Here is a 57671-nt window from a genome sequence, read left to right on the forward strand (position 1 = left end):
CGTACACCACCCACGGTTGCCTTCCCACTTCACGGACGATCCATCCGCACTCCACAGCGAGGTAGGGCAGCGGGATGCATAAGACCCATGCGAGCAGAAGCTTCGGCTGAGCCAATAGCCGATCGAGACTGCCACGCATCTTGCGGAGCCCATAGACTGTCCAGAAGGCCAGTAACATAACTACGAAGCCGACTCCCGCCATCACACGAAATGCGTAGTAAAGCAACGGCAACATGGGCGGCTGATCCGTAGCGGGGAACTCCATCAGCCCCTTCACCTGTCCATCCAGAGAGTGTGTGGCGATAACGCTCAATAGACCCGGGACCTCGATCGACCAGTCATTGCGTTGCTCATTTTGGTTCGGCCACGCCAGCAGCGACCATGGGGCGCCAGTGCCGGGTTTGTTAGTCTTCCAATGGCCTTCGATAGCCGCACCCTTTGCGGGCTGCGATGCGAACACGGCGCCGCCACTCGAGTCGCCCAACCAGATTTGAATCGGAGCGACGAACAGCAGCGCGAGCAATGCGATTTTGAACGAGCGGACGAAGAACTCGGTATGCCGCCTGCGCAGCAGGTTGTAGGCGGAAATTCCGGCGATCACGAACATGCCGGTCTCGATTGCGGCCATCCACATATGCGAAACGCCCCATGCCATGTCCGGATTGAAAATAGCTGCGACATAATCCGTCACGACGATTTTGCCGTTCACTACCGTGACACCTGCGGGCGTCTGCATCCATGAGTTGGCAACCATGATCCAAAACGCGGAGAGACTGGAGCCCAACGCAACCATCGCGGTGGCGAACAGGTGCACACCGCGAGGCACGCGTCCCCAGCCGAGCAGCATCACACCGATGAAGCCGGCTTCCAGCATGAAAGCCATCGCGCCCTCAAAGCCGAGAATGTTGCCTACGAATTGGCCGCTATATTTCGAGAATCCTGCCCAGTTGGTACCGAACTGGAACTCCATCGGAATTCCACTTACCACGCCAACGGCGAAGTTCAAGAGGAGCAGCTTGCTCCAGAATCGCGCGTGCCGGTAGTACATGACGTCGTTAGTTTTAAGCCATAGCAGCTCGATCAATAAGAGAAAGGCAGCCAGGCTGATCGTCAGGATTGGCCACAGAATGTGGAAAATCGCTGTCATTGCGAACTGCACGCGTGACAGATCAACTGCGTCACTAAAATCCATGGTGGGTATCCCCGGTTTAAGCGCATGAAGCACGCGTGAACGGATTGATCGCCGCGAATGCGAAGCTCGAGCCGTACTCGGCGCTGCCCGACGGCGGTCAAGCAGGACGAACGTCCAGAGCGTGGCGAGGGGATCGGCGCAGCCGTACAAGAAGCAAAAATGGCGGCGGGCGCCGCATAGCGACGTCCCGCCTTGCGGTGACGTTTGCTTGTCCAAACGTCAGGCTGGGCTGCCACCATCGGCACACATACCTGCCATGCCGCCGGTCGCCGCTGTCCGGATCACTTCGGCGTGCGCTGAGGCCGCGCTTGTTCTACGTGCTTGCTTGCGCTACCTTTTCGAGCGCGTCGAAGTCGGCCTTGGCCAGCGGGACTGCCGCCGCCGCCACGTTTTGCTCCAAGTGTTTCACGCGCGATGTTCCCGGGATCGGCAACATCACTGGCGACCGTTTGAGGATCCAGGCCAGCGCGACTTGCGACGTCGTGAGACCGAGCCGCTCCGCGATATCCGACAGAACTGAGCCGGGCCGCGCAAGATCGCCCGCGGCGAGCGGAAACCATGGAATGAAGCCGATACCTTGTTGCTCGCAGTAATTCAGCACGGCTTCGCTCTTTCGATTGACGAGGTTGTACTCGTTCTGCACGGTTGCTACCGGGAAGTACTTTTGGGCGGCCTCGATATCCTCGACGCTAACTTCGCTTAGACCCACGTGGCGAATCAGACCTTCTTTGCGCATCTCGGCGACCACCTCGAATTGCTCTTCACGAGGTGTTTTAGGATCGATTCGATGCAGTTGCCAGAGATCGATGCGATCGACGTTCAATCGTCGCAGGCTCATCCGCACGCATTGCCGCAAGTAAGCCGGGCGTCCAACCGGTTCCCAGAATGCGTCCGCGGCAGGCCGGGTGAGCGCGCCCTTTGTCGCTATCAACATGTTGGTGTACGGATGCAGGACTTCGCGAATCAGATTTTCGCTGACGAATGGGCCGTAGCTGTCGGCGGTGTCGATAAGATTGACGCCTATCTCCGGCAAGCGCAGCAACGTGTCCCGGACGCCCTGTGGGTCTTCCGGTTCGCCCCAGATGCCGGGGCCGGTAATGCGCATTGCCCCGAAGCCGAGACGGTTGACGGGAATATCGCCACCGACCATGAACTGACCGGCATGTGCAGCGGAAATGTGATTCGACATGGTGAAATCCTTCAATTTGACGGGATAGGGCGGAGACAGGTGCGCTTCCAGGCCTGGCGAGGGCATGCCTATATCAGGCGTTGACGCAATCTAAGCGTCAACGTCGGTCGACAGCGTGAGTGGTTCCCACGTTTTAATATCGCTGTCGAGGCTCGCAAGCTTTTCACGCACGAAACCAAGTGCGTCGCTACCGAGCAGCAAATGGAATGGCGGATTGACCGACTGCACAAGCGTCAGGATGGCTCGTGCGGCTTTGGATGGATCGCCAATCTGTTTCCCGCTGCGCTCCTGACGCGTCTTGCGGACAGGCTCGAAGGTGGCGTCGTAGTCGGCTATGCTGCGTGCGCCGCGGATCATCGACCGGCCTGCCCAATCGGTCCGGAAACCGCCCGGTTCGACCGCCGTGACGGCAATGCCGAAGGGTTTCATTTCCTTCGCAAGCGCTTCGGACAGGCCCTCCAGCGCGAACTTGCTGCTGTTGTAATAGCCAAGTCCAGGGAACGTTACGAGGCCGCCCATCGATGTGATATTGATGATGTGCCCCGAGCGGCGTTCGCGCATGAACGGCAGCACGGCCTTGATTACCGCGACTGCGCCGAACACATTGACGTCGAACTGACGGCGCAAGTCTTCAAGTGGCGATTCTTCGATCGTACCCTCATGACCGTAGCCGGCGTTGTTGATCAACACGTCGATCGGACCAATGTTCTTTTCGACTTCTGCCACAGTCGGTGCAATGGCATCTGTGTCGGTGACGTCAAGCAGGCGGCCGAACGAGCGACCGTGGGCCAGTTGGTCGAATTCCGCACGGGCCTGCTCGTTGCGCAACGTGCCGACAACGCGGTGGCCATCGGCCAGCGCCGCTTCGGAAAACGCGCGCCCAAAGCCGGTGCTCACACCTGTGATGAAGAAGGTCTTGCGAATGACTTGAGGCATGATGCGGTACTCCTTGTGGGGCGGTGCGTTAGAACGGGTACGTCCGTGGTGCGTGCTGCACGGAAACCCAGTGTGTGCGGGTCATCTCGTCAATGATCCACTGTCCGCCGAAGCGGCCGAGTCCGGAATTCTTTTCGCCGCCGAACGGCGTGTTCGGGTAGTCATTGGCCGTGAAGTCGTTGATATGGGTCATACCCGCTTCCACCTGACTCGCGATGCGTGCGCCGCGCTCCAGGTCGCGGGTGAACACCGCGCTGGACAGGCCGAATTCCGTGCCGTTCACTGCCTCCAATGCCTCTTCTTCGTTGTTAAACGTCAGTATTGGCGCAATGGGGCCGAAGCTTTCCTGTAGTGCGAGTTCGTGTTCAGGCTGCACGCCTGTCAGCACCTGTGGCGGTAAAACCAGCCCATTGAATTGGCCGCCGAGTACGGGCTTGGCGCCTTGTTCGAGACCTCGGGCCAGCAACCTTTTGAGCGCGTCGGCTTGACGCTGGCTGATGACTGGACCAATGACCGTATCGGCATCGTTTGGGTTGCCGACCTTGAGTGCGGATGCGCGTGCCACAAAGGCCTCAACAAAGGAATCATGTATCGACCGATGCACCATGATCCGGTTGGTGGCCACGCAAATCTGTCCCTGATGCAGAAATTTTCCGACAATCGCGGCATGAACCGCTAGTTCCAGATCTGCGTCTTCGAGCACCACGAGCGGGGCGTTGCCTCCCAGTTCGAGGGCTGCGCGTTTCAAAGTTGGCCCTGTCATCGCAAGCGAACCTACATGTCGGCCAACCGGCGTTGATCCAGTGAAAGAAACGAATGGCGATAGCGGATGCGTCACGAAATGATCACCAATCTCCGACGAGTTGCCGATCACGACATTCAGCAGACCGGGCGGCAGACCGGCCTCTTCGAACAGGCGCGCGAGCAGCAGCCCGCCGGTCACGGGCGTTTCGCTCGCCGGCTTCACGACGACCGCGTTGCCTAGTGCCAAGGCTGGAGCGATTGAGCGGGTAGTCAGGTGCAGTGGCCAGTTCCACGGGCTGATTACGCTCACCACCCCTATGGGACGGCGATACACCCGATGCTCCTTCCCGGGCACGTCTGCGGGTAGGATTTCACCCTTAGCCTGATAAGGGTAGCCGGCGAACTGCGTCATCATCGCGTTGACGGCCTGCCATTCAAGTGTTGCCTTAATGCGCGTGCTCCCCGACTCGCGGATCAGCCAGCCGACGATCTCCTCCTTGCGACGCTCCATGATCGTGGCTGCGCGCAACAGGACTCCGGCGCGCTCGGCCGCGCTGGTTCGAGCCCATTCGACTTGCGCTGTATGGGCTGCCTGAAATGCGTCATCGACATCCGAGCGGCTGGCCACCGGAATTTCCGTGAGGACGGCACTCGTATATGGATCGAGGTCCCGGATTTCGCCGTTGCCGTTTCCATAGCGGGACTGTCCCGAGATGTACTGCTTATCGAAATCGCTGTAGAGGGCAATCGAGCCGTTTAATGATGTGTCGGATGCGTTCATATCGCTGAGCCCGCATAAAGGTTGGGAAAGATTCCTTCTTGTGCTGAAAGAGCATGCGCGGGTGGCGCGGGCTCCCTTGTTAGCTGAGGTCGCCACGACAGGCCAGGCGAGCTCGAAGGTATCGACCAGATTGATAATGCGCGAGCGGCCTGAACCGATACAGTGCAACGTTGTGAATTTCCGTTAAGCGTGCGCGTCAACGTTAATGGACAGGGCTGGAGCGCGATTGCGCTTTTGTCGTCAAGGAAATAGTTGATGGGTTGCCTACGGAACAGACGAAATATGACGTTCCAGCGAGCGCCGTCTGGGCTGCAGGATGCAGCGAGCCGTTTGCGAATCTGTCCGCCAAGAGGCGGGAGGAGGGGTGCGATATTTTCTTCGATTTGCGGCTGGTCGAAATGTTCGCCGGAGAGAGTGATCTTGAATGTGTTGCTCGGTTCCTGCTTTAGTCGCAGCGCTGCGATAGATGTGATACCGGCTTGCCACGTCGCGCGGTAGTGTCCGTGGACTATCCACTCGTCCATCGTGGTGCGAAACGCGACACGCGTGATCTCTGCTTCCTGCCTTGGCGTGCCGGACGCTGATCGATGTGCGATGCGGTTAGCCTTCGTTAAGGATAGACGCCCGGCAAATGGTGACAGGTGGAATTGAGCTTCTCTTTGGACTGCACCGAGATTCGCTTGGCACGGCGGTCCTGCTGGGAATGGGCGGCGTCACAGCGGAGCTGTTCAAGGATACGACGATGAAGTTGCTGCCCGCAAGCGCCCCTCTATCGCACGAGGAGGTATTGACGATGCCCCAGTCGCTAAAGACGTGGCCGCTGCTCGACGGTTATCGCGGCCAACCGAGAGCGGATGTCGATGCCACAGTTTCTGCGCTCGTCGCGTTCTCGCGAATGGCTGCGCAGCTTGGCGAGCGACTCATCGAAGCGGAGATCAACCTGGTTTTCGTTCTGCGCGCCGGTGAGGGCGTGCTAGCCGCCGACGGTGTCGCCGTCATTGCACCGTTGTGAGGCAACCGAGGTTTGGCCCGGTCCGATTCGAAAGACGCGGATCGCTGCATCTTAGGAGCGGCAGCACAAGACCCCCGAACGAAATCGTTCGGGGCTCTCATTTTTCTAACTTCACACAGTTGGAATAGTGCCACCATCGATCACGTACTCGCTGCCCGTGATCGACGAAGCGCGCTCGGAGACAAGGAACGCGACCAGTTCCGCGACCTCGTCCGGCCGTCCGGGACGGCCCAGCGGAATTCCACCGAGCGAGTCCATCAGTATCTGACGTGCGCCATCGGCGTCCGTGTTCGATGCACTGGCGATTCGCTCGATGAGCGCCGTAGCGGCCGTCGTTTCGATGAAACCTGGCGCCACAGTGTTGATCCGGATGCCGGACCCCGAGAACTGGTTCGACAGGCCCTTGCTATAGTTGGTCAAGGCGGCTTTCGCGGCCGCGTAGGCCAGTGTTGCGTCGTATAGCGGCAGACGGCGCTGAATCGACGAGATGTGCACGATGACACCGTAACCTTGCGCCAGCATCGGTGGGAGGAGCCCGCGGTCAAGCCGCACGGCTGCAAGCAAATTCTGGTCGAGTGCGGCCTGCCAAAGGGCATCGTCGAGCGCTAGTGCTCCGCCAGGGGGGGCGGAAGAGCCTCCGACGTTGTTGACGAGAATATCCACAGTCCCAAGTCGTGCGAGCGCTGCTTCGACAACGCGTGCCGCGCCTTCCGCGGTGCCAATGTCCGCAGCAAGGAAAAGATCTTCGTGTTCCAACGTCGCTGGGGCGGTGCGCGCTGTCGTGAAGACCGTGGCACCCGCTGCGCGCAGCCGCCGCACGATCGCCTCGCCCATTCCTTTGGTGCCCCCAGTGACGAGCGCTCGCTTACCGATGAGTTCGCGGGATAATTCGATCATGGGTGGCATTGTCATTTTTGCTCGATCAACACTGTGTGAATGCTGCCTTCAGCGACGGTGAAAGTATATGCAAAGGGAAGCGGACTGCCTGGGAAGCTGCCGGCGATCTGTGTCTGGACGGTCCAGACGGTGTCTCCCGATTTCTGGCAATCAGCAGGAGTTACGGTAAAGCGGTATGCTTTCGCGGTGTCGGTAAGCCATTTGCGGATCGCGTCATGTCCCGCCATGGTCTTGTGTTCGCCGACATCGTTGACATTTGCGTCGATCGAAAAACAGGCGACCTGTTCCTCAATTGCTTCGGCGTTGACGGCATCGAAGTAGGCCGCGATCAGCGGCGGTAGTTGAACTTGCAAGTGCACTCCTTTCGGCCTTGTGGCATTGATTTGCGAATGCGAAGGATCGCTCCTTAAGTGACATCATGACAAGTACGCACGAGAAAGTGGCGTACTTACCTGCGAGTAAGTACGATGATTGGACACCAGAGGCGGCAGCTGCTGGTGTCGAGGATGCCTTGCGTGTTCTCGAAGGCCGCTGGAAGATGATCATCATCTTTCATCTGTTCAGTGAGTCGGTCCTGCGGTTTTCAGAACTGGAGCGCAGAATTGATGGGGTGTCGCAGAAAATGCTGAGCCAGCATTTGCGTGAGCTGGAGAGCGACGGTGTCGTCCAACGCACGGTCTATCCCGAAGTGCCTCCCAAGGTGGAATACCGCCTCACTGAAGTCGGGCAGGCACTGTGCCCAGCGCTCGATGCAATCCTGCGTTGGACCGAATTGCGGCGCGATCTTCCTCACGCCGTTGCTGCGGCTAACGCGGAACAAGGCTGATTTTTGCGGCTTGAGACCACGCAAGCATCAGTTTTCGTTCGCGACCTGATTTTTCTTGTCCAGGTCATGGCATGCATCTTTCGTAGTATTCCCCAGCCGGCATCGTCCACTTGGCATCGTCGATAAGTTCCGTTGCTTCGCAAGTGACTTACGCACGCGCGAGGCAGCGGAATTGCGCATACGTCGCCAACCGGCGCGGTGCGATCAGACCGATAAACAAGGGAAAACGAATGCTCAACAAACACAAGGTTCTACGGTCTTCGAAGATGTTAATTCTAGTCGTGGCCGGTGCACTGCTTGGCGTCATGACCGCCCCTGCTTATGCGGCAGCGCCGATGGTCAAGACATCGGCGCCAGGCTACTACCGGATCATGCTCGGTGACTTTGAGGTGACCACGATTTCCGACGGCACATTCGCTGCGCCGGTCGCGAAACTGATGACGAACACCACCCCGGCGGTAGTCAATCAGGGACTCAAGCGTGCGTTCCTGTCGAACCCGATCAACATGTCGATCAATGCCTACCTGATTAACACCGGGTCGAAGCTGGTGCTTATCGACGCTGGGCTCGGAGCCTTTGATCGAGGGTATGGGCCGGGAGCAGGGCATCTGCTGGCGAACCTGAAAAGCTGCGGGTTATCAGCCGGAGCAGATTGACGAAATCTACGTCACGCACTTTCATCCGGATCACGTCGGCGGTCTGGTGACCGACGGAAAAATGACCTTCCCGAATGCGATCGTACGAGCGGACCGGCACGAGGCTGCGGAGTGGCTGAATGAAGCAAACACTAAGCAGGCGCCCAACGACTTCCGCTTTGGGGAGGCAACCGCGGCGTTGACGCCCTACATCCAGGCTGGCCACTTCCAGCCGTTCGAAGGCGCAACTCAGCTGATCCCGGGCATTCGTAGCGTTCCTGCGCCGTGGCACACTGAAGGACATACGGTCTATCGCGTGGACAGCAACGGTCAGACGATGTTGATCTGCGGCGACATTATCCATCTGCCCGCTGTTCAATTCGACAATCCGTCGATCACCATCGCCTTCGATAACGACTCCAAGGAGGCAATCGTGTCGCGCCGCAGGATTTTCGACGAGGAGGCTGAGCGTGGCTACTTGGTTGGAACCGCGCACATCTCGTTCCCGGGTATCGGCCATCTGCGCAAAGCGGGCAAAGGTTATGTCTGGGTGCCGGTGGACTATCTGCCGATGTACTGACGTTCCCTCGGCGGCGCGGCCTGGCCGCGCCGCTCACGTCATTTCACAAGAATTCACCCCAATTGCGCGTTCATGGCGCCTATCCTCGACGTAACGCACGCTACCGTTGACGGCAACGGCAACGGCAACGGCAACGGCAACGGCAACGGCAACGGCAACGGCAACGGCAACGGCAACGGCAACGGCAACGGCAACGGCAGCTGAGCGACTGCCCGCAATCGACGAGGGATTTACTGTATGTCTAACATGTCACCCGCGCGCGCACCATTATCGCGGCGTCAATTCCTGAAGATGTTCTCGGCGGCGGGCGGGGGGCTCATGCTCGGTATCGCTTTTCCGACCGCAGTCGATGCGGCGCCGATCGTCCCGGATAGTTACGAGGCAAATGTGTTCGCACCCGACGCGTTCATTCGGATCGCGCCCTCGGGGCAGGTCACGCTCATCATGCCGCGCGTGGAGATGGGGCAGGGCTCTTACACATCGATCCCCATGCTGATTGCGGAGGAGTTGGAGATCGCGCTCGACAACATCGCACTTGAACACGCGCCCGCCAACGACGTTCTGTATCGCGACCCGGTGATCGGCAGTCAGATTACCGGAGCATCTGCATCGACTCGAAGCGAATGGTTACCGATGCGGCAGGCCGGTGCCGCTTGTCGCGTATTGCTTGTCAATGCCGCGGCGATGAACTGGAAAGTAGACCCAGCCAGCTGTCGCGCTGAAAATGGCACAGTCAGGCATGTGCCGACGGGACGCACGTTGAGCTATGGCCCGCTGAGCGTGCTTGCAGCGAAGCTCCCCTTGCCACACAACGTTGCGCTGAAGGATCCGCATACTTTCAAGCTGGTCGGTACGCCCGTCAAGCGGCTCGACGCGCGCGCCAAGGTAGATGGTAGCGCAGGCTTTGGCATCGACGTGAGAGTGCCGGGAATGCGCATCGCGACGGTGGCAGCTAGTCCGGTGGTCGGCGGCCGGCTGAAGAGCGTAGACGCACGGCTAGCCCTGCAGATTGCGGGTGTGAAGCAGGTTGTGCAAATCGACGACGCGGTTGCGGTGGTCGCCGACCATATGTGGGCGGCCAGGCAGGGGCTGGCAGCATTGGTTATCGAATGGGACGAGGGTGTCAACGCACGGTTCTCCAACGCATCCTTGATCGCGAAGATGGAAGAGGCGTCGGCGAACGACGGCGTCGTTGCGCAGCAAGTCGGAGATGTTGCGCATGCGCTGAACGGAAAAGGAAATCGCATCGAAGCGCGCTACGAATTGCCTTTTCTCGCTCATGCAACGATGGAGCCGATGAATTGCACGGTCCACGTGACACCGGACGGCTGCGACGTGTGGTGCGGTACCCAGGTGCCGGCGCGCGCGCAGGCTACTGCGGCCGAGGTCACCGGTCTGTCGTTGGAAAAAGTCCGCGTGCACAATCAATACCTTGGCGGCGGGTTCGGGCGCCGTCTCGAAGTGGACTACGTGACACAGTCGGTTCGTTTTGCGAAGCAGGTACAGGGGCCAGTCAAATTCGTCTGGTCGCGGGAAGAGGATATTCAGCACGGGCTGCCGCGGACGTACTACCTGAACCGCATTGAGGCACTTCTCGATTCGAGTGGGCAACCGCAAGCCTGGGCTCACAAAGTGACCGGCGCCGCGGTGATGGCACGCTATCTGCCGAGTACGTTCAAGAATGGCGTCGATCCCGACGCAGTCAACGGCGCGATCAATCTGCTATATGACATTCCGAACGTGAAGGTGAACTACGTTCGTTACGAAACGCCGATGCCGATTGGCAAGTGGCGTGGCGTCGGCCCCACGCACAATGTGTTCGTCGTGGAGAGCTTCATGGACGAGCTTGCGCACGCTGCCGGCAAGGATCCGTTCGAATACCGCCGTGCGCTGCTGGCGCATCAGCCTCGTGCAAAACGTGTCCTGGAGACTGTCGCAAGCGAAGCCGGTTGGACAACGCCACTTCCCGCAGCGAAACCCGGAGTCCGCGTTGGCAGGGGCATTAGCGTTCAGTTTGCATTCGCGTCCTATCTCGCTGAAGTCGCAGAGGTCGAAGTGAACGAGCAAGGAGAAGTTCGGATCCGCCGGATTGTCTGCGCAGTCGACTGCGGACATACCGTGAATCCGGACACGATTCGTGCGCAGATCGAAGGGGGCATCGTCTTTGCGTCGTCGGCAGTGCTCTGGGGCGAGATCACGTTCCGCAACGGCCGCATTGAGCAGGGCAATTTCAACGACTATCGGGTGATGCGCATTAACGAGGCTCCGGCGATCGAAACGCATATCATCGATAGTGCCGAGGCGCCCGGCGGCATCGGCGAAGCGGGCACGTCGGCGCTATTCCCGGCCGTAGCGAATGCAGTGGCGGCTGCCACCGGCACGCGTATCCGCAAGCTGCCGATCAATCCCGCGATGTTGAAGGTATGACCGGCGTTTGCATTCACCCAGCTTAAGAAGCGGGGCGATCGCCGGACTACGCGGCGTCGCCACGGCGCCTCTGTGTCGTCCCGCTCAGTGGCCGAAGAAGACTTGTTCGAAGGGGGCGGGATGACGCACGGCCGTTCCACTTTCATTGTGCGAACGAACGCCGCCAAAGCCACTGCGGTCGATTTTTTTGTCGCTATTGGCGATCGACTCGCGGCTCGCGCTTTCCGACTGCACGACCGAAGGGCCGATGTGATCGTAGCGATCGACCACACCGACACGACCGTCCGCGCGAGCATCCGCGAGTTCAGCGCGAACTTCCGCGCGTGTCAGGGGTGCAGACTCGCCGGCAAACGAGGTGGCCGAGGCGATCAATGAGGACGCTGCGACCAACGTGAGGATAAGCGATTTCATGTTCAACTCTCTATCAAGGATGGACGCGAACGAAAGTGTGCGTCCTTGCTTTGCAATATACGGAGTACGCGTCACGGCGCCCAATTCGAACTGCGCCGGCAATTGATAAATGGCGCTAATCGATCGTTGCGTTGATCGGCCACCGCTGACACCGTAACGCGCGCAATCGTGCATTTCGCGCTCAGGTACGCATCTTCCGGAAGCCGTCACGCAACTCGCGAACGAATATCTCAGGCTGTTCGAAAGCTGCGAAATGGCCGCCTTTCTCGACCTTGTTGAAATAGACGAGCTGTGGGAACGTGTCGCGCGTCCAGCGTTCCGGAGCACGGAAGATTTCGTGCGGAAACACGCTTACCGCAGCGGGCACATTGACCTGCCCGGCAGCATAGAGATCCCCCTGATTCTCCCAATACATCCGCGCAGAAGAGGCAGCGGTATCGGTCAACCAATAGAGCGTGATGTCATCGAGCATCTCGTCGCGAGTCAGCACACGTTCCGGCTTGCCACCGCTGTCCGTCCACGAGTGAAATTTTTCGTAAATCCATGCCGCGAGCCCAACGGGCGAATCCGATAACGCATAGCCAATGGTTTGCGGTTTGGTGGCCTGCTGGTGGTAGTAGCTACCTTCCTTTTCGCGGAACTGCGCGACGTCGCGGACTGCCTGTTCTTCGTCCGGCAGCAGGCCGCTCGTGGGTATTTGCTTCGGAAATACGAATGCCCAATTAAGGTGGATGCCGGCGAGTTCCTTCGGCTGTTGCTGGCCCAGCGCGGTCGTCACGCACGCTCCCCAGTCTCCTCCTTGAGCGACGTAGCGTCGATAACCCAGTTTGACCATCAGCGTATTCCACGTGCGCGCGACCCGCGCATCGTCCCAGCCGGTGGTGGTCGGTTTATCCGAGAACCCGTATCCCGGCAGAGTCGGCAGTACGAGATGGAACGCGTCCTCGGCACGCCCGCCATGGGCGGTCGGGTTGGTCAGCGGATCGATGACTTTCATGAACTCTACGATTGAGCCGGGCCAGCCGTGGGTCATCAGGAGGGGCAGCGCATTCGCGTGCTTCGATCGGATGTGCAGAAAATGGATGCCGAGACCGTCGATCTCGATTCGATGCTGGCCCAGACTGTTGAGACGGCTTTCGACACGGCGCCAATCGTAGTGATCGCGCCAATAGTCCGTCAGTTCACGCATGCTCGCGAGCGGCACCCCCTGCGACCAGTCGTCGACAGGTTCTTTGTTCGGCCAGATGACGTTGGCAAGACGGCTGCGAAGGTCGTCGAGTTGCGCCTGCGGCACATGAATCTGGAATGGCGTCGGCTCGGTTGTTGCGGCGGGTAATTCGATGCCGCGCACCGCGGCGCGCGCCGGGGTTGAAGCGGTGAGTGCGCTAGCAAGCGCTGCGGCACCCGCGGCGGCGCCTGCCTTGAGAAAGGAGCGGCGCTTGATTGAAAGTTCGGTAGTCGTCATAGCGTTGGTGATGTTCGTTGATCGGATAGCCAGTTCAATGTCCCCGGTGACCGGTTTGAATTAACTATAACGATCATTATAGAAAAACAATCAAAGCTGACGATTCGTGTTTCTTATCGATCCGCAGAGAAAAACTAATGGTATGCTGCTCATTGTTGCTTTAAAGAACGATATTCCGCTACGCCCCACGCGACCTCGGACCCTCTTGACATGATCTACATCGTATAATGATCGCTATGGATAAGATTAAACCAAGCCGTCCGGCTCGTCGTCGCTTCGATCAGGATGCTGTACTGCAGGCGGTCACCAACCTGTTCTGGCAGCACGGTTATGAAGCAACGTCGATGGCCGACGTGCTGAATGCAACTGGCCTGACTGCGCCTAGCGTGTATGCGGCGTTTGGCAACAAGGAAACGTTATTCCGCGCAGCTGCGGATTACTGGACCCAACAGTACTCGGCGAGGATCTATCGATTTCTCTACGAGTCAATCACCTTGCGGGAAGCGCTTGAGCGAATGCTGCTCGAGGCCGTGAGGATCTATACGTCGAGTGGACATCCACGCGGCTGCTTTCTGACTGGTGCAGCGGCGAATTGTGCCGCGGGGTCAAGTATCGTTGAGGAGGATTTGCGGCAACGCCGGATCGACGCGCAGGCGGGCGTTCGACGGCGCATCGAGCGCGGGGTCAAGGGCCACGATTTGCCATTGGGCACGGACGCCGAGCGGCTCGCACGCTTCGTAATGACTGTGCTGCAAGGTCTGCACGTTCAGGCACGCGACGGCGCTACGCGTGCCATGCTTGAGGCAGTGGTGGCGGACGCGATGCAGTTCATACCCGCTCCAGATCGAATCACTCATCGAACCGGGAAGGCCTAGCAGTGCGCAAGCGTGAGCCCGTCGCCGGCGCTCAGCTCTCGTGTCCGCTGCCACAGTTCGTGAAAAATTGCGATCTGACCTCGCCCGGCCCTTTCAATCCTTTTGTCTGGTTCGCGACGTCCGTGTGTTGTGAAAAGTGGAAGGGCGCGCAGATCGTGCAATGAAAGAAAAAGTCGCGAACGAACTCGTATGGTCGCTCGAACGCGCGGACCGAGTTCGCCCAAAACCGGCCGCTCATTGCTGACGGCTGATTCGTGAGCAATCGGGTGCGCGCTCCAGCTCGTATGGGGCGTAGAGGGCGCATTGGACGAGCTCTGTTCGGTTCAAGCCGCTTTGACAGTCTTCTGTCGCAAACCGCGCCGTTCAAGCCAACCCACTCCCCAGTCGTTGAGTTGCAAGAGTATGGGTCCGATCGTGCGTCCCTCATCCGTCAATGCGTATTCGACCTTGGGAGGCACGACAGGATAGACGGTGCGCGTGATGAAGGCATCTTCTTCGAGCTCACGCAGTTGCTTCACAAGTAAGCGGGGTGTGCAGCCGGGCAAGTGCCTTTGTAACTCATTGAACCTCATGGTGCCTTTCGTTAGCAGATAGTAAAGGACCACACCCTTCCAACGTCCATTGATCAGGTTGAGTGTGGCAACTATTGCGCACGGTGGCGCTTCGTCGTATTTGCGACGCTTCGGCATAGAATCCTTCAAACCCAGCAGCGTTTGGCAGTCTGGTCACACTACCCTTTTGGGTAGTATATATAAAAAATTGAAGTATTGCGGTTCCGGGCGCGTGGCAAAACAATGGAGTGAATGCTCAGCGATCCAGGCTGAGTTCACCCCAAAAGGAGTTTTTTTATGACCCGAGTTGTCCGTTTCCATGAATATGGCGATGCGAACGTCCTGCGCATTGAAGACGTGGACGTTCCCGCACCCGCTGTAGACGAAGTTCAAATTACCGTCAAGGCCATTGGGCTCAACCGTGCCGAGGTCATGTTTCGCACCGGCCGATATCTTCAAGAAGCAGCATTTCCGTCCCAGCTCGGCTACGAGGCCGCGGGCACCGTGAAGACGCTGGGTGCAAACGTTACTAATTTTTCCGAAAACGATGCCGTGAGCGTCATTCCGACCCTGGACATGTCGCGTTGGCCAACTTACGGGGAAGTGATCAACATTCCGGCCAAGTATGTTGTGAAACATCCTGCGCGGCTAAGCTTCGAACAGGCCGCTGCATCGTGGATGCAGTACGTTACGGCGTGGGGTGCGCTGGTTGTGCAAGGGAAACTGGGCGCCGACGATTTCGTGATCGTGTCGGCGGCATCGAGCAGCGTTGGCATCGCTGCAATCCAGATCGCACGGAGCGTCGGTGCAACCGTTATTGCAACGACCCGCACCAGCGCGAAGGCGCAGCCGCTTCAGGATGCCGGGGCTCACCACGTGATCGCCACGATCGAGGAGGACCTGGCGGCCCGAGTGAAGGAAATCACGGATGGCAAGGGAGCGCGCGTCGTGTTCGATCCAATCGGCGGCCCAGCAATCGCTCAACTTGCGGAGTGTATGTCGTTCGGTGGCATCCTCCTCGAGTACGGCGCGTTGAGCACCGACGAGGGGGTGTTTCCGCAGTTCGCTTTGCTCGGCAAGTGTCTGACCTTCAAGGGCTATCTTTACATCGAGGTCACGAGCAACGACGAACTGCTGGAACGCGCCAAGGCGTTTATCAACGAGGGTCTCGAATCCGGCGCTCTTTCGCCTTTGATCTCTCGGACATTCGACTTCGATCGAATCCAGGATGCAACGCGCTTCCTTGAATCGAATGAGCAAGTTGGGAAGATTGTTGTCACGGTGAACTGAACGAGCGTCCGAAGCGTGCTGTGAACGCGCTTGAAGTTCGGAATAAGCTTGTGCGGTAGCGACGTACAGCAGCGGCATGGCTCAGGGCGGCATCGTCGATTTTCGCTTACGAGTGACCGCTTTTGGGAAAGCTGGAGGGCCGATGTGGGTCGACAGCCGCTCGACGATCGAGACAACACCGGCGTCGTCACCGACGCACAGCGGCGCTCCGCGCGCCCGCCGAAGACAACACCCTGGTGTTTCGGGCGTTTGTCTTCAGCCGCAGCCGGATTTGTTCACTATTTGCGGCAGCTATTTTTTCATTTCCCTGATACATTTTCGCTTTCTGTGTCAACCGACATCGCGCACGGCGCGTCGCGTGCTTGCGCCGCGCATTCGAGCAGATAGTCGGCCAACAATCGCAACGAAGGCGACATTTCCTTGTGCTCCGGGTAGACGAGGCAGTAGCGTTTCAGTCCTCGGATCGACTTGTCGACGGGAATGATCAACCGCCCGTCTGCGATCTCCTGTTGGACATATAAGCGCGGTACTAGCGCCACACCGACTCCACTCAACGCTCCAGCAATCAGCATCGAGAACAGGTCATAGCGGGGTCCGCGCAGAAAATCGAAATCACGTCTCGCATTCGCAGCCTCGAACCAGCGAGGCCACGCCTCTTCGCGAGAGGTCTTATGGAGCAGTGTGAAGCTGGCGAGATCTACGGCTTTCTCGCATTGCTCGATATTCTTGAGCGTTGGTGCGCACACCGGCACCAGCTCCTCTTCGAACAGGTGAACCTGCACGGTGCCTGCCCAGGAGGGATGTTCGAAGTGAACCGCTGCATCGAGGTGCGAATCGCCGAACAGGAAAGGATGTGGTCTTTCGTTGAGATTGACGGTGATGTCGGGATGGATCTGTTGAAATTCGCCGAGGCGCGGAATTAGCCACTTCGCGCTGAACGTCGGCATCACCGCAAGCTCAACGACTTTGTTGACATCCTGCGGGATCATCGCCGCTATCGTATTGCGCTCTATCCGGCTTAGATCTTCACGTACTTTCGTCGCATAGGTACGTCCTGTCGCCGTTAGCGTAAGGCGCTTTTTCACGCGATTGAACAGCGGCAAGCCGAGATAGTCTTCCAGCTGCGATATCTGGCGGCTAATTGCGCCCTCCGTCAGAGCAAGTTCGGACGCCGCGCGCGAAAAGCTCTCATGCCGCGCGGCCGCTTCAAACGCGATCAGTGCGCCCAAGGTCGGTATCTTCCTGCGCATTCCTGTCTCCACCTCCAACTATTTTCCATCGATCGGCTGACGACAGGCGTTACTTTACACGTATGGAATGCACAACACAGCGCCTGAGAGCAACGACTGCATTCCGCTCATCGATCGGCATAAACCCTGGTGCCAATGCGGAAACTCATTCGTCCGAGACCGTCCCATGACAGTGTTGCAGGTGCCGTCAAACATCCGTGCCGCAAGGCTTGCAGCGTTTGGACCGCCAACGGTACTTGAGAAACAGTCACTAAATTGTGACGATTTTTCGTTTGAGGATGATCCATCGGGTTGTCAGGATGACGTCACCAGAGCAACCACTGAAGCCACGGAAAAGGCGCAAAGCTGAGATGCGCGATTTGCCTGGCTGAGGACTTCAAAAGCGAAAGGACGTGAAATGAGCGAGAAATACGGGCTGTTCATCAACAACGAATTTGTCGAACCGCGTTCGGGCAAATGGTTCGAGAGCCTCGATCCGTTTTCGGGCGAACCGTGGGCGCTGATTCCGCAGGCGAATGCCGAAGATGTCGACGCGGCGGTGCGTGCGGCCGACGCAGCGATGCGCGGTCCGTGGGGAAGCATGTCGGCGAGCGACCGGGGCATGCTGCTGCATCGCTTAGGCGCATTGATCGATGCAAACGCGCAACGTCTAACCGAAGTCGAAAGCCGTGACAACGGCAAGCTGCAAAGCGAGGTGGCGGGGCAGGTGCGGTACGTCGCAAAGTACTTCTACTACTATGGCGGTCTCGCGGACAAGATCCAGAGCGCGGTTATCCCGATGGACAAGCCCAAGGTGTTTAACTACACGCGCTACGAGCCGATCGGTGTGGTCGGCACCATCACGCCGTGGAACTCATCGCTGCTACTGACGGCATGGAAGCTCGCGCCGGCGCTAGCGGCGGGGAACACCGTTGTTGCCAAGCCTTCGGAATTTACGTCGGTATCGCTCCTCGAACTCGCCCGCCTGTTCGTCGATGCGGGGTTTCCCCCAGGCGTGTTCAATGTGATCACCGGGTTCGGCCAGGAAGCGGGCGAACCGCTGGTCACGCATCCGCTGGTGCCGCGCATTGCCTTTACCGGCGGCGACGAGGGCGGCCGCAAGGTCAACGAACTCGGCGCCAAGCACTTCAAGCGGGTGTCGCTGGAGCTGGGCGGCAAATCACCGAATATTGTCTTCGGCGACGCCGATCTCGCGAAAGCAGCTAACGGTGTGATCACCGGCATCTTCTCCGCCGGCGGCCAAACTTGCATGGCCGGTTCCCGTCTGTTGCTTCAGGAGAGCATCCACGATGAGTTTGTCGAGCGACTGTTGACGATCACGCGCAACGCGAAGGTCGGCGATCCGTCCAAACCAGGTATCCAGGTCGGTCCAGTTGCCACGCGTCCACAGTTCGAAAAGGTGATGCGTTACATCAACATCGCCAAGGAAGAAGGTGCGCGCTGCATCGCTGGAGGGCGCGCGCCACAGGGACCAGAATACGGTTGCGGGCAAATTGTCGAGCCGACGATTTTCGTCGACGTGGATAACTCCATGCGCATTGCCCAGGAGGAAGTGTTCGGTCCCGTGCTCGCGGTTATGAAGTTCAAGGACGAAGAAGATGCGCTGCGAATTGGCAACGATATCCGCTTTGGCCTTGCGGCCGGCGTCTGGACGCAAAGCCTGAAGCGCGCCATGCTGATGAGCGAAAAACTTCGCGCCGGTACGGTGTGGATAAACAACTATCGGTCGACGAGCTATACGACGCCGTTTGGCGGCTTCAAGGACAGCGGCATCGGCCGTGAAGGGGGCATCGACGCGGTGAAGGAATATCTGGAAACGAAGAGCGTGTGGATCTCAACCGATCTCGATATGCCGGATCCGTTCATCCGCAAGTACTGAGGCCGTAACGGGTAAAGTATGTCGTCCCGCTGCCCGTTGGCGGCGGGACGAGGAGTTAAACCGATAAGAGGATAGGGGACATCATGTCCGATTCGCACCAACAGTTGTTCGACGTGACCGTGGTCGGCGCCGGTATTGCAGGACTGTCTGCCGCCGTCGCAGCGGCCAGCGCGGGGGCACGCGTCGCGGTACTCGAGCGCGCGCCGGAGGAGGAGTTTGGTGGCAACACCCGCTGGACGGAGGCGTATTTCCGGATGTCATCGGAAGACGAGGTCAGCGCCGACTTTGAGGAACGGCTTGCCGAAAACGCGGGCGACCATCTGGACCCGTACATCATCGAGCAGGTTGCGCAACCCTATCAGTTCTGGCCGCCGTTCGTGAAGGCGCACGGGATGCCTGATCCGGAACTGATCTCCGAGTTGGCAGGACGCGCAGCTGAGACGGTCAAATGGCTCAAGACCTTCGGAGTGCGTTTTGACACGCTGCCGACTTATTTCATCACGGCCGCTGCGCCGCGGCTGATGCCTGTTGGCGGCGGTCTCGCGTTGATCGAGGCATTGCGGGACCACGCGTTGAAGCTCGACGTCCAGATTTTCTACGAGACCACCGCAAAGTCGCTGTCTCGTACTCTTGACGACCGGTTTCTGCTCGCCTGTTCCAGCGCGAAGGGACGCATCGCTTTTAACAGCGCAGCGCTCGTCCTTGGCTCCGGTGGCTTCGAGGGAAACCCGGAAATGCTGGCTCAGTATATCGGCGGTGCGGCCCGCTACCTGCGTCCTGTGGCGCGGGGCGGATATCAGAATCGCGGCGAGGGTATCCGCATGGCGCTCGACGCGGGCGCAGCGCCGGCAGGCGACTTCAGTGCGTATCATGCGGAGCCCCTCGACCCGCGCTCTGCGCAGCCCGAAGCGCTGGTGATGAATTTCCCTTATGGCATTCTCGTAAACCGAGACTGCAACCGTTTCGTAGATGAAGCGCCTGGTCCAGTGGATATTCACTACGACCATATCTCACGGGCGATTGCTGATCAGCCGGGCGGGATCGCGTATGTCATTTACGACGCCTCCATTGACGACGTGCCGAACTGGAAGCGAAGCATCAGGACCGATCAACCGGCGATCACGGCCGATACGGTCGACGCATTGGCCGGCAAGCTCGGGCTCGCGCCGGAGCGACTTTCAGCGACGGTTGCCGCATACAACGACGCGTGTGGGGAGGGCGAGTTCAAGGCGCTGGAGGTCGATGGACTCGCGTCACATGGTCTGTTCCCCAAAAAATCCAACTGGTCGCGCCGGATCGAAAAAGGGCCGTTCGCCGCATACCCGATCATTTCTGGCATCTGTTTCACCTACGGCGGTGTCAAGACCAATCGTCACGCGGAGGTCGTCGATTGCGATGGACGTCCGATCGAGGGTCTGTATGCCGCAGGCGAGGCTGCGGGTCTGTACTACCAGGTCTATACCGGTGCGACGTCGGTGATGCGCGGCGCGGTGTTCGGCAAGACCGCCGGCGAGCGCGCTGCCGCTTTGGCGCAACGCAGCCGCAAACGCTGACGAAGGCAGCCCGTCACAGCACCCAACTTCATACAAAAATCTAGGAGACGATCATGAAAGCACGCACATTCGTGCGGTGGATTGGTGTTGCCGTCGCTTTCGTGTCCACCGTATCGATCGTTTCGATACCGGCGTACGCAGAAACAGGCGTGACCAACGACACGATTAAAATCGGCCTATTCGGCGAGATGACCGGTGCGGCGTCGCTGTACGGCAAGTCGGTGTATGGCGCCGAGGCCGTCTACAAGCAGGCAAACGACGCGGGCGGTGTCAACGGTCGCAAGATCGAGATCGTAAGGGAAGATGAGTCCTGCGATCCGTCGAAAGGCATTGCGGCAGTTCGCAAACTGGTTTCGCAGGATCAGGTGTTCATGATTCATGGTGGCGTCTGCAGTGGGGTTGTACTCGCGGCGAGGCCCGAACTGATCAAAAGCGGCGTGCCGTTCATGGATCTCGGGGCGGCCAGTGTGATGATCTCCATGCCGTTTGCCGCGAACATCTTCCAACCCGTCGCAACTACCGATGCCGTTGGACGTCGCATGGCCGATTTCGCGATGTCGCGGGCGGGCACGACCAAAGTTGCGATCATCAGCCATTCGGACGACTGGGGCAAATCGAACCGCGATCCTGCCGTTGCGGAGTTGATGCAGAAGTTCAATCTGCAACCGGTAGCGGACCTGTCGATGGAGCGCGGCACCAGCGATGCGACGCCGCAAGTGCTGAAGGTCAAAACGTCCGGCGCGCAGGTGGTATTGGCGATGCTTTATCCAGCCGAACTCGCGATCTTCATGCGTGATGCCTACAAGTACGGCCTCCAGGTTCCGGTACTCGGAAGCCAGGGCGTCTCGCTTGACGACACGCGTCAGCGTGCGGGCAATCCGCATGCGGCCGACAACCTTTACGTGTTCTATCCGCTTGTCGCACCGCTCGACGATGCGCGGATGCAGCCATGGCTGAAGCTCGTCAATCGCTACGGCAGCGGGGGGCAGCCCGAGACTTTCACGTTTCTGGGTATGGGTGGCGCGGCGGCCGTCGTGCAGGCGCTTAAAGATTCTGGTCGCGACCTGACGCGCGGGCGATTCATCGCGGCGATGAACAATCTTCACAGTTTCGACACCGGCGTGATGGCTGCGCCGCTGACCTTCACGGCTACCGATCACGCGGGACTGAAGACTGGCAGCATGCTGACCTACGTGAACGGCAAGGCGACGGTCGTCCAGACGCTTCAGAAGTAACCAGGGGCTCATGATGCTGATCCAGCTCTTTCTCAGCGGCATATCGCAGGGCGGTGTGTACGCGCTTGTCGCATTAGGTATGACTCTGCTGTTTCGATGCACGACTGTCGTCAATTTTGCGCAGGGCGACATGCTGATGGCTGGCGCGTTTTCGCTGTACGTGTTCATGCAACTGTTCAACGGAAATTACGCGCTAGCAGCGCTCTGTTCACTCGTCGCGCTCGGCGTGATGTCGGTCGGCATCAATATCCTGTTTATCGAGCCGATGGCGCGCGCGCCGCACACTTCGGTGGTGATGATGACGGTTGCCGTGTCGTTCATGCTGCGCGGCATTGCGCGGATATTCTGGGGCCGCGACGTGATATCGATGCCGGCAGTGTTTTCGTATCCGCCCGTGACTTTGGGGGACATTGTGTGGACCACCCAGGACATCGTGATCACGCTCGCCGCGCTCGTGATCGTCGGTGCGTTCCTGCTGTTCTTTTATCGCTCGAAACCTGGCCGGCTCGCGCAGGCGGTCTCGCAAAACGGTCGTGGGGCGGCAATGGTCGGAGTCGACGTGGTTGGCTTCAATCGGATGATCTGGGGTGTCACCGGCATGATGGCGGCGGCGAGCGGCATCCTGATCGCGCCGATCACGCTGCTGTACCCGGACATGGGCGCGGGGGTCCTGATCAAGGCGTTCGCGGCGATGGCGCTGGGCGGCTTCGGCACGGTCGGCGGTGCGGTGCTCGGCGGTTTCCTGCTCGGCATACTCGAACAGCTATCGGGCGGCTATGTGTCGACCGGGATGATCGATATCTGCGCATATCTCGTGATTATCTTCGTGCTGACCGTCAAGCCGTCTGGCTTGCTGGGCAGAAGGGAGTTTGCCCGTGTCTGATCTCGCCTCCCGTCACGCGGTGCGTGGCACGCGGTATAGCCGCAGATTGCTCGCGGTGCCGCTGATCCTGCTGGTTGCCTTGCTCGCCGCAGTGCCGGTCGTAACGAACGACTATATCCAGTACGTAGTCAATCTGATCCTTGTGTATGTGCTGGTGACCGTCGGCTTCAATCTGGTGCTTGGTTATCTGGGCCAGCTAGCGTTCTGCAACACCGCCTTCTACGGCGTGGGCGCCTATACCGCGGGACTCGTCGCCACGCATCTGACGCATTCGTTCGTGCTTGTCGTGTTGGGCAGCGCATTGGCCGGCACGCTTGCCGGGCTGCTCGTTTCGCTGCCCGCGTTACGTCTGTCCGGCTACTACCTTGCGATCGTGACGTTAGCGTTTGGCGAAATGCTGCGCTGGGCTTATATCCACGCGGATACGGTGACCCAGGGTTCAACCGGCCTTCTCGTCCCGACGCCGGAACTGTTCGGCATGGCAGTCGACTCGCAGACGCGGCTGTACTTCGCGTTCATTGTTACGGTGGCAGTGATGCTGTGGCTGGTACGGAACATCCTTGGATCGCGCTTCGGGCGCGCGCTGGTCGCGATTCGCAACAACCGCCTCGCCGCTATGTCCGTCGGCGTGGCGCCAGCGCAAGCAACGATTCTGGCGTTCGCTCTGAGCGGGTGTGTGGTGGGTGTCGCGGGCGGCCTGTTCGCCATGTTGACGTCGCGCATTGCACCGGAAAATTTCGGCCTCGGCGAGATGTTGATCGAATATTCGATGGTGATGATTGGTGGCCTCGGGAGCCTGTGGGGTTCGGTGCTCGGTGCCGTGCTGCTTACTGGCGCGCCGGAATTCCTGCGCAACTTCGCGGGCTACGAGGAAATCATCTTCAGCCTGCTGCTGATCGTGGTGCTGCGCGTGTCACCGCGAGGTCTCGGCGGTGTGCTTTCGGCACGGCTTCCGTTCTGCAAGGAACGTCTGTTCGTTTCATCGGGAGACCGCTGATGACGACTGCACTTTCAGTGAATAACGTCACGGTGCGCTTCGCCGGGCTAGTCGCAGTATCTGATGTGTCGCTCGATATCGAGGCCGCGACCGTTTGCTCGATGATCGGACCGAACGGTGCTGGCAAGACAACGCTGTTTAACGCGATCACGGGGTTTGTCACGCCAAGTGAGGGGAGCGTCAAGTTTAACGGTATTGAACTCGCGGGCAGAAAGACGCATGCAATTGCCAAAGCCGGTGTGCGCCGCACATTCCAGGGTGGCGGCCTGTTCGGCGATATGACCGTACTCGAGAACGTGCTGTGCGGCATGCAGGGCACGCTGGGCACCGGGTTCCTTGGCACGCTGCTCGGCTTCCCGTCTGCACGCCGGGCCGAACGCGAAGCGGTGGATCGGGCAATGCTACTCCTGGACGACATGCAGCTTGCATCCCACGCAGACCGCCTCGTCTCGGAACTCCCGTTCGGCTTGCAACGACAGGTCGACATTACACGGGCACTCGCTGCACGAGCCGAACTGATCATGCTCGACGAGCCCGCGGTGGGACTTTCGGTGGCCGACTGCGACCGGCTCGCTGAGGTGTTGCGGCAGGTCACGTCGCGTGGCGTCACCGTGCTGATGATCGAACACAACATGAACCTGGTTATGCAGGCTTCGGACAAGGTCGCGGTGCTGAACTATGGTCAGTTGCTTGCGACCGGCACGCCCGAGCAGATCCGTTCGAACGAATCCGTACTGGAGGCCTATCTTGGTTGATACGACATCGCTGCATATCTCGGGACTGACGGCCGGCTACGCGAAACTTCCGGTACTGCATGGCATCGATCTTCGACTCGAGCCAGGCGAAGTGGTCACCGTGCTGGGGGCGAACGGCAGCGGCAAGACCACCCTGCTCAACGCTGTGTGTGGCTTCGTGCGGCCGTGGAGCGGCTCGGTCAAGGTCGGAGGAACGGAGTTGCGCGGCAGCTCTTCACATAAGGTGTTTGCGGCTGGCGTGGTGCAGGCTTCGGGGCAGCGCGAACTGTTTCCCGAGATGACGGTTCTCGAAAATCTACGGATGGGTGCCGTCACGCGCTCGCGGATCGACGACGCCGAGATGGAGCAGGTGTTCGATTTCTTTCCCCGTCTGCGAGAGCGGGTTGGTCAGAAAGCGAAAACGATGTCGGGTGGCGAGCAGCAGATGGTCGCCATCGGCCGGGCGCTGCTATCGCGGCCGCGCATCCTGCTGCTCGATGAACCGCTCGCGGGACTGTCGCCGCTGTTTGTCGGTGAGATCAGCAAGATCATGCTCGAATTGAAGGCGCGCGGTACGACGATGCTGCTGGTCGAACAGAACATCGCGATGGCCGCGCGTGTCAGCGATCGCTTTTATGTGCTGCGCGACGGTCATATGATCGCGCAGGGCGCGGGCGCTGAACTCCGTGAGAATCACCGGGAACTAGCGCATAAGTATTACCTGTGAAGACGAGATGGAAGGGTAAGGACGGAACGATGAAAATTTTGGTGCCAGTCAAAAGAGTGGTCGATTGCAACGTGAAGGTCCGCGTGAAATCGGACGGTACGGGCGTCGATATCGCGAACGTGAAAATGTCGATGAACCCGTTCGACGAAATCGCCGTTGAAGAAGCCGTGCGTCTGAAGGAAGCGGGCGTCGCGACCGAAGTGATCGCCGTGTCGGCCGGTGTTGCGCAGTCGCAGGAAACGCTGCGCACAGCGCTCGCCATCGGCGCGGATCGCGCGATCCTGATCGAATCGAACGAAGACCTGCAGCCGCTCGCAGTCGCGAAGCTGCTCAAGGCGCTCGTCGACAAGGAGCAGCCGCAACTGGTGATCCTCGGCAAACAGGCCATCGACGACGACTCCAACCAGACCGGCCAGATGCTCGCCGCGCTCGCGAATCTGCCGCAGGCGACGTTCGCGTCGAAGCTTGTCGTGGCGGACGGCAAGGCGACGGTGTCGCGTGAAGTGGACGGCGGCGCGGAAACACTGTCGCTGACGCTGCCGGCCGTGGTCACGACCGATCTGCGCCTGAACGAGCCGCGCTACGTAACGCTGCCGAACATCATGAAGGCGAAGAAAAAGCCGCTGGAAACGGTCAAGCCCGAAGACCTCGGCGTCGATGTCACGCCGCGTCTGAAGACGCTGAAAGTCGCCGAGCCGCCCAGGCGCTCCGCCGGTGTGAAGGTGCCGGACGTGAAGACGCTGGTCGAGAAGCTGAAGACCGAAGCGAAGGTGCTGTGAGGAGACCCAAGAAATGACGAACCTGGTAATTGCAGAACACGACAATGCGTCGATCAAGGCCGCGACGCTGAACACGATCGCAGCGGCACAGAAGATCGGCGGTGATATTCACGTGCTGGTCGCGGGGCATAACGCGCAGGGCGCGGCCGATGCGGCAGCGAAGATCGCTGGTGTCAGCACGGTGCTGCTCGCCGATGCGCCGCAACTGGCCGAAGGCCTCGCGGAAAACGTCGAAGCAACGGTCCTGACGCTTGTGCAAGATGCGGCGAAGCACTACACGCACATCCTCGCGCCGGCTACCGCCTACGGCAAGAACATCGCGCCGCGTATCGCCGCGAAGCTCGACGTCGCGCAGATCAGCGACATCACCGCAGTGGATAGCGCCGACACGTTCGAGCGTCCGATCTACGCGGGCAACGCAATCGCGATCGTGCAATCGGCTGACCCGATCAAGGTCATCACCGTGCGCTCGACCGGTTTTGATGCCGTCGCGGCCGAAGGCGGCAGCGCAGCGGTCGAGAAGATTGAAGCGGCAGCCGACGCAGGCCTCGCGCAGTTCGTGAGCCGCGAAGTGACGAAGCTCGATCGTCCGGAACTGACGAGCGCGAAGATCATCGTGTCGGGTGGCCGTGGTCTGGGCAATGGCGAGAACTACATGAAGGTGCTCGAGCCACTGGCCGACAAGCTGAACGCGGCGCTGGGCGCATCGCGTGCGGCGGTCGATGCGGGCTTCGTGCCGAACGACTATCAGGTCGGCCAGACGGGCAAGATCGTCGCGCCGCAACTGTATGTGGCAGTCGGTATCTCAGGCGCGATCCAGCATCTGGCCGGCATGAAGGACTCGAAGGTGATCGTCGCGATCAACAAGGACCCGGAAGCGCCGATTTTCAGCGTCGCCGACTATGGTCTGGTGGGCGATCTGTTTGGCGCGGTGCCTGGCTGGATCGACGAAATGCGTTCGCGGGCCTAACCAAGCCGCTGGACTATTCGGCGCTCGCCGCGACAGTCGCTCCCCTCGCACCGTACTTTTGCAGCGTCGTCTCGACAAATCCAGAGAACTTCGCCCGCTCCACGAAATCGCAGAGGAAACGGTGGCCTGCCCCGAGGCGGGTGAGCGGCATGCCCATCGCCTGCTCGATAGACATAAACTGGTCAGCCAACACCTGTATGTCCTCGTGGAGTGCCACGGCCGCGATCAAAGGCTGGCGAATACCTGCTGCCGCATCCAGATCCTCTTTAAGCATCAAGTCGACAACGGCCTGAGAAGTATCTGTGTAGACCAGTTCGGCGTGTCTGAGCGTACGTTTGAGAAAGAGATCGTAGGCAGATTTGCGCGCTGCGGCGATGCGCATACCCGGCTGATCGACATCTGCGACACTCACGAAAGGCGTTTCTTTTCGCACGGCATATGTTCCTTCGATCAGTAGATACGGCGCGGTGAATGCGATGTGTGCTGCACGCTGCGGATCGATTCCAAGGAATGCAACGTCCCACACGTCGTTGGCAGCGGACTCGGCGACGAGACCGGCAGCATTGAACGGCACCAGGCGGACCGGCACGCCCAATTCTTCGCCAAGACGAAAGGCAATCTCGGGCGTAATGCCTGTCGGTGCCGCATCGGCGTGTGTGCTATTGCCCGGTTGCGCCAGCACTGCGTTGCCGAGGTTGATAGCGGCGCGCAGGACGCCGTGCGGGGCAAGGGTGGCGATAGTTTCAGGAGGGACAGTGCTCATGTCTATTACCTGGAAGTTTTGAGTCGTTTGGGCGGTGCCGGGTTCAACATCTGCATATCCGGAACATCACATCGAATCGGGCGGCATGTGAACCGACGGGCGGCACGGGCTAGTGCCTATCATCCAGTAACACTTTGCCAGAGAAGTACGATATTCAGCAGCACGATGATGCCAGCTGCCATCCACGCAAGCCATAGCGTGATACCGCGAAGTCTCCAATCGGCTAACAACGTACGATCGGCTGCGAAGCGGATCAACGGCACGACCGCAAGCGGCAACGTGAGACTCAGTACCACCTGGCTGGCGATGAGCAGGTTGGCCGAGCCGTGTTCGCCCCAGATAAGCACTGCTGCGAGAGCGGGTCCGATTGCCAGAGCGCGCGTCACTAGCGCCCGTTGCGGGGCGGCCAGACGCAGTTGCAGAAAACCCTCCATGATGGCCTGTCCCGCGAGTGTGCCGGTTACCGTCGAGTTAAGCCCACACGCAAGCAGGGCGGAGGCGAACAGCAGGCTTGCCCAATGGGAGCCAACCAGTGGCGCCAGTAACCGGTGTGCTTCGCTGAGATCACTGACGTCCGTGTGTCCGCTGGCGTGGAAGACGGCAGCGGCAACGATGAGAAGCGACGCATTGATTGCGAAAGCAAACGACAGCGACCCGAGCGTGTCGATGGATACAGCGCGGAGAGTCGCGGTCAGTTTGCGTCGTGTCTCGGCCGTCTGCAGTGGCGTGAGCAGCGCGGTAGTTTTGCCGCGTGCAATTGCGAATGTGCTTTTTGCGTCTTCCAGACCGTGGTTTTTTACGAGCGCCGAGTGCAGATAAAGATTGTGCGGCATCACCGTCGCCCCGACGATGCCGACGGCAAGCCAGACGATGCCTGCATCTCGCACCAATCCGCTCGAAGGCACAAGGCCGTGGGCGGCTTCGCTCCAGTCCGGTCCGGCCAGGGCGAGTTGTGCAACAAAGCATATGGCGATGAACAATAGCAACAGAGTGATCGTCGCTTCGAGCGAGCGGGAGCGCCCGTGGAGCACGAGCATCCCAAGTGTGCCGAGCGCCGACAGCAAGACACCGACCCATAGTGGGACGTGAAGCAGCAGTTGCAATGCCACCGCGCTACCTACGACCTCAGCGACATCGCAGGCGACGATTGCAACCTCGCTTGCAATCCACAGCGCCAGTGTGGTGCGCCGCGAAAAACGCTCGCGGCACAGTTGCGCGAGGTCGCGCCCCGTGACCACGCCCACGCGTGCGGCAATCCATTGAAGAAGCATTGCCATCAGGCTCGCCAATGCGACCACACTGAGCAGCCGATATCCATATCGAGCTCCCCCGGCAAGCGCGGTTGCCCAATTGCCTGGATCCATATAACCGACCGCAACCAGAGCGCCGGCTCCTGCATAGTTCATCCACGAGATACCACGGCGACCCGACGAACGCATGCCGTTGCGGTGCGCGTCTGGTAAGAAGTTCGATAGAGGTTCCATGATGGCTCGCTGGCGAAGAGACGGGACGAACTGGGCGGCGTTCCACATGCTCGTGCAGGTAGGACCGAAAAGACCCAGGCGGATGCTCGAATCATCTCCGAGTGGGACGCGCGGAGCCAATTGGAAATGCTGGGCATTTCGATAAGCGGCGCGAATCGAATGCAACACAGATCCGGCGGGTGATCGATCAGATTCACGGTTTGCGTCATTTCACGACATTTCACGCGCCTTAATTCATTCGTGGGACTACGATCGATTAGTGGCTCCTGCGCAGAGGCCCGAGTTCTGCGAAGTGGGTCGAATACAACGAGATTGCGTCGGTAACACGGTACTGATGCGCTCCAACCGACCGAACTCACACTGAGGTGATCGATGAATGCATCGGAAACTTTGTCTTCCGCCTCGCGCAGGCACGCGAATGGATGTGCGATACCTGTCACTAGCGGATGGACGCGGGATGCATGGAGTCAGACGCTGCAACTCCTGAGGATTCTGTCTTCCGGCGTCGCAGGGCCGGGACAAGAAAATTTAGAGGGGGCCCAGCGCTCACGTACCGCAAGACAGTCCGGCGATTCTGCGCGATCTGCGCCAGTCGTTACCCTGATAGAGCGTCTTTCCAGCGTGACGGTGACGCTCAGTTGGCGTTGCACGGCGTGTCACTACGGCGATCAGGTCTGGATGCGCTGTATCGCTCGACAGTCTGGTGTTTGCGCTGTAAGTGGCGTCGCGATCCGCCGGGGGGATGCTGTGTACCGCCCGCGCAGTCGCGGGCATTGGTTGCCAGTCAACGTTGACGCGATGATTCACGCACGTGCGTTCGAATAATTCGTTGCGCTTTATCTGGCGGGCGCCACTTGGCGTCCTTATCATTTTCAGTCAGGACGATCTATGAAGAAACTCACGACGGCTTTCGGTGCTCCGGTAGTCGACAACAACAATATCCAGACTACCGGTCCGCGGGGCCTCGCGCTGTTGCAGGACGTCTGGTTTCTCGAGAAGCTGGCGCACTTCGATCGCGAGGTTATTCCCGAGCGACGTATGCACGCAAAGGGATCAGGAGCGTTCGGCACTTTCACATTGACGCACGACATTACGCGCTATACGCGCGCGAAGATTTTTTCAGAGATCGGCAAGACGACGCCGATGTTCGCGCGCTTCTCGACGGTCGCCGGTGAGCGCGGCGCTGCTGATGCGGAACGTGACATCCGGGGGTTCGCACTGAAGTTCTATACGGAGGAGGGCAACTGGGATCTGGTCGGCAACAATACGCCGGTTTTCTTTCTTCGTGACCCGCTCAATTTCCCTGACCTGAATCACGCGATCAAACGCGACCCACGGACAGGATTGCGTAGCGCGGAAAGCAACTGGGATTTCTGGACGGGGCTGCCCGAAGCGCTTCATCAGGTGACGATTGTTATGAGTGACCGAGGCTTGCCGAAGTCATTCCGTCATATGCACGGATTCGGCAGTCACACTTTCAGTTTCATCAATGGGAATAACCAGCGGCACTGGGTGAAGTTCCATTTTCGTACCCAGCAGGGCATCGAGAATCTGACCGACGCCGAAGCCGAGGCGCTCGCCGGCAAGGACCGTGAGAGCTCGCATCGCGATCTGCACGAAAGCATCGAAAGTAATGAGTTTCCACGCTGGACACTTTATGTTCAGATCATGCGCGAGCAGGAAGCGGCGACGTGCCAGTTCAATCCGTTCGATCTCACGAAGGTTTGGCCGAAAAAAGACTATCCGCTGATTGAAGTAGGCGTGATCGAATTGAACCGCAACGCTGAAAATCATTTCGCCGATGTAGAGCAGGCTGCGTTCAACCCGGCGAACGTTGTGCCGGGCATCGGCTTTTCGCCCGATCGCATGCTGCAAGGCAGGCTGTTTTCGTATGGAGATGCGCAGCGCTACCGTCTGAGCGTCAATCATAACCAGATTCCGGTGAATGCACCGAAATGTCCCGTGCACAGTTATCACCGCGACGGTCTGATGCGGGTTGACGGCAATAGTGGCGGCACAACCTCGTACAACCCCAACTCGCGTGGTGAGTGGGCTGACCAGCGCGCGTTGCGCGAACCGCCGCTCGCTTTGCAAGGGGCGGTAGACCATTGGGACCATCGTGAGGACGACGACTATTTCTCGCAGCCTGGCGCACTGTTTCGTCTGATGACGGCAGAGCAGCAACAGACGCTGTTTGATAACACCGCACGCGCCATTACCGGCGTGTCGAAACCTATCCAGCAGCGCCACATCGAACATTGCACGAAGGCTGACCCGGCCTATGGTGCGGGCGTGGCCAAAGCGATTCAGGCTGCGGAAGAACTCGCCGGTCGATAACCGGTCTTCAGGCGAGAAAGAGGGACGTCGCGCGCTGCGCACGTCCCTTTTTCTTTTGCCTTGCCACGCTGGGCGGCGTGGCTCCGCTTCCCGTACGTCCTGGCGCTACGCGCCTTCTGGCGTTCGCGCCATTGCATTCAGGCGCAGTTGCGTTCGCCGCGCTTCCTCGTTTGCCACGTCGATGAAGTCGAGAATCAACGTGTTCGCTTCGTCGGCACGATAGAACTGGTGCACGGTCAGTTCGTTGAAGCCATCGATCGGCACGCAGCGTAGCCCTGCTGGCAACGACGCAAACACATAGGTCGCGCCGAGCATGACGCCTAAGCCTTGCTCGACAAGTGTCACGCCCATCTGCGCCTGCATGGTTTCGTAGACGAAATGCGGTGTGAAGCCTGCTCCGCGGCAAAGGTCCACCACCGAGTCGTACAGCGGCGGATTCACGTTGCGGCTGAAGATGATCAGCTTTTCCGCGGCCAGATCATCGAGCCGCAAGCGATCGAGTGACGCAAGCCGGTGATCATCGCGCATCAGCAACGCCCAGCCCGCACTGACAAGTGGCTCCCCGCGAAGTTCGCCGCCGGGCGGCAGCGGGACCACCGGCACACCGAAGCCGACGTCGATCTGATGCTTCAGGAGCGCCTCGTATTGCTGCGCCGCATTCATTTCGTGGCGCACGATCTTCACGTCCGGATACAGCGATTGAAGACGGATCAGCGATGGCGGCACGAACGGCAAGTTAGTGTATTCGACGAGTCCTATCGACACGACAAATTCCTGGTGGTCGCCGGCTTCGCGGGCTAGACGCAGCGACAGTTCGATTTGCGAAAACGCTTTGTCGATGCCGTCGCGTAGCGCTGCGCCAGCAGGTGTCAGCATGACCTGGCGACGATCGCGCATGAAGAGCTGCACGCCAACCAGTTCTTCGAGCTTGGCAATCTGCTGACTGAGCGCGGGTTGCGTGACGAAGGCCAGTTCGGCAGCGCGGCCAAAGTGCAATTCCTTCGCGAGGATGGAAAAGTAGCGCAGCTGGCGGAGTTCGACTCCTCGCATGAAGGCCTCGGCAAAATGGACAGCGGGTTGTAAGGGCGGGCTACATGCGGTACAGCGCAATCCGGTAACCAGATCTGATTCTACCGGGTGTCCAAGCCGGGTGGTGTGGAGTGAGGCACGACGGTAGACGAAGGGAGTAGGACAGGCGTCGCAGAAGAGCGAAGCCGGGAAAGCAGGCTGTGGTTCACTCGGGCGAGATACGGACCGTCAGGGAATGCATGAATCCACCAGACGCAAACGCGTAGGTGGATCCGGCGTACGTTCCCGTCCGCTTTGCAACGGGTTGTAGCGACGAACGTCAAGCGTCGACGGTACTCGTCGCCGGATAGTCGGTGTAGCCAGTCGCGTCGCCGCCGTAGAAAGTCGGGCGGTCGTAGGCGTTAAGCGGCGTGTTCTGTTGCAGACGTTCGACCAGGTCGGGATTGGCTATGAAATAGCGGCCGAAGGCGACGGCGTCGACGCGGCCTTCCTCTACTGCGGCGCTCGCCGAGGCCTTCGTGTACCCGCCTGCCGAAATGACGGGACCTGCGAACGCGGCGCGGAACAGCCTGGCGTTATCGGGAGCAGTGTCGTTCAATTCATCCACCATGCCGGCCAGACTTCCGCGGGGCTCGATCAGATGCAGATAGGCCGGTCGGCGCTCGCTTATCTTTCCGATCGCGTGAGTGAAAAGACCGACCGGATTGCTGTCGCCCGGATCATTCAAGGTGCCGTGGGGCGACAGACGTACGCCGACGCGATCCTTGCCCCATACCGCGATCACCGCGTCGAGCACTTCGAGTAGCAGGCGCGCGCGATTCTCGAACGAGCCGCCGTATGCATCGGTGCGATGGTTGCTGCGGTCTTGCAGGAACTGGTCGAGGAGGTAGCCATTCGCTCCGTGCACTTCCACTCCGTCGAAACCGGCCGCTTTCGCGTTGCGTGCGCCCAGAGCGAACTGCTCCACGATGCCCGGCAGTTCGTCGATGGCGAGTGCGCGGGGCATGACCGAGTCTACCCACTGGTAGTCGCTCGTCAGCGCCTGCACTGTGGGCCGCACCGCCGACGGTGCTACCGGTTGGGCATGATCAGGCTGGTTCGACGGGTGTGAGATCGCACCGGTGTGCCACAACTGCAGGACCATTCGCCCGCCGCGTGCGTGCACCGCATCGGTGACCTTTCGCCAGCCAGCAATCTGCGCATCGGTATGGATGCCTGGGGTGCCCGGATAGCCCTTGGCTTGCTGTGAGATCTGCGTCGCCTCAGTGACGATCAGTCCGGCCGAGGCACGCTGTGCGTAATACTTGGCATTCAGTTCGGTCGGTGCGCCCTCTGCGCCGGCACGCATGCGCGTCAACGGAGCCATCACGATTCGGTTCGGCAGTTCCAGTGCGCCCAACTTCAGCGGGTCGAAAAGCGTGTGGGATGACATGTCAGTTTTTCCTTTATCGCGTATTCGTTAAATGAGCCCGCGGTGCACGCGTTGCGCGGCGGAGGCTTGCTTTGCGTATCGCCGGTCTCCAGTTCAACAGCATTGGGTGCCGGCCGATAGAAAGCATTGTGTCCAGGCGCAGTACACTGGGCCAATTAGAAACGCGACTGGTACTGATAAGTATCGGTACGGCAGGCGGATCCCGCGCGATACGGATATAGCGTGGAGAATGCCGCGACGCGTGGCATCAGTCGAAGTAATGGGGTCTGCCGGGTCAGAAGGCAGGCCAGCTCGACTGATCGGTTCGGACGAAGAAGGAAGCGTGCTTCGCTAATTTGTCAGGATTCGTTGTCCGTCAGTGGCAATGCCGACGGTTCGCGCGCGTGTGCGAGCCGGATCAAACTTTCGGCGCACCGCCTGGCCCAGAGCTCTGCGCCGTTGCGGCGAGCGATAGCAAGAGCGCGCAACAGGCGGGCTTCAGCGGCAGCGCGTGCGACTTCGGGATGCAGTGCTGGATCTTGAAACAGAACCTCGCTCTTGATACGAAGAAGCTCTGGCATCGTCCACGCTTCGTCACAGCCCGATGCGCGCTTAAGCGCGGCGTCAACCGCGATGCGAGCATTCGCCACGTCGCCGGAGCGGGTCAACGCGTCGCAGTATGCCATCTGCGCAAGCGAATATGCCGGCCCTTGGCCGATCGGCGCGACGGCTTCGAGAGCTGCTTTGAGCACCGGCAACCCGGCAGTCGGACCATCCCGCAGTACGGCGAGCATACCAGCGAACAACTGTGCGACTTCATGCCACGCTTCGAGGCCGACTTGGGAAGTATCGTGTAGGAGCATGGTTACGTACCGCTCGGCGATTTCTGCGTTGCCGGTGTACAAGGCAACCGGGCAGGCGCCGTACGCTAGGGCATAGAGGACTGTAGGGAGATGGTTGGTTGCCAGCGCGTCGTCGAGATTGCTCGCGGCTGCGGCCAGCGCTTCCTCCATATCGCCTTGCAACATGAGAACCTGTGCATCGAACGCACGAGCAACGACGAGCTGGTCGAATTGCAGCAGCTCGCCTATCCGCTTCACCGGCTCGACAGTCGAGTAATACTCGATCGAGGACTTCAGGCGCGACCGCGCTTCCTCGAGTTCGCCTCTGTACATATGAGTCGTTCCCAGGATCCGGTCGCTCAGCGCCACATGCGCGGCGTTGCCGGTATGGGCAGCCAGCAAAGCGGCGTGACGCGCTGTTTCAAAAGCTGAACCATAGTCGCCGGCATTTCGCTGTGCGGCCCATACTCCCCACAACGCCTGGACCTGTCGCTCCATGTCGTTGATCTGCTCAGCGCGGACGAACACCTCCTGCCACGCGGCGCGCATGGTTTCGCCGCCTCCGTCGCGGTGCGTCAGTGCGGCCGCGCGTGCGCGCCATAGTTCAAGCTGAAGCCCAGAGTCCAGACTGGAGCGGGCGAGTGTCGTGTGCGGATCCGTTGCGAGCGCCCGATCCACCCAGCGCGAACACTCGCCGAAGAGAAACAGCGTTGACCACAATGGAACGGTAGCGGCGGTGAGTTCGAGCGCGAGCGACGCATCAGCATCGTCGGACCAGGCCAAGGCCAGCATGGCCCGAACGTTGTCGATTTCCCATGCGATTGGGCTACCATGCGCGGCACTGCCATTCACCTCTTTCCCCGCCGTGGGTGCATGCTGCTTCAACAGGGTCAGTAGATGCCGCGCCGCGAACCTGCCGACCTCGCGTGTCTCCCCGGCGTCGTTCAGCCGATCCAGGGCATAGGCCCGCGTGATGTGCAACAACCTGTAGCGTGGGACCGGGCCGGCGGTGTCAGCGGAAACCAGCGACTTTCCCACAAGGTCGGCGAGCAGGAAGATCAGCCCTCCTTCGTCAACCGTCGAGCCCGCTACCGCGCGCACGGCATCGAAGGCGAATGTGCCCGGAAACAATGCAAGACGACGCAACAGCACTTGCTGCCGTTCCGGCAGCGACTGATAGCTCCAGTCGAGCATGGCCGCGAGCGTTCGATGGCGCGGCGACGCAGTGCGGCGGCCAAGCATCAGCAAGCGGAACCGGTCATCGAGCAGCGTGGCAAGCCCGTGAATGCCGAACGCATCGACGCGGCCGGCACCTAGCTCGATCGCCAGCGCGATGCCGTCCAGGCGCCTGCAAATATCCGCCACGAGCGGCGCTTCCGGGTCGGTGAGTTCGAACTGGTGGTGGTTGGCGGTGACGCGCTCGACGAACAGTTGCACGGCGGGATAAGCCAATGCCTGTTCCGCAGACGGCTCGACGTCGGGCGGGGGCGACGTTAGCGGCGCGAGCCGGTAGACCTGCTCGCCATCGGCGCGTAACGGTTCACGGCTTGTTGCTATCAGATACAAGCCGGGCGACTGTTTGAGCAGGGATTCGGCAAGAAACGACGACGCATCGAGCACATGCTCGCAGCAATCGAACACGATCAGCATCCGCCGGTTCTCGACGTAGTGACCGATCGCGACTTCCGGTGCTGCGTTACCTGGTGCGATTCCAAGTGCCGCGGCCAGCGCCCCCGGCAGCAGGCGAGGGTCGGCCAGAGGTGCGAAGTCGACATGGAACACGCCGTCGGGATAAGAGCCGGCCAAGCTCGACGCGACGGCCAGCGCGACCGTCGTCTTGCCGATGCCGCCGGCTCCGGTGATGGTGACAAAGCGGCGATCGCGCAACTTGCCTGCAATAGCGAACACCGCTTCCGTGCGGCCGACCATGCGTGTGAGGCGCACTGGCAGGTTGCCCTGGATTCGGGCGACGCTGGAGGGCGGCGACGTTTCTGCCCGTAAAAGTTCCATCGCCACCGGTAGAGCGGTTGCCGTAGTGCCGCTATCGCGACTTACAACCCCCGTGAACCGGTAACCACGCCCCGACACGGTTGCAATCAGCGGTTGGGAGCCTTGTTGCCGGCTGCCAGTGTCGCCCAGTGCACGCCGCAAGGCGGCGACTTGCGCCCGGAGATTGCTGTCCTCCACTACGGTGGTGGGCCATGCCCGGTTAGTCAGCGTTTCCCTGTCCACCACCTGTCCGGCCTGTTCGACTAGTGCCAAAAGGATATCCATGGCGCGGCCGCCGACAGCGACGGGCGTGCCATTGCGCAGCAATCTTTGCTGTGCAGGAAAGAGGCGAAATACGCCGAATGCAAAACAGATATCAGACGGATACATCGATGTCGGATTGACTGGTGGCGGCGAAATGCCGTTGAACCGTTTTAGCACTTCAGAAAGGCTTACGCATGTCTGGATGCAATTTTCTGTCGCTCTCTCACATAAATTCACGACGATTCACTTTGGTGGCTCCCCGGGTGATGCGCATACTCGCAGCAAGTCCTCGAGTCGCCGGTAAGTCAGCCGAATCGGCCTAGTGGGAATCATAGGGAGCTTCGGCATGATGTCGCAGAGCGGGACCATTCTAATCACCGGAGCTAATTCCTGCTTTGGCCGTGCACTCGCACAGGCGGCGCTCGAGGAGGGATTCCGAGTAGCCGGCACCGTACGTAACGAAGCCGCGCGATTGGCCTTCGAGGCGCTGGCTCCGGGACAAACGCACGGTTATCTGCTCGACCTGGCCGATCAAGGCGCAATCGCACTGCTCGTCGAACGGATCGAACTCGAGGCAGGGCCAATCACCGTGCTGGTCAACAACGCAGGCTGCCTGCATGCAGGAACGGTTGAAGAATCGCCGATCGAGGCCCTGGAGCACCAACTGGCGGTCAACCTGATTGCGCCGACGATTCTGATTCAGGCGATTCTGCCACAGATGCGGCGACGCCGCGCCGGCCAGATCGTGAATGTGACGACGATCGGCGGGTTGGTCGGACTCCCGGGTTTCGGCTTCTCCCACGCAAGCCGCTTTGCGCTCGAAGGGCTCACAGAGAGTCTGCGCAAGGAATTGAAACTGCTCGGAATCGACGTGACTGCTGTCGAGATAGGCGGCTTGCAGCCAGGGTACGGACGGTCGAACGAGCCATCAACCGGCGATTCAAACCCCGCGGCTTCAGGCAACCCGGTCACCGTGGACTTCTCGTCGGGCGTCCCGGCACGAACGCAGACGTCGACCCTTCTCGCGGACTATGCATGGGCACTCGGCGCATCGCGGGCGGTGCCCGTGACGGAGTCTCATCTGCTTGATCCAGGCCGCGCAGCGCGCGCATTGCTCGCGGCGCTCAGGACCGGCGCCGCGCCCGCTCATTTGCTGCTAGGAGAGAACGCCGTGCAATGGGTGCGGGAAAAAATAGCCGCGCTGAAAGCCGAAATCACCGCTTGGGAAAGCGTTTCATTGTCCGCGCAGTCGGACTGACAGGGGAGCAGTCATGAGTCATTCCATCGTGCAGGACGACGGCGCGGAGCCTGTCTGGCCGTCTCTCGATCGGACGTTGCGTTCGTTCGGGCGCGAGTCGATCAGCGACTTTGCGAAGAACGACGGGCGCGCGATCGACCGTGCACGGGCGGCTGCCTCGCCCCTGACGGATCTGAGGACGCAGGCACTCATTGCTGGCGCGCTCCAGGCAGACCGTTCGCGGATCGCGCGAGACGTTCATGACACGTTCGCGCAAGGGCTGACCGGTGTCGTCGTGCAATTGCGCGTGGCCTCCATGAAGGCGCTGCAAACAGGACGGTGCCAGGATGCCGGTACGCAAGAGAGCGACCCTGTTCACGAAGCACTCGCTGCGGCATCGAGCGCGCTGCGGCAACTGAACGATTTCATGCGTCAGCTGCGCGACCCCCCGATGGCACTCCCCGGGTGCGGTGCCGACGGCACATGTGATTTGATACGACTCGTCAGGGAGTGTCTCGCTCTCAGCGTCGCCCGCGCAACGTGCACGTCCGTGTACTTCGACACGCCGCATGAGCTGCTATTTCTATCCACTTACGTCGTTCATGAGATCGCGATGATCGTGTCCGAAGCCGCAACGAACGCGATGCGGCACGCGCAGGCTGACACGCTGGAATGCACGATCGTCGACAGCAGCGCTGGCCTGCTGGTCGAGGTCAGGGACGACGGGCGCGGATTCGACATGTCCCAGCCCGTTTCCGGATTCGGTCTTCTCGGCTTGCATGAGCGTGCCGATCTGATCGGAGCTCAACTCGACGTGATTAGCGGCCCGGGACGAGGCACACGCATCACGATGACGGTGCCCAGCTCGGATGAGGCCCGGTGATGACTGCGTCGACAGCCATTACTGTCTTGCTGGCCGACGATCATCGCGTGGTCCGCGCCGGTATCGCCGCGTTGCTCGAGTCGACGGGCCGGTTTCACGTGATTGCTCAGGCCGACGACGGTGTCCAGGCGGTTGCTCAATTCCGTATCCATCGCCCGCAGATCGTGCTGACTGATTTACGGATGCCGCACTATGGCGGCGTACAGGTGATCCAGCAGATTCGTCGAATCGACCCGCAGTCGCGGATCGTGATTCTGACGACGTTCGACGGTGAGGAGGACATCTATCGTGGACTCAATGCCGGCGCTCGCGCGTATCTGTTGAAGGAAGCATCGCTCGAGACGCTTCTGGACTGCCTGGAGACTGTCGCGCGTGGCGAGTATTACGCACCTCCCGATCAAGTTGCGGCGAAGCTGGCATCGCGAGTCGAGCAACCGAGGCTCACGTTGCGCGAGCTCGACATCTTGCAACGCGTGGCGCTTGGCCATTCGAACAAGCAGATTGCCGCGCGCGCGGCAATCTGCGAGGCCACCGTCAAGAAACACGTATCCAGTGCATTCGACAAGCTTAAAGCGTCGAGTCGCACGCAAGCGGTGCTGATTGCGCGTACACGCGGACTCATCCTGGGATGATCCGGCCGACGCGTGCAGGTCGCGGCAAACATCCTTTCTAAACACTTCAGGCGACGAAACCGACCATGATTGAACTAACCATTAACGCGCAGAAGCACGTCGTCGATGCTCCACCGGAAATGCCGCTTCTTTGGGTCATACGCGACATCGTCGGACTGACCGGCACGAAGTTCGGCTGCGGGATTGCTCAGTGCGGAGCCTGCACCGTGCATCTCGATGGCGAGCCGGCCCGCTCCTGCGTGACGCCGGTCGCGGCGGTCGGCGGCCGGCGGATTACGACGATCGAGGCGATCGGCGCGACGCCGGCCGGTCAGAAGGTTCAGAAGGCATGGCTCGACATCGACGTCGTGCAATGCGGCTATTGCCAATCCGGCCAGATTATGTCCGCGGCTGCACTGATTGCATCGAACCCAGCGCCTAGCGACGCCGACATCGACGCAGCCATGGCCGGAAATATCTGTCGTTGTGGAACTTATGTGCGAATTCGTGCGGCGATCAAGCAAGCAGCAAAGGGCGCTTGATATGACCACGCGACTGTTGGACAAGCGATCGTTCAGCCGGCGCGATTTCCTGCAGCTTGGCGTGAGCGTGGGGGTTGCTGCGGGCGGCGGCTTGCTGCTCGGCGTGAGTTTCAAAGCAAACAGCGCGTCCGAGGCAACCGCAAGCGGCGGCATCAACGCGGCGATTCGCTCCGCCGGCAGCGTCATAGGTGGAGACGGTCGGGTACCCGCGCCGGGAGGTGACTTAGCGCCGAACGCATTTATCAGGATCGATCGGGAAGGGCACGTGTTTATCGTTGTACCGAAGGTCGAAATGGGCCAGGGCGTTTACACGTCAATCCCGATGCTGATTGCCGAAGAACTGGAAGTGCCGCTCGATAACGTCACGCTCCAGCACGCACCACCCGACGCCGCGTTATACGCGGACGGGCTGCTTGGCATGCAAGTCACGGGCGGGTCGACATCGATGCGGGCCATGTGGGAGCCGATGCGGCGAGCCGGGGCGGTTGGCAGAACACTGCTGCTGCATGCGGCAGCGCAGGCATGGGGCGTCGATTCTGCGGGTTGCGTCGCACGCGACGCAGTGGTGCGGCATGTGGCGAGTAACCGCACCTTGACATACGGTCAACTGGTCGAGTGCGCTGCTTCGCTGGCGATGACGCCCGATCTGGCGAAGTCGATCGTGCTGAAGTCACCGTCGGCGTTCACCATCATCGGCAAACCGGTGAAGCGGCTCGACTCTCCGGAGAAGTTGAATGGCGTCGCCCGGTTTGGTATCGACGCCCAACTGCCCGGCATGGTGTACGCAGTGGTGGTCAATTGCCCAGTAATTGGCGGCTCTCTTGCGCGGGTCGACGACAGGGTGGCGCGGGCGGTGCCGGGTGTAAGCCAGATCGTCAGGCTCGACAACGCGGTCGCGGCCATCGGTACGCATACGTGGGCAGCCAAAACAGGGGCTAGTGCGCTGGCGATCGAATGGAATCCAGGCCCGAACGCCCTGATGACGACCAAGACGCTGGTTGGTGATCTGCAGCGCGCGTCGCAACGGCCGGGCGCGGTGGCTCGCAAGGCCGGCGACGTGGCGACCGCATTCAGCCAGGCATCTCGCAAGATCGATGCGGTATATGAATTGCCGTTCCTCGCGCACGCGACGATGGAGCCGATGAACTGCACCGTGCATCTGCACGATGGCCGCTGCGAAATATGGTGCGGCACGCAGGTGCCCACTCGTGTCGTGGATGCCGCAGCGAAAATCACCGGCCTTCCGCCTGGTCAGATCGTCCTGCATAACGCTCTGCTTGGTGGGGGCTTCGGACGCAGGCTGGAGGTCGATGTCCTGATGCAGGCGGTCAGGATTGCGCAGCAGGTCAACGCTCCGGTGAAAGTACTGTGGACACGTGAAGAAGACATTCAGCACGACATGTATAGGCCGTATTACTACGACCGCATTGCCGCTGCGCTGAATTCGTCCGGAAAACCGGCCGGGTGGACTCACCGGATCACCGGGTCTTCCATTGTCGCGCGCTGGGCGCCGGCCTGGTTCAAGAACGGGCTGGATCCCGACGCGGTGGAGGTCGCAGACACGCTGCCGTATGACATTCCCGCGCAACTCGTCGACTACGTGCGGCAGGAGCCACGAGGTGTGCCAACAGCATTCTGGCGGGGCGTCGGGCCGACGCGCAGTACGTTCGTCGTCGAGGGTTTCATCGACGAACTGGCGCACGAAACCAAGACCGACCCAGTCACGTACCGACGCGCGCTGCTCGGCCGTTCGCCGCGCTTGCTGCATGTGCTCGATGTCGCGACACGGGCGGCAGACTGGGGCAGCCCTTTGCCGGCGGGAAAAGGGCGCGGCGTGTCGGTGATGAATGCGTTCGGCAGTTTCTTCTGCATGGTCGTCCAGGTTTCGGTGGACAACGGCGAAGTGCGGGTGGAACGGGTTGTGTGTGCCGTCGATTGCGGACAGGTGGTGAATCCCGACACGGTCCAGGCGCAGGTGGAAGGCGGCGCAATTTTCGGTCTCAGCGCCGCGCTGTTCAACCAGATCACTTTCTCGAACGGCCGCGTGGAGCAGAGCAATTTCAACGACTATCGCGTCATGCGCATCAACGAAGCACCGCATATCGACACGCATATTGTCGCCAGCAGCGAAGCGCCGGGTGGCATGGGTGAGCCAGGTACGGCCGCCGTCGCTCCGGCGCTTGTCAACGCGATTTTCGCGGCTAGTGGGCGGCGGGTGCGACGCCTGCCGGTGGGCAATCAGTTGCAGACCTCAGAGTCCGCGTGAGGAGAACCAGATTGAATTCAACTTTTATCCGGGCGATGCGTCGCGCTGTGCCGACCTTTCTCTATGTGTTCGGCATCGCGCTCTTTTCGACGTCCGCCTTTTCACAGGGCGACGGGGGCCTCGTGACGCGAGGAGCCTATCTGGCTAAAGCGGGAGATTGCATTGCCTGCCACTCGGCGCCGGGAGGCAAACCGTTTGCGGGTGGCCTGCCGATGGCGACGCCGATGGGTCGTATCTATTCGACCAATATCACACCAGACGCGAAACACGGAATAGGAACGTACAGCGAGGCGGATTTCATCCGCGCGGTGCGCGAAGGTGTTGCGAAAGACGGCCACAACCTGTATCCCGCGATGCCCTACCCGTCGTATGCCAAAGTCGGCGATGCCGATATGAAGGCGCTGTACGCGTATTTCATGCGGGGCGTCGCACCCGTCGCTCAACCCAACATTGTCTCCAACATTCCGTGGCCGCTGAACATGCGCTGGCCGCTGAAATTCTGGAACATGGTCTTTCTCGACAATAAGCCGTATGAGTCGCGTCCGGACAAGGACGCCTCATGGAATCGTGGCGCCTACCTGGTGCAGGGCCTCGGCCATTGCGGCGCATGCCATACGCCGCGCGGGATCGCGTTCCAGGAAAAGGCAAGCGATGACGGCGGACATGCATTCCTAAGCGGCGCCGCGGTCGACAACTGGTTCGCGTCGAATCTCACCGGCAATACGAACACGGGCCTTGGCCGGTGGAGTGAAGAGGATCTGAGCGTATTCCTGCGCACCGGTGCAAACGCACATGCCACCGCCTTCGGATCGATGACCGATGTGATCAACAACAGTACGCAGGCGCTGAACGATGTCGATTCGCGGGCGATAGCGCACTACATCAAATCGCTGCCAGCGGCGCGGGCGGAAGAAGGCCCGCCATGGAAGCCCTATAAGCCCGATGCGACCGATCTGAAGAATACTGCGGGCCTGCTGCGTCGGCCGGCGGGCCATCCTGGCGCCACGATCTACACGACGTATTGCCTGCATTGCCATGGGGCCGACGGGCGAGGAGCCGCCCCTTGGCTAGCGCCGCTCGCGGGTAATCCGAATGTGCTCGAACCCAACCCTCTTTCGCTTATCAATGTGACGCTGAACGGAACCGGGCCACTGATGATCGGCGGTCTGCAGGCCGCCTATCCGATGCCGCTCTATCACCCGGTGCTGGACGATCAGCAGATCGCCGACGTCCTGACGTTCGTGCGCGGCAACTGGAACAACCGCGCTCCCGCAGTCGATGCCGCCGAGGTCACGAAGCTTCGCAAGGCAACGGCCCAACCCTGAGGGTGAGGGCGTGAGCCTTGCTGGACAAGGCTTTCGTGCCGATTAGAGCCGCTTATCAGCACTACGGTCATTTCGAATTGGGAGCTGCACGGCCGTTCGACGACACTGCCCCTGTCGCGCGGAGCCTAGTCCGCGCGGATTCCACAGGAGAAGTGAGATGAAAACCTGGTTTATTACGGGCGTAAGTAGTGGTTTTGGGCGGGCGCTTGCTGAAGCGGCACTTGAGCGCGGGGACCGTGTGGCCGGAACACTGCGCAGCGAAGAACAACGCGCGGCATTCGATGCCCTTAAGCCGGGGCTGTCGCTCGGTGTGCGGCTTGACGTGACGCGGCATGATGACGTACGCCGGGCAGTGGCTCTGGTCGAAGAAAGTTTCGGCCCGGTCGACGTGCTGGTCAACAACGCGGGCTATGGTCATGAAGGCACGATCGAGGAAACGCCGCTCGATGAATACCGCAAGCAGTTCGACGTCAACGTATTCGGCGCCGTGTCGGCGATTCAGGCGGTCTTGCCGTATATGCGGGCGCGACGCAGCGGCCATATTGTGAATATCACCTCGATGGGCGGGATCGTCACGTTTCCCGGTCTCGGCGTCTATCACGGAAGCAAGTTTGCGCTCGAAGGGATTAGTGAGGCGCTGTCAAAGGAGGTGGCGGACCTCGGCATCAGGGTGACGGCGGTGGAGCCTGGCGCATTCCGCACCGAATGGGCTGGACGCTCGATGAACCGGGGCAGCGCAAGCATTGCGGACTATGAGCCGCTCTTCGCACCGTTGCGGAAAGCTCGTGCGGAACGCAGCGGCAAGCAGCCGGGAGATCCGGCCAAGGCAGCATCGGCCATCCTGACATTGGTGGATTCGCCGAAGCCGCCGGTCCATCTGCCCTTGGGGACGGACGCGCTCGCGTTTATCCGCTGCAAGCTCGATACGTTCAGCCAGGAAGTGACTGCCTGGGAACCGGTCGCCTCAGCGACGAACTTCGATTGACACGGCGCGCGCACGCCTTGAGTTGCATGCAAGCCGCGGGCGGCACACCGGTTGATGGTGTGCCGCCGCGTCGATCTCGCGTTGCAGGCAACGCCATGGAGAGAAAGGAGAGGCTGCATGACGCATCGCGTCGCTATTCACCCGTTGTGGTTGCGAATCTGGCATTGGATCAACCTGATCGCCGTCGTGATGATGGTCACAAGCGGCTGGCAGGTGTACAACGCGTCGCCTATCTTTGGACAGATCCGTTTCCCCGCATCGATTACGCTTGGCCGATGGCTTGGCGGCGCGTTGCTCTGGCATTTCGCGGCGATGTGGCTGCTCGCGTTGAATCTGGCTTTATATATCATCGCTAATACGCTAACTCGACGCTGGCGGCGACGCTTCTTCCCGCTCACACCGGCGAGCATATGGACTGACTTGCGTGCCGCGCTTACCGCCAGGCTCTCTCATGACGATCTATCACGCTACAACGCGGTGCAGAAGCTCGCCTACCTGTTCGTGCTATTCGATCTATCGCTGCTGATTGCCTCGGGGCTCGCCCTCTGGAAGCCGGTGCAACTTCCTTTCCTGCGCGATCTGCTCGGTGGTTTCGATGATGCACGGGTTGTACATTTTTTTGCAATGGTGACTTTGGTCGGATTCGTTGCCGTCCATGTCGTGATGGTCGCGATCGTGCCTCGGTCCTTGTTGACGATGATTCGAGGAAAGTAACCGATGGCCTCTATCGTGCGTGATAAACGCAAGCCAGCGCTCGACGCACAGTCGATTATCAAGGACGTCAGCCGTGAAATGGCCGACCCGCTGCGCCGTGCGCTTGGCAAACGCATTTTGACTCTGGGTGGCCTAGCGCTGCTATCCGGTTGTAGCCTCACCGATGAACGATCAGTCGACGCGATGCTGCGCAACATCTCCCGGTTTAACGACAGGATGCAAGACTGGCTGTTCGATCCGCGCAGACTAGCGCCCACGTATTCCGAAGCGATGATTACGCGGCCATTTCCGTTCAATGCCTTTTACGATATCGACGACGTGCCGCAGATCGATGGAGCGACATACAAGCTGGAAGTACGAGGCCTGATTAGCGGCAAGACGCAGTGGACTCTCGCCGAGCTCCGCATGTTGCCACAAATGAGTCAGATCACGCGTCACATCTGCATTGAGGGTTGGAGCGCGATCGGCCGTTGGGACGGCATCCCGTTTTCGCAGTTTCTGGCACGCGCGGGCGCGGACATGTCAGCGAAGTACGTCGCCTTCGAATGTGCCGACAACTATTCCACCAGCATTGACATGCCGACTGCGTTGCATCCGCAGACGCTGCTGACGCTCGGCTATGACGGCCAGACATTGCCGCCGAAGTACGGATTTCCCATGAAGCTGCGCATGCCGACCAAATTGGGCTACAAGAACCCGAAACATATCGTGGCGATTTCGGTGACCAACACCTATCCGGGTGGTTACTGGGAAAACCAGGGTTATAACTGGTTCGGCGGTTCGTGAATTTCACTGTTTGCTGCGCTGTGCGCAGTTTTTCTGGAGCAAGAGATGAAGAAACAAAACAGGAGCGTCGTCATGGCGGCACTGACGCTGGCGTCTATCGTGACGACATCAATCGCGCCCGCCGCTTTCGCACAAGGTGCAGGTGCTCCGGCGCGTATCCGCGGTGACATCGTATCCGCAACGTCAGACGCGCTCACGGTGCATCGGCGTAGCGGCGACACTGTTGCGATCAGCCTCAAGCCGGCGCAGCCGGTGCTAACGGTCAAACCCGTGGCGCTTGCCGACATCAAGCCCGGCTCGTATGTAGGCGTTGCGTCGAAGACTGGCGTTGACGGCAAGATGACCGCGCTGGAGGTCGTCGTCTTTCCCGAAGCGGCGCGCGGAACTGGCGAGGGACATTACGGATGGGATCTTGGGGCGAACAGCACGATGACGAACGCGAATGTCGACACCGTGGTAACAGGCACCAGCGGACGCGAACTGAAGCTTTCCTATAAAGGCGGATCGAATCAGATTACCGTGCCGCCGACCGTACCGATCGTCACGTTGGTGCCAGCTTCGCCGGCTGACCTCGTCGCGGGTAAGAAGGTATTCGTCATTGCGGCGCCAGCTAGCGATGGAAAGCTGGAGGCTCGCAATGTGGTCGTCGAAAAAGACGGGGTCGCGCCGCCTATGTGAGATGGCTTTGTAGTAGCCGCAGAGAGTGATGCGTCGACCTGGTCGGCGCATTTTTTTCGCCTGGAGGAACGTGAACCTGAGCGCCTATGCGAACGTGGCGGCTATCCATAACCGTGCCTAATCAATCGGTCTGGGCGATCTAATTGGCGCGTCCCGGTCCGCGCGACCAGAATGCAATCCATGCAAACACGTTTCGACACACCGCGAAACAGGTCGTTTGCTCAGTTCAGGGTGTGCGGCACATCGCGCATCGGTTGCACTTCCAACGCATTTCATCGGACAGGATTTCAATCATGGAAAGCAGCATCGACATCAAGGTAGTCGTCATCACCGGCGCGAGCAGCGGCATTGGCGAGGCGACCGCACGGCGTCTCGCGAAAAATGGCGCGCGCGTTGTACTTGCAGCGCGCCGTGTCGAGCGGCTCACATCGCTCGCGCAAGAGATTCGCACCGCCGGCGGGACCGCGGAAGCCTTCGCAGCCGACGTGACGTCCCGCGCCGATGTGGAAGCACTCACCCGTTTCGCTATCGAGAGATTCGGCCGTCTCGACGTGCTTATCAATAACGCCGGTCTGATGTCGATTGCACCGCTCAGCGATGTAAAGGTCGACGAATGGGATCGCATGATCGACATCAACATCAAGGGTGTGCTGTACGGCATCGCTGCGGCACTGCCGGTTTTCCAGAAGCAGGGCAGCGGCCACTTCATCAACGTCGCATCGATCGCCGGACATAAGGTGTTCGCACCGGGTGGCACGGTCTACAGTGGGACGAAATTCGCGGTACGGGCGATCTCGGAGGGTTTGCGTCAAGAGGTCGGCGGCTCGATCCGTACGACGACGATTTCCCCTGGCGCAATCGAAACCGAGCTCAAGTTGGGCACATCGCATGAAGCGAGTTCTGAAGGCCTCGAGCAGTTCTACAAAGTCGCGATTCCGAGCGACACCATTGCGCGTGCAATCGAATACGCGATTTCGCAGCCGGCCGACGTCGACATCAACGACATCATCGTGCGCCCGACAGTGCAGGAATTCTGACGTGTAGCGCTTACCGCCATCACGTTTCCTTTCTACATCCATGTGCCGAAACGCATCGTTTCGTGCCTCGTTTATCATCAAGGAGAAGTACCATGACCAACATTCTGACCCGCTCGATCGACGCACCCGTACCTTCCAAGATCAACACCCAGGTGCCGGGCTATTACCGGATCGCGGTTGGGGATTTCGAAATCACCGCGCTCTATGACGGCTATGTCGATTTCGACCGGAACCTGTTCATGCATGCCCCGGATAGCGAGATCCAGGCGCTATTGCAGAAGATGTATATCAATGCACCGGCCATTCAGGGCTCGGGAAACATCTATGTAGTGAACACGGGCTCGAACCTGATCCTTGTCGATACCGGCGCGGCCGATACGTTCGGTGAAAGCCTCGGCTGGGTCGAACGCAACCTGATCGCGTCGGGCTATCAACCGTCGCAGATCGACACGGTACTGATGACCCACCTGCACGCGGATCACGTCGCTGGCTTGATTGCGGCCGACGGCTCGCGGGCCTTTCCGAATGCCGATATCTACGTTGCCAAGCGTGAAGCCGACTTCTGGCTGAGCGATGATCCGCAACTCCGCGCGCCGGATGCCGTGGCTCAGGTGACGAAGATCGCCCGCCGCTCGGTTGCCCCGTATATCGAAGCAGGTCGTTTCAAGACGTTTGAAGCGGGCGACATGCTCGCGCCGGGTGTCCGGTCGATGCCGTTGCCGGGACATACGCCGGGCCATACCGGTTTCGTGTTCACGTCGGAGGGCGAGCGCTTCTTCACGTGGGGGGATGCGATCCATAACCAGGCGCTGCAATTCGCACGGCCGGAGATCGCTATCGAATTCGACGTCGACACCACGGCATCGGTCGCAACGCGCCGGGCGATTCTCGCCGAAGCGGCATCCACCGGAGAGATCGTCAGTGCAGCCCATCTGCCGTTCCCGGGTATGGGCCGTGTGCGGATCGAGGGCGATGGATACGCTTGGGTGCCGCTCGAGTTCGGCCCGGTTCACCGCGCGGAGCATGTGCATATCTACACGTCGAGCCGTAAGTAAAGCTTCGCTCGCCGGCGTGTCCGCTTAGGGTTGGGCGCGCCGGGTTCTTACCCTTCCGATGGAGTTTGTGATGACAAGCGGTGTTGCTGAGGCGCGCAGTGCGCGCGCCGTCCCCGAAACGCATCCCGTACGGCGCATGTGGTCCGCCGCCTGGATGGTCACTGCGGTATTCATGCTGTCGAACTCGGCGACGCCACTGTATGTGCATTGGCAGCAGCGACTCGGCTTTTCGTCCGGCACGCTGACGCTGGTCTTCGCAGCCTACATTGTAGGCTTGCTCGTTGCGCTGCTGGTGGCGGGACAATTGTCGGACCGCGTCGGCCGCAAGCCCGTGCTCATTCCGGGGTTGCTCACGGCACTAGTCGCGTGCGTGCTGTTTGCGACAGCGTCTTCGGTCGTCACGTTGGGGATTGCGCGTCTGTTGACGGGCATCTCCGTGGGCGTGATCGTGTCGGCCGGGATGGCGAGCGTCGTCGATGTCGGCGGTCCGGCGCGTCGACGCCTTGCTTCGCTCGCGGCATCCGTCGCGATGGTTCTCGGAGCGGGTCTCGGTCCGCTGCTGGCGGGTATTTTCGCGCAGTATTCCGTCCACCCGGTCAGTGGGACTTATGCGTTGCTCGGGGTCGTGCTTGCTAGTGGTCTCGCGGTAGCGGCGCTGTTGCCGCTGGCGCGTCCTGCGGCGGTCGTAGGGGCGATGCATCTACCGTCAGTGCCGGCAGAAAACCGGATCCATCTTGCACTGGGCGTAGCAGTATTCGCTCCTGGACTTTCGGCGACGACGTTCGTGGCGGCGCTCGGCCCCTCGCTGCTCTCGCGGCTGCTGCACGTTCATAGTCCGCTGGTGGCGGGCGGCATGGTCTGCCTGATGTTCCTGTCGGCGACAGCCGTGCAGTTCGCGGTGCGTAGTCTCCATGTGAGGACGATTCTCGTGCTTGGTGCATTGGCAAGCATTGCATCCATGGTTTCTCTCGCACTTGCCGCCAACCTGTCGATAGCGGTGCTGCAAATCGCTTCGGCGGTACTTGCCGGAGCTGGGCAGGGACTTGGACAACTGGGCGGCCTGACGCTGATCGGCACACATGTGCGAGACGATCGGCGCGCGGAAGCCAATTCGATTCTGAACTTCGGTGCATATGTTCCGGCAGGTGCGTTTGCAGTCGGAACGGGCTATCTGGTGGACGCTATCGGGATGGCAGCGGCTGCCACGGTATTTGCCGCGTTCCTTGCGGGTAGCGCGGCGCTGGCGATCGTGTTCGTCCGCAAGCGATTGAGCGGCGACTGAATCACGACACTCGCGGGCGGCCTGATGGCCGTCCGTCATACCGGAGTTTGTGAAATGATTACCCTATATACGTGGACAACTTCGAATGGTCGCAAGATTACGATCATGCTCGAGGAGCTGGGCTTGCAATACCGGATTCATCCTGTCGATCTGTCGGCAGGCGAGCAGTTCGCACCTGCGTTTCTCGAAGTCTCGCCCAACAACAAGATCCCGGCGATTGTCGATGAGGATGCCGAAGGCGGACCGCTGGTGCTCTTCGAAAGTGGCGCGATTCTGACGTATCTGGCAGACCTGAGTGGCCAGTATTTGGCTCCCACCGGCGCTCAGCGCTACCGGACGCTGTCATGGTTGAACTGGCAGGTCGGTGGGCTCGGCCCAATGTTGGGTCAGTTAGGATTTTTCGGCGTGCGATCGCCCGAAAGGCTGCCGATTGCCATCGAACGGTTTCGTGAAGAGGCTAACCGGCTATTCGGAGTGATGGACCGTCAATTGCAGAAACATATGTATTTGTCCCGAGACGAATACACGATCGCGGACATTGCCGCGTATCCCTGGACCGTCACTGCGACTACGCTGATGCAGGAGTATGTGCTGCCGATGCTCGAGACGAAACCGTCGGTACGGGCCTGGCTTGAACGCATCGGTCAGCGACCGGCGGTGCAGCGCGGCATGGTATTGCCGAAGCTTTGACATCTCCGGTGTACTTTTATCGCATTCAGCGGCGCTGTGGGCGGCGGAATGCATAGAGCCCAACGACGGCTGCTTTCAACAGACACTCGATCAGCGACAGGCCAAACAGTTCGCGCGATGCGGTGTATTCGAACGGCAGCGCTGAGGCGACCGCCATCAGGCTCGCGCCGCAAAGAAAGACGAACAGCGGGCGAGCATTGGGCACGTCGAGTATGGCTGCGACTCCCGAGCAGAGCAGTATCAGTTTGGCCACAGCCAAGGCGAGCATCAACATCGAGCCGTCCGCCGGGCTCAATTCCCATCGCGTTTCCAGTAGCGACCACGCACATACCGCTGCGATGGGCACGACTGTCATATGGCGTGAGGAGGCACGATCGCGGCGATGTGTCACGCGCAGTGAGTATTGACTGAGGTCGTGAATGTCGTCGTAAGCATTGCGCACGCGTTGGTCGAGCGTTTCGTCGAGGTTCATGGTGGTTTCCGGTAGTTCCTGCATGGTGAGTCGATGCTGCCAGTCTGGACGAGCAACCGCCTACTACCCAAGTTAATCATTGTGAATTCGCGTGCTGTGGTCCCATGCGATTGTTCGCGTTGCCCAAGAAATGCGTAGCGATGTTTCCCCAGGCAGGACAATCCGTTGTTGCGCACACTGACGTCATCGAGCTTTTGCTCTTCCTGTTAGGGACTTTGCGATGACATCAGTTGGCGCTTGCTATTTCTTCGGTTCTTATCGCCTCGACTCACAGCAATTTCGTCTTTATCGCGACGACACGGTGGTCGCGCTTGGCGGACGTGCATTCGATCTGCTCCTCGCGCTGATTCGCCGGGCGGGCGAGGTCGTGAGTAAGCGCGAACTAATTGAAGTCGTGTGGCCGACTACCGTTGTGGACGAAAGCAATCTGCGCGGACAAATTGCGGCGCTTCGACTCGCCTTGGGGGACAGCGGGGAGGGGCAGAATATGCTGGCGACTGTCCCAGGCCGCGGTTACCGGTTCATTGCGCCGGTTACGCACGCCTTGACACAAGAGCCTGGCGACACCATGCTCGCCAGGCGGCTGCCGGCCTACGCTGATAAGTTGCACGGCCGCGACACGGATGTACGGCGGGTTGCGGAAACGCTTGTGCTGCGGCGTTTCGTGACCGTATCGGGCCCCGGCGGCATCGGCAAGACTCGGCTTGCTGTTGAGGTCGCGCGCCAACTTCAGGACACCTTTGCGGGCGGCGCGCGGTTTGTCGACCTTTCTGAAGCCGCTACGCTTGCCGATGTGCGCGATGCAATTGCGGCTTCGTGCGGATTACCCCTATCGTCGCGTGCGTCAGCCGACGACATAGCGTTGCAGCTCGCCACCCAACAAGCGCTACTACTGATCGACAGTTGCGAGCGGGTGACCGATATGGTGGCGCATATCGTCGAGCGCAGTCTGAGTGTGGGCGCGCGGGGCGCGTTCCTGATCTCGAGTCGCGAGGCATTGCGCGCGGAAGGAGAGCATGTCTTCCGGATCGGAGGACTCTCGGTACCAGACGCGGGAACCTTGGATCACGCCGCGCTGAGCGCATCTCCAGCGTTGCGAATGTTCGTCGACCACGCGGTCGCGCGACGTCATGATTTCCGTCTCGACGATAGCGAGGTCCCACTGCTTGCGGACCTTTGCCGGCACATCGAGGGCTCTCCGTTCGTCATTGAACTGCTTGCAGGGCACGTTGAGGCGTTCGGTGTCGGTGGCCTTTGCGCGCTTGCGCAGCAGCCGCGACAACTGCTGGATCTGTCCCGTCGCGTGCCGGTGGAGCGCCACTCGTCTCTGCGTATGCTGATCGAGTGGCAGCGCGATCTGCTTGCCGATCCGGAGCGAACTTTGCTGAAGCGATTCGCCGCGTGGCGCGGTGACTTCACATTGACCGACGCGTGCGCGATGGCTGCCGAAGCGGCGGTGCAGGGCGAACTCCAGGCTTGCGCGCGCCCGTGTCCACCGGATTGTGTGGCGGCTGCGATCGGACGGCTGGTCAACCAGTCCCGGCTGATAGCAGAATGCTCGCGCGGTTTTGTACGCTATCGCGTGCCGACTTTCGAACGAGCGTTTCTGTCCAGTGCGGATTCCGATTTTCAGGGCGTCCACGCCGTACAAGCACACGCCGCGGTGCCTGCATCGCCTGAACCGGCCGCGATGACGATCATGGCGAGCCCTGCTATGAGACATTCGGCGCACGGCGCGACACAGATTGCGTCCTTCGCAGGTGGGCTCGCGTCCCGCTGGACCGCTAGCGTGTTGCACCGGACAGCGGAGGACTGGCTGCATCCACCCCACGTTGCCCGAAATTACATTGATGGCTCAAAGACTTCCGATGCTTGTGCATTGCGACTGCACATCGAAAAGCGTGGTGATTAGCAGTATTGCGGTCCTGCATATGGCGCACGCTGCACGAAGAACGCTCGGGCCGGGCTCTAATTGCCCGCCGTGGAATGGAGGAGCCTTGGCGCGTAACTATTGGGTGCGGGGAAAACGTTGCTTGACGTGCAGTCCAGCAACACATAGACTCGTCGCACCGAACCATCTTTCGGTTGCGTATGGGATATGAAATGATTGGAGAGAGACTCAGGGAACTGCGTTCTGAACACGGCATGTCGCTGCGGGAGCTTGCACGTCTGGCTGACGTTTCGCCTACCTTGTTGAGCCAGGTGGAGAGGTCCGTAACAGACCCCAGCCTGGAAACAATGCGCCGGCTGGCAGGTGTGTTCGGCCAGTCGATTGCGTCGCTGTTCGCGGATCCAGCTTTGCCATCGGTGTGGGTCAGCAAGCCAGGCAGCCGCACCGTGCTAATGGCCGCAAAAGGCCGTGTCAGCTACGAACGTCTGACGGGGGGCAACGGTCAGCTCGAGGTCTTGCGCGCCGTACTCGAACCTGGGCAGGAGTCGGCGGCAGAGCCGCGCGGGCACCCGTCGTCCGAATGCGCGTACGTCGTGGCTGGTGTTTTGAGGGCCGAAATCGGCGGCGTGAACTACGATCTGCTGGCGGGTGAGAGCGTGTCGTTCGACGCCCGCTTGCCGCACCGTTACTGTAATTGTTCCGACCAGCAAACCGAGGTCATTCTTTCGGTGACGCCTCCCAGTCCGTAAATTGAATATCGGAAAGCCTGTGCGATAATCGGCCGCTGCTAAACGCAGCGACCCGAGTGGTTGCGCGCGAAGCAAAAGCAGCCGCGATTCCACGCGGTCAGTGTTCTTCGTGACGCTTGCCCGATATTCATGACTCTACGCCGGCGCCCTCATCGGGCCATGCTAGTGCTTCCGTTCGTTTTTCACGCGGGCCTCATGCCACTTGCAAATGCAAGTACGCTAGAGCCATTCGGCATTCCTTTCCCCTTGTTCTGGCAAATGCTGGCGACGCTGCTCAGCGGCGGCGTGCTCGGGCTCGTCTACGCGATCGACTGCCGAGTCGATGCGCGCGAGAGAGGCGAAGGAGTGGTGCATTGAGCCCGCGTGAGACCATGGCCGCGGTGATCGCGGCGGTCGTCGCGCTGACTCTCGTCGCTGCGACGATTTATGGGCGTGACCATCGTGCCACCAGTTTCACCGATTGGGCGGTCGGTAGCCGGATGATCGGGCCGGTGCTGTTCTGGTTCATGAACGCCGGCGAGATGTACACCACCTTTGCAGTACTCGGAGTTTCGGGTATGGCATGGGCATCCGGGGCGCCCGCGTACATCGCCTTCAGTTCCGTGTCGGTGAGCTATGCGCTTGCGTACCTGCTTGGGCCGGGTATTTGGTCAGCGGGGCGTCGCGCGGGTCTCGTTACTCAGGCGGACTTCTTCTCGTCGCGCTATCGTGCGCCATGGCTCGGCGGCGTGGTCGCGGGTGTCGGGATCGTCGGCATCGTCATCTATATCCAGATCCAACTGGTTGCGCTGAGCCTTGTTGTCGACATCGCGTTCGGCTCACGCGTGCCGCGCGACGTGGCAATGATCGGCGCGGCCGCACTGATGGTGCTGTTCGGGGTGTTCCACGGGCTGCGTCCTGCCGCAGTTGCTGCGGCAATCAAAGATGTATTGATGCTGGCCGTCGTAGTGATGTTATGCGTGCCGCTGGCTCGCAACGTAGGGGCACACTCGCTTGCCGACGTGTTCGCGCTGGCTCGAGAACGGGCTCCGGGCATCACGGTATTGCCGGGGCGCGAACCGGGTGCATCGACTACGTCATGGTGGTTCATGACGGCAGCGCTGGAAATCGGTCTTGCGAACTGGATGTTCCCGCATTTGTTCCAGATGTTCTATGCGGTTCGCGATCCGCAACTGATCCGGCGCAATGCCGCGTTACAGCCTGTTTATGCACTCGCGTATTTCTTCATCATTATGTTAGGTCTCGGCGCACTCGTCGCCGGTACGACGCCCGCTGGCGGGGATCTCAATGCGGCGCTCCCGCAATTTATCGTCGCTCGATATCCGCCGTGGCTGGCCGGCCTGTTCACCGCCACCTGCATTCTGCTAGCGCTGGTCCCCGGCACCTTGTTGCTGCTCGCGGCGGGTTCGATCTTCACGCGCAATATCGCAGCACGTTGGACAACCGGGGAGTCGTCCCGCGCGGCCTTACGTGTCTCGCGTCTTGCGATGGTGGTCATTGCCGCGCTGGCGGCGTGGCTGTCATTGCGACAGCGCGATTCGCTATTCGAGGTCCTGCTGGAGGCGTATTCGGCGATCGGTATGCTTGCTCCCGGTGTATATCTGGGCCTTGCGTGGCGGCGAACGCAGGCTGTGGCCGTACTGGCGGGGCTGCTTACAGGGCTGTTTATTCTGCTGGCACCGGCGTCGCGCGAATGGCTGGCCGTCCATATGCCGCAGTGCGTGCCGGGCCTCGTGGCCATGCTTGTCAATGCCTTGGTCGTGATTGGGCTCAGCTTTGCGATTACTCTGCGAGCACCTGAACTGTGTGCAAACGCACAACGTGTTGGACGATGACGCGCAGCTTGCACGGTGAGTAGTAGTTCTGGTTCAACCTCGCGCTCCGCGAACATCCCCGAGCCGGAGTAGTTACGCCGCGCTGGCTTGGCCCAATGCGCTGCGTTCCATTAACGATGTGGACATGCCTGCCCACACCTGTTCGAGGGAGCGCGGCGCGTTATTGCCGAACTCGCTGCGCAGTTTGCGCGGCGCCGGCCCGGCGGAGATACGGCCGAACGCCAGCGGGTCTCGCACAAGCTCGGTTACCCATCTATTGAACGCCCGCACCCGTGGACTGGCCTGTTGCGCTGCCGTCGAGACCAGGTATAGCGGTTGGGGCGCCGGGCGCCAGGCGTCGAGAAGCGGTACGAGGCCTCCAGCGGCGAAATGGTCGCGTGCGGCCACCTCGTGCAATTGCACGATGCCAAGGCCGGCCAGGCCAGCAGCTAGCTGGACATCGCTGTCGCTGACCATCAGACGACAATCGCACGGTACTCGGACCGATTCACCGTCTTGGTCGAGCAGCAGCCCTTGGCCTTCGAGGCGCTCATGCGGGGCGCAGCGGACGACGATATGTCCGTCACGCAAATCCGACGGCTTGTGTGGCATGCCGAAGTGGTCAATGTATTGAGGAGCCGCGCATGTGACCAGCGCGAGTTCGCCGATCTGATCCACGGCCACTTCGCTGCTGGTTGGTGCTACGGACGTGACTGCGCACTGCACCTCCCCGTTTTCGACGTCGAATGGGCGTTCTCCGATGCTCATCTCGAGTTGGATGTCGGGGAAAAGTGATTGAAAACTGGACAGCGCCGGCACGAGCAAAAGACGTGCGACGACCGGCGCGACGCCGATCTGCAAGCGTCCGGCGGGGACATTGCGTTCGCCCTTCAACGAGCGCTCCACCTCATACAGATCCTGTACGATCCGGGTCGCTTGAGCGTAGTACTCGCGGCCCTCCGGGGTCACGGCGACCTTGCGCGTCGTCCGCAGAATCAGCCGCATCCGCAGATGATCCTCGAGATTCTGAATGGTCTTCGTCACGCTCGACGTGGAGAGCTCTAGCGCACCGGCAGCCTTTGAAAACGACGCTTCCTCGACCACCTTGCCGAACACCTTGATCGCATGCAATAGATCCACGGGTGACTCCTTATTCTTTGGACGCGCGCGTTTTACGCCGACGTCGGTAATTGGATGGCCGTCTATCAGCCGTTTGCAGCGATCGCGATCAGTGCGCGTGATGTCGCGTAGGACAGTCTTGCCGCCCGATCGAACGAGCGGTCGGCGGCAATCTCGCGGCCGTCGAGCTTGACCGCCCAATTGCCGTTGACGCAGAGGCACTCGATGCGGCGGTCTTCCATCATGTCGGAGTACCAGCGCCACACTGCGGCATCATCGCTGTTGGCGCGGACGCAAGCTTTCAGGCGTTCAGAATCCAAGGCGGTTCCAGATTGCATTCAAGTTCTCCAATCGGTGTGGCTGTACGGAAGATGCACTGCTACTGCACAAATCCGACAACTTGCTCGAGCCACTTGCTTGGCTGGACTAGCATTTCGGGACGCAAAGCCGATCGATCGATGGACACTCGATCTGCCCTCACTACTATGCTGTGTGCAGTGAGCCGAAATATATGTGCAGCAGGACTGCACGTCAAATGAAATTTCAAAAACGTTGTGAAAACTGTGAAATTTCCCGACGAAGACCAAGCTGGCAAAGG

Annotated in this window: 54 protein-coding genes and 1 pseudogene (1 of these 55 cut by a window edge); 37 read left to right on the top strand and 18 right to left on the bottom strand. The window is 60.3% G+C overall.

The window, feature by feature from the left end; genetic code table 11:
- The 4 genes from HDG32_RS14060 to HDG32_RS14075 form a co-directional block, all read right to left on the bottom strand.
- Positions 1-1192: the 5' portion of a cytochrome ubiquinol oxidase subunit I gene (locus tag HDG32_RS14060; RefSeq protein ID WP_184067790.1), read on the bottom strand. 200 nt of this gene lie to the left of the window's left edge; only the first 1192 of its 1392 coding nucleotides appear in the window; it begins with the start codon at positions 1190-1192; the stop codon falls past the left edge of the window.
- Positions 1193-1505: 313 nt separating this feature from the next.
- Positions 1506-2381 carry an aldo/keto reductase gene (locus tag HDG32_RS14065; protein WP_184067793.1) on the bottom strand — a complete coding sequence of 292 codons (876 nt, stop codon included), beginning with the start codon at positions 2379-2381 and terminating at the stop codon, positions 1506-1508.
- Between the two features lie 90 nt (positions 2382-2471).
- Entirely contained in the window at positions 2472-3317 is an 846-nt protein-coding gene (locus tag HDG32_RS14070; RefSeq protein ID WP_184067796.1) for an oxidoreductase, read from the bottom strand.
- Between the two features lie 28 nt (positions 3318-3345).
- Positions 3346-4842: an aldehyde dehydrogenase family protein gene (locus HDG32_RS14075; RefSeq protein ID WP_184067799.1), complete on the bottom strand. Its 1497-nt coding sequence runs from the start codon at positions 4840-4842 to the stop codon at positions 3346-3348.
- A gap of 631 nt (positions 4843-5473) precedes the next feature.
- On the opposite strand from HDG32_RS14075, the pseudogene HDG32_RS14080 reads away from it, so the two are divergent.
- Positions 5474-5854: pseudogene (locus HDG32_RS14080) on the top strand (acetate--CoA ligase family protein); the annotation flags it as partial.
- Positions 5855-5965: 111 nt separating this feature from the next.
- Here HDG32_RS14080 and HDG32_RS14085 read toward each other — a convergent pair.
- Positions 5966-6751, bottom strand: coding sequence for an SDR family oxidoreductase (locus tag HDG32_RS14085; RefSeq protein ID WP_221307729.1), 786 nt, complete (start codon positions 6749-6751; stop codon positions 5966-5968).
- A gap of 11 nt (positions 6752-6762) precedes the next feature.
- Complete coding sequence (locus HDG32_RS14090; RefSeq protein WP_184067805.1) at positions 6763-7104, bottom strand: nuclear transport factor 2 family protein; 342 nt, start codon at positions 7102-7104, stop codon at positions 6763-6765.
- Positions 7105-7169: 65 nt separating this feature from the next.
- Between HDG32_RS14090 and HDG32_RS14095 the strand changes: the two genes are divergently transcribed.
- The 5 genes from HDG32_RS14095 to HDG32_RS14105 all read left to right on the top strand — a co-directional run bounded on the left by HDG32_RS14095 (position 7170) and on the right by HDG32_RS14105 (position 11219).
- Complete coding sequence (locus HDG32_RS14095; protein ID WP_184067808.1) at positions 7170-7577, top strand: helix-turn-helix domain-containing protein; 408 nt, start codon at positions 7170-7172, stop codon at positions 7575-7577.
- Positions 7578-7807: 230 nt separating this feature from the next.
- Complete coding sequence (locus HDG32_RS37015; protein WP_311539856.1) at positions 7808-8233, top strand: hypothetical protein; 426 nt, start codon at positions 7808-7810, stop codon at positions 8231-8233.
- A gap of 4 nt (positions 8234-8237) precedes the next feature.
- On the top strand, positions 8238-8792 hold the full coding sequence (locus tag HDG32_RS37020; protein WP_311539873.1) for an MBL fold metallo-hydrolase: 555 nt from the start codon (positions 8238-8240) through the stop codon (positions 8790-8792).
- Positions 8793-8864: 72 nt separating this feature from the next.
- Entirely contained in the window at positions 8865-8996 is a 132-nt protein-coding gene (locus HDG32_RS36380; protein WP_260336449.1) for a hypothetical protein, read from the top strand.
- Between the two features lie 33 nt (positions 8997-9029).
- Positions 9030-11219 carry a xanthine dehydrogenase family protein molybdopterin-binding subunit gene (locus HDG32_RS14105; protein ID WP_184067811.1) on the top strand — a complete coding sequence of 730 codons (2190 nt, stop codon included), beginning with the start codon at positions 9030-9032 and terminating at the stop codon, positions 11217-11219.
- Positions 11220-11303: 84 nt separating this feature from the next.
- Here HDG32_RS14105 and HDG32_RS14110 read toward each other — a convergent pair whose 3' ends face one another.
- Positions 11304-11630, bottom strand: coding sequence for a DUF4148 domain-containing protein (locus HDG32_RS14110; RefSeq protein ID WP_184067814.1), 327 nt, complete (start codon positions 11628-11630; stop codon positions 11304-11306).
- Between the two features lie 181 nt (positions 11631-11811).
- A complete protein-coding gene (locus HDG32_RS14115) occupies positions 11812-13095 on the bottom strand; it encodes an epoxide hydrolase family protein (protein WP_184067817.1) in 1284 nt (427 codons plus the stop codon).
- Between the two features lie 236 nt (positions 13096-13331).
- Between HDG32_RS14115 and HDG32_RS14120 the strand changes: the two genes are divergently transcribed.
- Positions 13332-13970 (top strand): TetR/AcrR family transcriptional regulator, encoded by a 639-nt coding sequence (locus HDG32_RS14120; protein WP_184067821.1) that lies wholly within the window; start codon positions 13332-13334, stop codon positions 13968-13970.
- Between the two features lie 323 nt (positions 13971-14293).
- Here HDG32_RS14120 and HDG32_RS14125 read toward each other — a convergent pair whose 3' ends face one another.
- On the bottom strand, positions 14294-14659 hold the full coding sequence (locus HDG32_RS14125; protein ID WP_184067824.1) for a helix-turn-helix domain-containing protein: 366 nt from the start codon (positions 14657-14659) through the stop codon (positions 14294-14296).
- A 159-nt stretch (positions 14660-14818) separates the two neighbouring features.
- On the opposite strand from HDG32_RS14125, the gene HDG32_RS14130 reads away from it, so the two are divergent.
- Positions 14819-15811 carry a zinc-dependent alcohol dehydrogenase family protein gene (locus tag HDG32_RS14130; RefSeq protein ID WP_184067827.1) on the top strand — a complete coding sequence of 331 codons (993 nt, stop codon included), beginning with the start codon at positions 14819-14821 and terminating at the stop codon, positions 15809-15811.
- A 299-nt stretch (positions 15812-16110) separates the two neighbouring features.
- Here HDG32_RS14130 and HDG32_RS14135 read toward each other — a convergent pair whose 3' ends face one another.
- Positions 16111-17040, bottom strand: a complete 930-nt coding sequence (locus HDG32_RS14135) for a LysR family transcriptional regulator (protein WP_260336450.1) — start codon at positions 17038-17040, stop codon at positions 16111-16113.
- A gap of 418 nt (positions 17041-17458) precedes the next feature.
- Here HDG32_RS14135 and HDG32_RS14140 point away from each other — a divergent pair, with 418 nt between their 5' ends.
- From HDG32_RS14140 to HDG32_RS14180, 9 genes are all read left to right on the top strand, one after another.
- Complete coding sequence (locus tag HDG32_RS14140) at positions 17459-18940, top strand: aldehyde dehydrogenase (protein WP_184067834.1); 1482 nt, start codon at positions 17459-17461, stop codon at positions 18938-18940.
- A gap of 83 nt (positions 18941-19023) precedes the next feature.
- Positions 19024-20493, top strand: a complete 1470-nt coding sequence (locus HDG32_RS14145; protein ID WP_184067837.1) for an FAD-dependent oxidoreductase — start codon at positions 19024-19026, stop codon at positions 20491-20493.
- Between the two features lie 53 nt (positions 20494-20546).
- A complete protein-coding gene (locus HDG32_RS14150) occupies positions 20547-21728 on the top strand; it encodes an ABC transporter substrate-binding protein (protein WP_184067841.1) in 1182 nt (393 codons plus the stop codon).
- Positions 21729-21738: 10 nt separating this feature from the next.
- Positions 21739-22611 carry a branched-chain amino acid ABC transporter permease gene (locus HDG32_RS14155; RefSeq protein ID WP_184067844.1) on the top strand — a complete coding sequence of 291 codons (873 nt, stop codon included), beginning with the start codon at positions 21739-21741 and terminating at the stop codon, positions 22609-22611.
- Positions 22604-23608 carry a branched-chain amino acid ABC transporter permease gene (locus tag HDG32_RS14160; protein ID WP_184067847.1) on the top strand — a complete coding sequence of 335 codons (1005 nt, stop codon included), beginning with the start codon at positions 22604-22606 and terminating at the stop codon, positions 23606-23608. The genes HDG32_RS14155 and HDG32_RS14160 overlap by 8 nt, the downstream gene beginning before the upstream one ends.
- Positions 23608-24363, top strand: a complete 756-nt coding sequence (locus HDG32_RS14165; protein ID WP_184068063.1) for an ABC transporter ATP-binding protein — start codon at positions 23608-23610, stop codon at positions 24361-24363. The genes HDG32_RS14160 and HDG32_RS14165 overlap by 1 nt, the downstream gene beginning before the upstream one ends.
- Complete coding sequence (locus HDG32_RS14170; RefSeq protein WP_221307730.1) at positions 24356-25069, top strand: ABC transporter ATP-binding protein; 714 nt, start codon at positions 24356-24358, stop codon at positions 25067-25069. The genes HDG32_RS14165 and HDG32_RS14170 overlap by 8 nt, the downstream gene beginning before the upstream one ends.
- 29 nt (positions 25070-25098) lie before the next feature.
- Positions 25099-25848, top strand: coding sequence for an electron transfer flavoprotein subunit beta/FixA family protein (locus HDG32_RS14175; protein ID WP_184067851.1), 750 nt, complete (start codon positions 25099-25101; stop codon positions 25846-25848).
- A gap of 13 nt (positions 25849-25861) precedes the next feature.
- Positions 25862-26818, top strand: a complete 957-nt coding sequence (locus HDG32_RS14180) for an electron transfer flavoprotein subunit alpha/FixB family protein (protein WP_184067853.1) — start codon at positions 25862-25864, stop codon at positions 26816-26818.
- 13 nt (positions 26819-26831) lie between these two features.
- On the opposite strand, the gene HDG32_RS14185 is transcribed toward HDG32_RS14180, so the two are convergent.
- The gene (locus tag HDG32_RS14185; RefSeq protein ID WP_184067856.1) at positions 26832-27581 is read right to left on the bottom strand and encodes a transporter substrate-binding domain-containing protein; all 750 of its coding nucleotides are present in this window, start codon (positions 27579-27581) and stop codon (positions 26832-26834) included.
- Positions 27582-27700: 119 nt separating this feature from the next.
- Complete coding sequence (locus tag HDG32_RS14190) at positions 27701-29020, bottom strand: Nramp family divalent metal transporter (RefSeq protein ID WP_260336458.1); 1320 nt, start codon at positions 29018-29020, stop codon at positions 27701-27703.
- A 417-nt stretch (positions 29021-29437) separates the two neighbouring features.
- Between HDG32_RS14190 and HDG32_RS14195 the strand changes: the two genes are divergently transcribed.
- Together HDG32_RS14195 and HDG32_RS14200 are read left to right on the top strand one after the other, a co-directional pair.
- Positions 29438-29890, top strand: coding sequence for a DUF3331 domain-containing protein (locus HDG32_RS14195; protein WP_184067862.1), 453 nt, complete (start codon positions 29438-29440; stop codon positions 29888-29890).
- Between the two features lie 63 nt (positions 29891-29953).
- The gene (locus HDG32_RS14200) at positions 29954-31402 is read left to right on the top strand and encodes a catalase (protein ID WP_184067865.1); all 1449 of its coding nucleotides are present in this window, start codon (positions 29954-29956) and stop codon (positions 31400-31402) included.
- A 105-nt stretch (positions 31403-31507) separates the two neighbouring features.
- Here the strand turns inward: HDG32_RS14200 and HDG32_RS14205 are convergent, their stop codons facing one another.
- From HDG32_RS14205 to HDG32_RS14215, 3 genes are all read right to left on the bottom strand, one after another.
- Positions 31508-32452: a LysR family transcriptional regulator gene (locus HDG32_RS14205; protein WP_184067868.1), complete on the bottom strand. Its 945-nt coding sequence runs from the start codon at positions 32450-32452 to the stop codon at positions 31508-31510.
- A gap of 298 nt (positions 32453-32750) precedes the next feature.
- Entirely contained in the window at positions 32751-33863 is a 1113-nt protein-coding gene (locus HDG32_RS14210; protein WP_184067871.1) for an alkene reductase, read from the bottom strand.
- Positions 33864-34201: 338 nt separating this feature from the next.
- Positions 34202-37114, bottom strand: coding sequence for a winged helix-turn-helix domain-containing protein (locus HDG32_RS14215; protein ID WP_184067874.1), 2913 nt, complete (start codon positions 37112-37114; stop codon positions 34202-34204).
- A gap of 169 nt (positions 37115-37283) precedes the next feature.
- On the opposite strand from HDG32_RS14215, the gene HDG32_RS14220 reads away from it, so the two are divergent.
- The 14 genes from HDG32_RS14220 (at position 37284) to HDG32_RS14285 (ending at position 51028) form a co-directional block, all read left to right on the top strand.
- Entirely contained in the window at positions 37284-38195 is a 912-nt protein-coding gene (locus HDG32_RS14220) for an SDR family NAD(P)-dependent oxidoreductase (RefSeq protein WP_260336451.1), read from the top strand.
- 28 nt (positions 38196-38223) lie between these two features.
- The gene (locus HDG32_RS14225; protein WP_184067877.1) at positions 38224-39057 is read left to right on the top strand and encodes an ATP-binding protein; all 834 of its coding nucleotides are present in this window, start codon (positions 38224-38226) and stop codon (positions 39055-39057) included.
- The gene (locus HDG32_RS14230; RefSeq protein WP_184067880.1) at positions 39057-39689 is read left to right on the top strand and encodes a response regulator transcription factor; all 633 of its coding nucleotides are present in this window, start codon (positions 39057-39059) and stop codon (positions 39687-39689) included. The genes HDG32_RS14225 and HDG32_RS14230 overlap by 1 nt, the downstream gene beginning before the upstream one ends.
- Positions 39690-39754: 65 nt before the next feature.
- Entirely contained in the window at positions 39755-40210 is a 456-nt protein-coding gene (locus HDG32_RS14235; protein WP_184067882.1) for a (2Fe-2S)-binding protein, read from the top strand.
- Position 40211: 1 nt separating this feature from the next.
- A complete protein-coding gene (locus tag HDG32_RS14240; RefSeq protein ID WP_184067885.1) occupies positions 40212-42476 on the top strand; it encodes a xanthine dehydrogenase family protein molybdopterin-binding subunit in 2265 nt (754 codons plus the stop codon).
- Positions 42473-43801 carry a c-type cytochrome gene (locus HDG32_RS14245; protein WP_409340031.1) on the top strand — a complete coding sequence of 443 codons (1329 nt, stop codon included), beginning with the start codon at positions 42473-42475 and terminating at the stop codon, positions 43799-43801. Before HDG32_RS14240 ends, HDG32_RS14245 begins: the two co-directional genes overlap by 4 nt.
- Before the next feature lie 157 nt (positions 43802-43958).
- On the top strand, positions 43959-44786 hold the full coding sequence (locus HDG32_RS14250) for an oxidoreductase (RefSeq protein ID WP_184067888.1): 828 nt from the start codon (positions 43959-43961) through the stop codon (positions 44784-44786).
- Positions 44787-44903: 117 nt separating this feature from the next.
- Positions 44904-45500, top strand: coding sequence for a cytochrome b/b6 domain-containing protein (locus HDG32_RS14255; RefSeq protein WP_184067891.1), 597 nt, complete (start codon positions 44904-44906; stop codon positions 45498-45500).
- Positions 45501-45503: 3 nt separating this feature from the next.
- Complete coding sequence (locus HDG32_RS14260) at positions 45504-46286, top strand: molybdopterin-dependent oxidoreductase (protein WP_184067894.1); 783 nt, start codon at positions 45504-45506, stop codon at positions 46284-46286.
- A 45-nt stretch (positions 46287-46331) separates the two neighbouring features.
- A complete protein-coding gene (locus tag HDG32_RS14265; RefSeq protein WP_260336453.1) occupies positions 46332-46964 on the top strand; it encodes a hypothetical protein in 633 nt (210 codons plus the stop codon).
- A gap of 293 nt (positions 46965-47257) precedes the next feature.
- The gene (locus HDG32_RS14270; protein WP_184067897.1) at positions 47258-48001 is read left to right on the top strand and encodes an SDR family oxidoreductase; all 744 of its coding nucleotides are present in this window, start codon (positions 47258-47260) and stop codon (positions 47999-48001) included.
- Between the two features lie 92 nt (positions 48002-48093).
- Positions 48094-49056: an MBL fold metallo-hydrolase gene (locus HDG32_RS14275; protein ID WP_184067899.1), complete on the top strand. Its 963-nt coding sequence runs from the start codon at positions 48094-48096 to the stop codon at positions 49054-49056.
- A 70-nt stretch (positions 49057-49126) separates the two neighbouring features.
- The gene (locus HDG32_RS14280; protein ID WP_221307731.1) at positions 49127-50338 is read left to right on the top strand and encodes an MFS transporter; all 1212 of its coding nucleotides are present in this window, start codon (positions 49127-49129) and stop codon (positions 50336-50338) included.
- 54 nt (positions 50339-50392) lie between these two features.
- A complete protein-coding gene (locus HDG32_RS14285; RefSeq protein ID WP_184067902.1) occupies positions 50393-51028 on the top strand; it encodes a glutathione S-transferase family protein in 636 nt (211 codons plus the stop codon).
- A 25-nt stretch (positions 51029-51053) separates the two neighbouring features.
- On the opposite strand, the gene HDG32_RS14290 is transcribed toward HDG32_RS14285, so the two are convergent.
- Positions 51054-51500, bottom strand: a complete 447-nt coding sequence (locus tag HDG32_RS14290; protein WP_184067906.1) for a hypothetical protein — start codon at positions 51498-51500, stop codon at positions 51054-51056.
- Positions 51501-51720: 220 nt separating this feature from the next.
- Here HDG32_RS14290 and HDG32_RS14295 point away from each other — a divergent pair, with 220 nt between their 5' ends.
- From HDG32_RS14295 to HDG32_RS14310, 4 genes are all read left to right on the top strand, one after another.
- A complete protein-coding gene (locus HDG32_RS14295) occupies positions 51721-53412 on the top strand; it encodes a winged helix-turn-helix domain-containing protein (RefSeq protein ID WP_184067910.1) in 1692 nt (563 codons plus the stop codon).
- A gap of 191 nt (positions 53413-53603) precedes the next feature.
- A complete protein-coding gene (locus tag HDG32_RS14300; protein WP_184068079.1) occupies positions 53604-54140 on the top strand; it encodes a cupin domain-containing protein in 537 nt (178 codons plus the stop codon).
- Positions 54141-54299: 159 nt separating this feature from the next.
- A complete protein-coding gene (locus HDG32_RS14305; RefSeq protein ID WP_260336454.1) occupies positions 54300-54497 on the top strand; it encodes a DUF3311 domain-containing protein in 198 nt (65 codons plus the stop codon).
- Positions 54494-55975: a sodium:solute symporter gene (locus tag HDG32_RS14310; protein ID WP_221307732.1), complete on the top strand. Its 1482-nt coding sequence runs from the start codon at positions 54494-54496 to the stop codon at positions 55973-55975. Before HDG32_RS14305 ends, HDG32_RS14310 begins: the two co-directional genes overlap by 4 nt.
- 72 nt (positions 55976-56047) lie before the next feature.
- Here HDG32_RS14310 and HDG32_RS14315 read toward each other — a convergent pair whose 3' ends face one another.
- Together HDG32_RS14315 and HDG32_RS14320 are read right to left on the bottom strand one after the other, a co-directional pair.
- Entirely contained in the window at positions 56048-57094 is a 1047-nt protein-coding gene (locus tag HDG32_RS14315) for a LysR family transcriptional regulator (protein WP_184067912.1), read from the bottom strand.
- 65 nt (positions 57095-57159) lie between these two features.
- Positions 57160-57411: a hypothetical protein gene (locus tag HDG32_RS14320; protein WP_184067914.1), complete on the bottom strand. Its 252-nt coding sequence runs from the start codon at positions 57409-57411 to the stop codon at positions 57160-57162.
- Between the last annotated feature and the right edge of the window lie 260 nt (positions 57412-57671).

The organism is Paraburkholderia sp. CI2 (assembly GCF_014201055.1).
Lineage (GTDB): Bacteria > Pseudomonadota > Gammaproteobacteria > Burkholderiales > Burkholderiaceae > Paraburkholderia > Paraburkholderia tuberum.

Bases quoted from the DNA above. Each gene is read 5' to 3' on its own strand.
- HDG32_RS14065 (WP_184067793.1), bottom strand. From the start codon at position 2,381: ATGTCGAATCACATTTCCGCTGCACATGCCGGTCAGTTCATGGTCGGT.
- HDG32_RS14070 (WP_184067796.1), bottom strand. From the start codon at position 3,317: ATGCCTCAAGTCATTCGCAAGACCTTCTTCATCACAGGTGTGAGCACC.
- HDG32_RS14075 (WP_184067799.1), bottom strand. From the start codon at position 4,842: ATGAACGCATCCGACACATCATTAAACGGCTCGATTGCCCTCTACAGC.
- HDG32_RS14085 (WP_221307729.1), bottom strand. From the start codon at position 6,751: ATGATCGAATTATCCCGCGAACTCATCGGTAAGCGAGCGCTCGTCACT.
- HDG32_RS14095 (WP_184067808.1), top strand. From the start codon at position 7,170: ATGACAAGTACGCACGAGAAAGTGGCGTACTTACCTGCGAGTAAGTAC.
- HDG32_RS37015 (WP_311539856.1), top strand. From the start codon at position 7,808: ATGCTCAACAAACACAAGGTTCTACGGTCTTCGAAGATGTTAATTCTA.
- HDG32_RS36380 (WP_260336449.1), top strand. From the start codon at position 8,865: ATGGCGCCTATCCTCGACGTAACGCACGCTACCGTTGACGGCAACGGC.
- HDG32_RS14105 (WP_184067811.1), top strand. From the start codon at position 9,030: ATGTCTAACATGTCACCCGCGCGCGCACCATTATCGCGGCGTCAATTC.
- HDG32_RS14110 (WP_184067814.1), bottom strand. From the start codon at position 11,630: ATGAAATCGCTTATCCTCACGTTGGTCGCAGCGTCCTCATTGATCGCC.
- HDG32_RS14115 (WP_184067817.1), bottom strand. From the start codon at position 13,095: ATGACGACTACCGAACTTTCAATCAAGCGCCGCTCCTTTCTCAAGGCA.
- HDG32_RS14120 (WP_184067821.1), top strand. From the start codon at position 13,332: ATGGATAAGATTAAACCAAGCCGTCCGGCTCGTCGTCGCTTCGATCAG.
- HDG32_RS14125 (WP_184067824.1), bottom strand. From the start codon at position 14,659: ATGCCGAAGCGTCGCAAATACGACGAAGCGCCACCGTGCGCAATAGTT.
- HDG32_RS14130 (WP_184067827.1), top strand. From the start codon at position 14,819: ATGACCCGAGTTGTCCGTTTCCATGAATATGGCGATGCGAACGTCCTG.
- HDG32_RS14140 (WP_184067834.1), top strand. From the start codon at position 17,459: ATGAGCGAGAAATACGGGCTGTTCATCAACAACGAATTTGTCGAACCG.
- HDG32_RS14145 (WP_184067837.1), top strand. From the start codon at position 19,024: ATGTCCGATTCGCACCAACAGTTGTTCGACGTGACCGTGGTCGGCGCC.
- HDG32_RS14150 (WP_184067841.1), top strand. From the start codon at position 20,547: ATGAAAGCACGCACATTCGTGCGGTGGATTGGTGTTGCCGTCGCTTTC.
- HDG32_RS14155 (WP_184067844.1), top strand. From the start codon at position 21,739: ATGATGCTGATCCAGCTCTTTCTCAGCGGCATATCGCAGGGCGGTGTG.
- HDG32_RS14165 (WP_184068063.1), top strand. From the start codon at position 23,608: ATGACGACTGCACTTTCAGTGAATAACGTCACGGTGCGCTTCGCCGGG.
- HDG32_RS14175 (WP_184067851.1), top strand. From the start codon at position 25,099: ATGAAAATTTTGGTGCCAGTCAAAAGAGTGGTCGATTGCAACGTGAAG.
- HDG32_RS14180 (WP_184067853.1), top strand. From the start codon at position 25,862: ATGACGAACCTGGTAATTGCAGAACACGACAATGCGTCGATCAAGGCC.
- HDG32_RS14185 (WP_184067856.1), bottom strand. From the start codon at position 27,581: ATGAGCACTGTCCCTCCTGAAACTATCGCCACCCTTGCCCCGCACGGC.
- HDG32_RS14190 (WP_260336458.1), bottom strand. From the start codon at position 29,020: ATGCGTTCGTCGGGTCGCCGTGGTATCTCGTGGATGAACTATGCAGGA.
- HDG32_RS14195 (WP_184067862.1), top strand. From the start codon at position 29,438: ATGAATGCATCGGAAACTTTGTCTTCCGCCTCGCGCAGGCACGCGAAT.
- HDG32_RS14200 (WP_184067865.1), top strand. From the start codon at position 29,954: ATGAAGAAACTCACGACGGCTTTCGGTGCTCCGGTAGTCGACAACAAC.
- HDG32_RS14205 (WP_184067868.1), bottom strand. From the start codon at position 32,452: ATGCGAGGAGTCGAACTCCGCCAGCTGCGCTACTTTTCCATCCTCGCG.
- HDG32_RS14210 (WP_184067871.1), bottom strand. From the start codon at position 33,863: ATGTCATCCCACACGCTTTTCGACCCGCTGAAGTTGGGCGCACTGGAA.
- HDG32_RS14220 (WP_260336451.1), top strand. From the start codon at position 37,284: ATGATGTCGCAGAGCGGGACCATTCTAATCACCGGAGCTAATTCCTGC.
- HDG32_RS14230 (WP_184067880.1), top strand. From the start codon at position 39,057: ATGACTGCGTCGACAGCCATTACTGTCTTGCTGGCCGACGATCATCGC.
- HDG32_RS14235 (WP_184067882.1), top strand. From the start codon at position 39,755: ATGATTGAACTAACCATTAACGCGCAGAAGCACGTCGTCGATGCTCCA.
- HDG32_RS14240 (WP_184067885.1), top strand. From the start codon at position 40,212: ATGACCACGCGACTGTTGGACAAGCGATCGTTCAGCCGGCGCGATTTC.
- HDG32_RS14250 (WP_184067888.1), top strand. From the start codon at position 43,959: ATGAAAACCTGGTTTATTACGGGCGTAAGTAGTGGTTTTGGGCGGGCG.
- HDG32_RS14255 (WP_184067891.1), top strand. From the start codon at position 44,904: ATGACGCATCGCGTCGCTATTCACCCGTTGTGGTTGCGAATCTGGCAT.
- HDG32_RS14260 (WP_184067894.1), top strand. From the start codon at position 45,504: ATGGCCTCTATCGTGCGTGATAAACGCAAGCCAGCGCTCGACGCACAG.
- HDG32_RS14265 (WP_260336453.1), top strand. From the start codon at position 46,332: ATGAAGAAACAAAACAGGAGCGTCGTCATGGCGGCACTGACGCTGGCG.
- HDG32_RS14270 (WP_184067897.1), top strand. From the start codon at position 47,258: ATGGAAAGCAGCATCGACATCAAGGTAGTCGTCATCACCGGCGCGAGC.
- HDG32_RS14275 (WP_184067899.1), top strand. From the start codon at position 48,094: ATGACCAACATTCTGACCCGCTCGATCGACGCACCCGTACCTTCCAAG.
- HDG32_RS14280 (WP_221307731.1), top strand. From the start codon at position 49,127: ATGACAAGCGGTGTTGCTGAGGCGCGCAGTGCGCGCGCCGTCCCCGAA.
- HDG32_RS14285 (WP_184067902.1), top strand. From the start codon at position 50,393: ATGATTACCCTATATACGTGGACAACTTCGAATGGTCGCAAGATTACG.
- HDG32_RS14290 (WP_184067906.1), bottom strand. From the start codon at position 51,500: ATGAACCTCGACGAAACGCTCGACCAACGCGTGCGCAATGCTTACGAC.
- HDG32_RS14295 (WP_184067910.1), top strand. From the start codon at position 51,721: ATGACATCAGTTGGCGCTTGCTATTTCTTCGGTTCTTATCGCCTCGAC.
- HDG32_RS14300 (WP_184068079.1), top strand. From the start codon at position 53,604: ATGATTGGAGAGAGACTCAGGGAACTGCGTTCTGAACACGGCATGTCG.
- HDG32_RS14305 (WP_260336454.1), top strand. From the start codon at position 54,300: ATGCTAGTGCTTCCGTTCGTTTTTCACGCGGGCCTCATGCCACTTGCA.
- HDG32_RS14320 (WP_184067914.1), bottom strand. From the start codon at position 57,411: ATGCAATCTGGAACCGCCTTGGATTCTGAACGCCTGAAAGCTTGCGTC.